51 protein-coding genes and 1 pseudogene (2 of these 52 only partly in view) are annotated in these 56,873 nt (G+C 74.5%); 32 read left to right on the top strand and 20 right to left on the bottom strand.

What is annotated here, in order from left to right; genetic code table 11:
* Window positions 1-61 carry the start of an ABC transporter permease gene (locus LPU61_RS09160; RefSeq protein WP_229404702.1) on the bottom strand. The gene continues 2,771 nt to the left of window position 1, outside the view, so 61 of the gene's 2,832 nt are visible here — the first part of the coding sequence; the start codon lies at window positions 59-61; the stop codon falls past the left edge of the window.
* A 131-nt stretch (window positions 62-192) separates the two neighbouring features.
* Here LPU61_RS09160 and LPU61_RS09155 point away from each other — a divergent pair, with 131 nt between their 5' ends.
* Window positions 193-807, top strand: a complete 615-nt coding sequence (locus tag LPU61_RS09155; protein WP_229404701.1) for a PadR family transcriptional regulator — start codon at window positions 193-195, stop codon at window positions 805-807.
* A 63-nt stretch (window positions 808-870) separates the two neighbouring features.
* On the opposite strand, the gene LPU61_RS09150 is transcribed toward LPU61_RS09155, so the two are convergent.
* A complete protein-coding gene (locus LPU61_RS09150; protein WP_229404700.1) occupies window positions 871-2,061 on the bottom strand; it encodes a pyridoxal phosphate-dependent aminotransferase in 1,191 nt (396 codons plus the stop codon).
* 257 nt (window positions 2,062-2,318) lie between these two features.
* On the opposite strand from LPU61_RS09150, the gene glmS reads away from it, so the two are divergent.
* Window positions 2,319-4,232 carry a glutamine--fructose-6-phosphate transaminase (isomerizing) gene (gene glmS / locus LPU61_RS09145; protein WP_043965616.1) on the top strand — a complete coding sequence of 638 codons (1,914 nt, stop codon included), beginning with the start codon at window positions 2,319-2,321 and terminating at the stop codon, window positions 4,230-4,232.
* Window positions 4,233-4,275: 43 nt separating this feature from the next.
* Here the strand turns inward: glmS and LPU61_RS09140 are convergent, their stop codons facing one another.
* Entirely contained in the window at window positions 4,276-5,997 is a 1,722-nt protein-coding gene (locus LPU61_RS09140; protein ID WP_308102556.1) for an alpha/beta hydrolase, read from the bottom strand.
* Window positions 5,994-6,290: a hypothetical protein gene (locus LPU61_RS09135; protein ID WP_229404699.1), complete on the bottom strand. Its 297-nt coding sequence runs from the start codon at window positions 6,288-6,290 to the stop codon at window positions 5,994-5,996. Before LPU61_RS09135 ends, LPU61_RS09140 begins: the two co-directional genes overlap by 4 nt.
* A 332-nt stretch (window positions 6,291-6,622) precedes the next feature.
* Here LPU61_RS09135 and LPU61_RS09130 point away from each other — a divergent pair, with 332 nt between their 5' ends.
* The 10 genes from LPU61_RS09130 to LPU61_RS09085 all read left to right on the top strand — a co-directional run bounded on the left by LPU61_RS09130 (window position 6,623) and on the right by LPU61_RS09085 (window position 15,503).
* Complete coding sequence (locus LPU61_RS09130; RefSeq protein ID WP_229404698.1) at window positions 6,623-8,113, top strand: NAD(P)H-hydrate dehydratase; 1,491 nt, start codon at window positions 6,623-6,625, stop codon at window positions 8,111-8,113.
* Window positions 8,114-8,214: 101 nt separating this feature from the next.
* Window positions 8,215-9,333 (top strand): alanine racemase, encoded by a 1,119-nt coding sequence (alr, locus tag LPU61_RS09125; protein ID WP_229404697.1) that lies wholly within the window; start codon window positions 8,215-8,217, stop codon window positions 9,331-9,333.
* Window positions 9,330-10,427: an alpha/beta fold hydrolase gene (locus LPU61_RS09120; protein WP_229404696.1), complete on the top strand. Its 1,098-nt coding sequence runs from the start codon at window positions 9,330-9,332 to the stop codon at window positions 10,425-10,427. The genes alr and LPU61_RS09120 overlap by 4 nt, the downstream gene beginning before the upstream one ends.
* The gene (gene tsaE / locus LPU61_RS09115) at window positions 10,424-10,930 is read left to right on the top strand and encodes a tRNA (adenosine(37)-N6)-threonylcarbamoyltransferase complex ATPase subunit type 1 TsaE (protein ID WP_229404695.1); all 507 of its coding nucleotides are present in this window, start codon (window positions 10,424-10,426) and stop codon (window positions 10,928-10,930) included. The genes LPU61_RS09120 and tsaE overlap by 4 nt, the downstream gene beginning before the upstream one ends.
* A 135-nt stretch (window positions 10,931-11,065) precedes the next feature.
* Complete coding sequence (locus LPU61_RS09110; RefSeq protein ID WP_043965627.1) at window positions 11,066-11,767, top strand: uracil-DNA glycosylase; 702 nt, start codon at window positions 11,066-11,068, stop codon at window positions 11,765-11,767.
* Window positions 11,768-11,947: 180 nt separating this feature from the next.
* The gene (locus tag LPU61_RS09105) at window positions 11,948-12,808 is read left to right on the top strand and encodes a maleylpyruvate isomerase family mycothiol-dependent enzyme (protein WP_043965629.1); all 861 of its coding nucleotides are present in this window, start codon (window positions 11,948-11,950) and stop codon (window positions 12,806-12,808) included.
* Window positions 12,809-12,924: 116 nt separating this feature from the next.
* Window positions 12,925-13,602 carry a tRNA (adenosine(37)-N6)-threonylcarbamoyltransferase complex dimerization subunit type 1 TsaB gene (tsaB, locus tag LPU61_RS09100; protein ID WP_229404694.1) on the top strand — a complete coding sequence of 226 codons (678 nt, stop codon included), beginning with the start codon at window positions 12,925-12,927 and terminating at the stop codon, window positions 13,600-13,602.
* 58 nt (window positions 13,603-13,660) lie between these two features.
* Complete coding sequence (rimI, locus tag LPU61_RS09095) at window positions 13,661-14,140, top strand: ribosomal protein S18-alanine N-acetyltransferase (protein ID WP_374199633.1); 480 nt, start codon at window positions 13,661-13,663, stop codon at window positions 14,138-14,140.
* Between the two features lie 6 nt (window positions 14,141-14,146).
* The gene (gene tsaD / locus LPU61_RS09090; protein WP_043965633.1) at window positions 14,147-15,193 is read left to right on the top strand and encodes a tRNA (adenosine(37)-N6)-threonylcarbamoyltransferase complex transferase subunit TsaD; all 1,047 of its coding nucleotides are present in this window, start codon (window positions 14,147-14,149) and stop codon (window positions 15,191-15,193) included.
* Window positions 15,194-15,248: 55 nt separating this feature from the next.
* Entirely contained in the window at window positions 15,249-15,503 is a 255-nt protein-coding gene (locus tag LPU61_RS09085; protein WP_043965635.1) for a hypothetical protein, read from the top strand.
* 75 nt (window positions 15,504-15,578) lie between these two features.
* On the opposite strand, the gene LPU61_RS09080 is transcribed toward LPU61_RS09085, so the two are convergent.
* The 8 genes from LPU61_RS09080 to LPU61_RS09045 all read right to left on the bottom strand — a co-directional run bounded on the left by LPU61_RS09080 (window position 15,579) and on the right by LPU61_RS09045 (window position 23,444).
* Entirely contained in the window at window positions 15,579-16,322 is a 744-nt protein-coding gene (locus LPU61_RS09080) for a DUF4142 domain-containing protein (RefSeq protein ID WP_043965637.1), read from the bottom strand.
* Window positions 16,323-16,552: 230 nt separating this feature from the next.
* Window positions 16,553-16,840: a DUF1707 domain-containing protein gene (locus LPU61_RS09075; protein WP_043966526.1), complete on the bottom strand. Its 288-nt coding sequence runs from the start codon at window positions 16,838-16,840 to the stop codon at window positions 16,553-16,555.
* Between the two features lie 56 nt (window positions 16,841-16,896).
* Entirely contained in the window at window positions 16,897-18,078 is a 1,182-nt protein-coding gene (locus LPU61_RS09070) for an ROK family protein (RefSeq protein ID WP_043965639.1), read from the bottom strand.
* A gap of 25 nt (window positions 18,079-18,103) precedes the next feature.
* Window positions 18,104-19,363 (bottom strand): sugar ABC transporter permease, encoded by a 1,260-nt coding sequence (locus LPU61_RS09065; protein ID WP_229404693.1) that lies wholly within the window; start codon window positions 19,361-19,363, stop codon window positions 18,104-18,106.
* Window positions 19,360-20,181, bottom strand: a complete 822-nt coding sequence (locus tag LPU61_RS09060; RefSeq protein WP_229404692.1) for an ATP-binding cassette domain-containing protein — start codon at window positions 20,179-20,181, stop codon at window positions 19,360-19,362. Before LPU61_RS09060 ends, LPU61_RS09065 begins: the two co-directional genes overlap by 4 nt.
* Before the next feature lie 119 nt (window positions 20,182-20,300).
* Window positions 20,301-21,401, bottom strand: coding sequence for a sugar ABC transporter substrate-binding protein (locus LPU61_RS09055; protein WP_229404912.1), 1,101 nt, complete (start codon window positions 21,399-21,401; stop codon window positions 20,301-20,303).
* A gap of 306 nt (window positions 21,402-21,707) precedes the next feature.
* The gene (gene ybaK / locus LPU61_RS09050; RefSeq protein ID WP_229404691.1) at window positions 21,708-22,187 is read right to left on the bottom strand and encodes a Cys-tRNA(Pro) deacylase; all 480 of its coding nucleotides are present in this window, start codon (window positions 22,185-22,187) and stop codon (window positions 21,708-21,710) included.
* Window positions 22,188-22,196: 9 nt separating this feature from the next.
* A complete protein-coding gene (locus LPU61_RS09045; RefSeq protein ID WP_229404690.1) occupies window positions 22,197-23,444 on the bottom strand; it encodes a methyltransferase domain-containing protein in 1,248 nt (415 codons plus the stop codon).
* 342 nt (window positions 23,445-23,786) lie between these two features.
* On the opposite strand from LPU61_RS09045, the gene groES reads away from it, so the two are divergent.
* The 3 genes from groES (at window position 23,787) to LPU61_RS09030 (ending at window position 27,581) form a co-directional block, all read left to right on the top strand.
* A complete protein-coding gene (groES, locus tag LPU61_RS09040) occupies window positions 23,787-24,101 on the top strand; it encodes a co-chaperone GroES (RefSeq protein ID WP_018222648.1) in 315 nt (104 codons plus the stop codon).
* A gap of 69 nt (window positions 24,102-24,170) precedes the next feature.
* On the top strand, window positions 24,171-25,817 hold the full coding sequence (gene groL / locus LPU61_RS09035) for a chaperonin GroEL (protein ID WP_043965650.1): 1,647 nt from the start codon (window positions 24,171-24,173) through the stop codon (window positions 25,815-25,817).
* Between the two features lie 156 nt (window positions 25,818-25,973).
* Window positions 25,974-27,581, top strand: coding sequence for a molybdopterin-dependent oxidoreductase (locus LPU61_RS09030; RefSeq protein ID WP_229404689.1), 1,608 nt, complete (start codon window positions 25,974-25,976; stop codon window positions 27,579-27,581).
* 163 nt (window positions 27,582-27,744) lie between these two features.
* Here LPU61_RS09030 and LPU61_RS09025 read toward each other — a convergent pair whose 3' ends face one another.
* Window positions 27,745-28,128 (bottom strand): WhiB family transcriptional regulator, encoded by a 384-nt coding sequence (locus LPU61_RS09025; RefSeq protein WP_043966530.1) that lies wholly within the window; start codon window positions 28,126-28,128, stop codon window positions 27,745-27,747.
* 254 nt (window positions 28,129-28,382) lie between these two features.
* Here LPU61_RS09025 and LPU61_RS09020 point away from each other — a divergent pair, with 254 nt between their 5' ends.
* The gene (locus tag LPU61_RS09020; protein ID WP_043965655.1) at window positions 28,383-29,204 is read left to right on the top strand and encodes a helix-turn-helix transcriptional regulator; all 822 of its coding nucleotides are present in this window, start codon (window positions 28,383-28,385) and stop codon (window positions 29,202-29,204) included.
* Between the two features lie 518 nt (window positions 29,205-29,722).
* On the opposite strand, the gene LPU61_RS09015 is transcribed toward LPU61_RS09020, so the two are convergent.
* Window positions 29,723-30,127 carry a DUF5319 domain-containing protein gene (locus LPU61_RS09015; RefSeq protein WP_043965658.1) on the bottom strand — a complete coding sequence of 135 codons (405 nt, stop codon included), beginning with the start codon at window positions 30,125-30,127 and terminating at the stop codon, window positions 29,723-29,725.
* Between the two features lie 233 nt (window positions 30,128-30,360).
* Here LPU61_RS09015 and guaB point away from each other — a divergent pair, with 233 nt between their 5' ends.
* From guaB to LPU61_RS08995, 4 genes are all read left to right on the top strand, one after another.
* On the top strand, window positions 30,361-31,923 hold the full coding sequence (gene guaB / locus LPU61_RS09010; protein ID WP_043965660.1) for an IMP dehydrogenase: 1,563 nt from the start codon (window positions 30,361-30,363) through the stop codon (window positions 31,921-31,923).
* Between the two features lie 34 nt (window positions 31,924-31,957).
* On the top strand, window positions 31,958-33,076 hold the full coding sequence (locus LPU61_RS09005; protein WP_043965661.1) for a GuaB3 family IMP dehydrogenase-related protein: 1,119 nt from the start codon (window positions 31,958-31,960) through the stop codon (window positions 33,074-33,076).
* A gap of 190 nt (window positions 33,077-33,266) precedes the next feature.
* Window positions 33,267-34,682, top strand: a complete 1,416-nt coding sequence (locus LPU61_RS09000; protein ID WP_229404688.1) for a M1 family metallopeptidase — start codon at window positions 33,267-33,269, stop codon at window positions 34,680-34,682.
* A 190-nt stretch (window positions 34,683-34,872) separates the two neighbouring features.
* Entirely contained in the window at window positions 34,873-36,324 is a 1,452-nt protein-coding gene (locus LPU61_RS08995; protein ID WP_374199645.1) for a M1 family metallopeptidase, read from the top strand.
* 46 nt (window positions 36,325-36,370) lie between these two features.
* On the opposite strand, the gene LPU61_RS08990 is transcribed toward LPU61_RS08995, so the two are convergent.
* Entirely contained in the window at window positions 36,371-37,102 is a 732-nt protein-coding gene (locus LPU61_RS08990; RefSeq protein WP_043966535.1) for an SDR family oxidoreductase, read from the bottom strand.
* Window positions 37,103-37,195: 93 nt separating this feature from the next.
* Between LPU61_RS08990 and LPU61_RS08985 the strand changes: the two genes are divergently transcribed.
* A complete protein-coding gene (locus LPU61_RS08985) occupies window positions 37,196-38,044 on the top strand; it encodes a LysR family transcriptional regulator (protein ID WP_229404687.1) in 849 nt (282 codons plus the stop codon).
* 6 nt (window positions 38,045-38,050) lie between these two features.
* On the opposite strand, the gene LPU61_RS08980 is transcribed toward LPU61_RS08985, so the two are convergent.
* Complete coding sequence (locus LPU61_RS08980; RefSeq protein ID WP_043965666.1) at window positions 38,051-39,172, bottom strand: LCP family protein; 1,122 nt, start codon at window positions 39,170-39,172, stop codon at window positions 38,051-38,053.
* 139 nt (window positions 39,173-39,311) lie between these two features.
* Between LPU61_RS08980 and LPU61_RS08975 the strand changes: the two genes are divergently transcribed.
* The gene (locus LPU61_RS08975; protein ID WP_229404686.1) at window positions 39,312-41,006 is read left to right on the top strand and encodes an FAD-dependent oxidoreductase; all 1,695 of its coding nucleotides are present in this window, start codon (window positions 39,312-39,314) and stop codon (window positions 41,004-41,006) included.
* 55 nt (window positions 41,007-41,061) lie between these two features.
* On the top strand, window positions 41,062-42,618 hold the full coding sequence (gene guaA / locus LPU61_RS08970) for a glutamine-hydrolyzing GMP synthase (RefSeq protein WP_043965670.1): 1,557 nt from the start codon (window positions 41,062-41,064) through the stop codon (window positions 42,616-42,618).
* Window positions 42,619-42,636: 18 nt separating this feature from the next.
* Here guaA and LPU61_RS08965 read toward each other — a convergent pair whose 3' ends face one another.
* Window positions 42,637-42,903 carry a PspC domain-containing protein gene (locus LPU61_RS08965; RefSeq protein WP_043965673.1) on the bottom strand — a complete coding sequence of 89 codons (267 nt, stop codon included), beginning with the start codon at window positions 42,901-42,903 and terminating at the stop codon, window positions 42,637-42,639.
* A gap of 144 nt (window positions 42,904-43,047) precedes the next feature.
* On the opposite strand from LPU61_RS08965, the gene LPU61_RS08960 reads away from it, so the two are divergent.
* The 3 genes from LPU61_RS08960 (at window position 43,048) to LPU61_RS08950 (ending at window position 46,278) form a co-directional block, all read left to right on the top strand.
* The gene (locus LPU61_RS08960; protein ID WP_043965675.1) at window positions 43,048-43,995 is read left to right on the top strand and encodes an NUDIX hydrolase; all 948 of its coding nucleotides are present in this window, start codon (window positions 43,048-43,050) and stop codon (window positions 43,993-43,995) included.
* A gap of 104 nt (window positions 43,996-44,099) precedes the next feature.
* A complete protein-coding gene (locus LPU61_RS08955; RefSeq protein WP_229404685.1) occupies window positions 44,100-45,011 on the top strand; it encodes an NUDIX hydrolase in 912 nt (303 codons plus the stop codon).
* A 346-nt stretch (window positions 45,012-45,357) separates the two neighbouring features.
* Window positions 45,358-46,278, top strand: a complete 921-nt coding sequence (locus tag LPU61_RS08950; RefSeq protein ID WP_043965676.1) for a phosphatidylcholine/phosphatidylserine synthase — start codon at window positions 45,358-45,360, stop codon at window positions 46,276-46,278.
* A gap of 60 nt (window positions 46,279-46,338) precedes the next feature.
* On the opposite strand, the gene LPU61_RS08945 is transcribed toward LPU61_RS08950, so the two are convergent.
* The 3 genes and pseudogenes from LPU61_RS08945 to LPU61_RS08935 form a co-directional block, all read right to left on the bottom strand.
* On the bottom strand, window positions 46,339-47,592 hold the full coding sequence (locus tag LPU61_RS08945; RefSeq protein WP_043965678.1) for a phosphatidylserine decarboxylase: 1,254 nt from the start codon (window positions 47,590-47,592) through the stop codon (window positions 46,339-46,341).
* Between the two features lie 468 nt (window positions 47,593-48,060).
* Window positions 48,061-48,244, bottom strand: a pseudogene (locus LPU61_RS31835) (hypothetical protein); the annotation flags it as partial.
* Entirely contained in the window at window positions 48,241-50,070 is a 1,830-nt protein-coding gene (locus LPU61_RS08935) for a PspC domain-containing protein (protein WP_043965679.1), read from the bottom strand. The pseudogene LPU61_RS31835 and the gene LPU61_RS08935, both read right to left, overlap by 4 nt.
* Before the next feature lie 262 nt (window positions 50,071-50,332).
* Here LPU61_RS08935 and LPU61_RS08930 point away from each other — a divergent pair, with 262 nt between their 5' ends.
* From LPU61_RS08930 to LPU61_RS08905, 6 genes are all read left to right on the top strand, one after another.
* Entirely contained in the window at window positions 50,333-51,529 is a 1,197-nt protein-coding gene (locus LPU61_RS08930; protein WP_043966541.1) for an ATP-binding protein, read from the top strand.
* Window positions 51,530-51,531: 2 nt separating this feature from the next.
* The gene (locus LPU61_RS08925) at window positions 51,532-52,218 is read left to right on the top strand and encodes a response regulator transcription factor (protein WP_043965680.1); all 687 of its coding nucleotides are present in this window, start codon (window positions 51,532-51,534) and stop codon (window positions 52,216-52,218) included.
* Window positions 52,219-52,860: 642 nt separating this feature from the next.
* Window positions 52,861-54,501 carry an ABC transporter substrate-binding protein gene (locus LPU61_RS08920; protein WP_043965682.1) on the top strand — a complete coding sequence of 547 codons (1,641 nt, stop codon included), beginning with the start codon at window positions 52,861-52,863 and terminating at the stop codon, window positions 54,499-54,501.
* A gap of 148 nt (window positions 54,502-54,649) precedes the next feature.
* A complete protein-coding gene (locus LPU61_RS08915; RefSeq protein WP_043965684.1) occupies window positions 54,650-55,576 on the top strand; it encodes an ABC transporter permease in 927 nt (308 codons plus the stop codon).
* A 75-nt stretch (window positions 55,577-55,651) separates the two neighbouring features.
* Window positions 55,652-56,635, top strand: a complete 984-nt coding sequence (locus LPU61_RS08910; RefSeq protein WP_229404684.1) for an ABC transporter permease — start codon at window positions 55,652-55,654, stop codon at window positions 56,633-56,635.
* A gap of 26 nt (window positions 56,636-56,661) precedes the next feature.
* Window positions 56,662-56,873, top strand: partial view of an ABC transporter ATP-binding protein gene (locus LPU61_RS08905; protein ID WP_043965688.1) — the 5' end (the start) only. Its footprint extends 817 nt past the window's final position; only the first 212 of its 1,029 coding nucleotides appear in the window; it begins with the start codon at window positions 56,662-56,664; its stop codon lies off the right edge, out of view.

Raw genomic sequence — 56,873 nt, 5'->3', positions numbered from 1 at the left:
CCAGCAGCGCCACCGACCGGCCCGCACGGCCGCGTAGCTGCCTCCAGACGAAGTTGAGCATGTCGCGCCTCCCCGTGTGCTGACCACACTGTGCGCGATACATTGTGACAATGCAAGGCGCGCGCCTGAAACTGTCGCGTCTGGAATCGTGGGGACGGGCGGGCGGCAACCCGCCGTCGAACGGAGGAGACGGTGGCGATCCAGCACGCGGTCCTGGCCCTGCTCGCCCGGGGCCCCAGCTACGGCTACGAGCTCAAGGGGGCGTTCGAGCAGGCGGTGGGCCCGCAGTGGGGGACGCTGAACATCGGGCACCTCTACCAGATCCTCGACCGGCTCTCCCGTGACGGGCTGGTGGTCGCGGAGCGGCAGGCGCAACCGGTCAAGCCCGACCGGGTGGTATACGAGATCACCCCCGCAGGCCGCGCCGAGCTGGACCGCTGGCTGGGCGAGCCCAGCCCGCGCAGCGGCGGCTTCCGGGACGACTTCTTCCTCAAGGTCACCGCGGCGGCCCGCTCCGGTGCGCGGGACACGGTCCGTGCGGTGCTCGGCAACCAGCGCGGGCACCTCATGCGCGAGCTGCGCAACCTCGACGGGCTGCGTCGCCGCGCCGACGACGCGGTGGTGGCCCTGCTGCTCTCCGCCGCGAGCCGGCACGTCGAGGCCGACCTCGCGTTCGTCGACGACGCCGAGACCGTCCTGCTCGCCGACGACGGGGCGCTGCTGCACGCGTTGTCGTCCGCGCCCCGGCCCGCCGACTCCTCCCGGCCCGCCGTGCCCCCGGCGGGCCCCGCCCGGGCCGCCGGCTGACGGCGCGCGGGGCGGCTCAGGCGGGGCGACGCCCGCGGCTGGTCAGCCCGCCGACGGCCCGGGTCAGGTGAGGCGGCGCAGCCTGGTGACGGCCTCGGCGAGCACCTCCGGTCGCTTGCAGAACGCGAACCGGACCAGCCGCCGGCCCGCCTCGGCGTCGTCGTAGAACACCTGGGTCGGCACGGCCACCACCCCGCACCGCGCCGGCAGCGACCGGCAGAACTCGACCCCGTCCCGCCCGCCGAGCGGGCCGATGTCGGCCGTGACGAAGTACGTCCCCTCGGGCGTGAGGACGCCGAAGCCCGCGTCGGTCAGCCCGGCGACCAGCTGGTCCCGGCGGGCCTGCATCCCGGCCGCGAACTCCGCGAAGTAGGCGTCCGGCAGGGCCAGCGCCACCGCCACCGCCGGCTGCAGCGGCGCGCCGTTGACGTAGGTGAGGAACTGCTTGACCCGCAGCGCCGCCGAGACCAGCGGCGCCGGCCCGCTGACCCAGCCCACCTTCCACCCCGTGCAGGAGAACGTCTTGCCGGCCGACGAGATCCGCAGGGTGCGCTCGCGCATGCCGGGCAGGGTGGCCAGCGGCACGTGCGGCGTGGCGGCGTCGGCGAAGACCAGGTGCTCGTACACCTCGTCGGTCACCGCGTACGCGCCGTGCTCGCGGCACAGCTCGGCGACCAGGGCCAGCTCCTCGCGGGTGAAGACCTTGCCCGTCGGGTTGTGCGGGGAGTTCAGCAGGACCAGCCGCGTACGCGGCCCGAACGCGGCGCGCAGCGCCGCCGGGTCGAAGGCGTACCGGCCGTCGGCCTCGGGCCGCAGCGTGACCGGCCGCCGCACCGCGCCGGCGAGGGCGATCGAGGCCGCGTACGAGTCGTAGTACGGCTCGAAGCAGACCACCTCGTCGCCCGGCTCGCAGAGGGCGAGGATGCTCGCGGCGATCGCCTCGGTGGCCCCGGCGGTGATCACGACCTCGCCGTCCGGGTCGTACTCCAGGCCCCAGAACCGGCGCTGGTGGGCGGCGACGGCGGCCCGCAGCGCGGGAATGCCCGGACCGGGCGGGTACTGGTTCTGGCCGCCGCGCAGCGCCTCGGCGGCGGCGGCGAGCATCTCGGGCGGCCCGTCGGTGTCGGGGAAGCCCTGCCCCAGGTTGACCGCGCCGGTGCGGACGGCCAGGGCGGACATCTCGGCGAAAATGGTCGTCCCGAACGGCCGCATCCGGGCCACCAGCGGATCGACATCGGCGGGCGTCGTCGTCACCCGCGTCAGCCTACGGGCTCGCCCCGACCGCGCCCACCCTCGGCCGCCGGCCGGTCGTGGTCGGTTGGCCCCGCCTCGGGGCGCGGGCAGGTGGCCTCCGGTGGGCGCGTCGGCGCGGTGCCCCGGGCGAAGCCGGGACGGCGGGGCGGGAGATTCGTCCCCGGAGCGGCCCACCCCACCAATTCGCTCAAGCTCGATGCTTGTTTACCCGGCTTCTGCGCACGCGTGGTGAGCGAAACTGGGTTAGGCTGCGGACCATGTGTGGAATCGTGGGTTACGCCGGCGCGCGCCCGGCGCTCGGCATCGTGCTCGACGGCTTGCGCCGCCTGGAGTACCGGGGCTACGACTCGGCCGGGGTGGCCGTCGTGTGCGCCGACGAGCTGCTGGTCGAGAAGAAGGCGGGCAAGCTGGCCAACCTCGAGAAGGTGCTCGCCGAGCGGGCCGCCACCGACCCGGAGGCCTGCGCCGCCAGCCCGATCGGCATCGGCGACGGCACCACCGGCATCGGGCACACCCGCTGGGCCACCCACGGCGGCCCCACCGACCGCAACGCCCACCCGCACCTCGCCCCGGACGGGCGGGTCGCCGTGATCCACAACGGCATCATCGAGAACTTCGCGAAGCTCCGCGCGGAGCTGGAGGACGACGGCGTCCAGTTCAGCAGCGACACCGACACCGAGTGCGCCGCCCACCTGCTCTCCGCCGCGCTGGCCGACCTGCGCGCCGCCGGCGAGCCCGACGGCCCGCAGCTGCTCGCCGCCGCGATGCGGGTGGTCTGCCAGCGCCTCGAAGGCGCGTTCACGCTGCTCGCCGTGGACGCGGCGGTGCCCGGCGCGGTGGTCGGGGCCCGCCGCAACTCGCCGCTGGTGGTCGGCCGGGGCGACGGGGAGAACTACCTCGCCAGCGACGTCGCGGCGTTCATCGAGCACACCCGCGACGCGGTCGAGCTGGGCCAGGACCAGATCGTCCTGATCACCGCCGACTCGATCGAGATCACCGACTTCGCCGGCCTGCCGGCCACCGGCAAGGACTTCCACATCGACTGGGACTCCTCGGCCGCCGAGAAGGGCGGCTACGACTGGTTCATGCTCAAGGAGATCGAGGAGCAGCCGCAGGCCGTCGCCGACACCCTGCTCGGCCGGCTCACCGACAGCGGCGAGATCATGCTCGACGAGGTCCGCCTCAGCGACCAGGACCTGCGCGACGTCGACAAGATCTTCATCGTCGCGTGCGGCACCGCCTACCACTCGGGTCTGGTCGCGAAGTATGCCATCGAGCACTGGACCCGGATCCCCTGCGAGGTGGAGCTGGCCAGCGAGTTCCGCTATCGCGACCCCGTCCTCGACCGCTCCACGCTGATCATCGTGATCTCCCAGTCGGGCGAGACCATGGACACGCTCATGGCGCTGCGGCACGCCAAGGAGCAGAAGGCCCGGGTGCTCGCCATCTGCAACACCAACGGCTCGACCATCCCGCGCGAGTCCGACGCCGTCCTCTACACCCACGGCGGGCCCGAGATCGCCGTCGCCTCCACCAAGGCGTTCCTCACCCAGCTCGTCGCCTGCTATCTCATCGGCCTGCACCTCGCCCAGGTGCGTGGGATCAAGTTCGCCGACGAGGTGGCCGCCGTCGTGGACCAGCTCCACCAGATGCCCGGCAAGCTGCGCGAGCTGCTGGACCGGATCGAGCCCGTGCGGGAGCTGGCCCGGGAGATCAGGTCCGAGCCGACCGTGCTGTTCATCGGCCGGCACGTCGGCTACCCGGTCGCCCTGGAGGGCGCGCTCAAGCTCAAGGAGCTGGCGTACATGCACGCCGAGGGCTTCGCCGCCGGCGAGCTCAAGCACGGCCCGATCGCGCTCATCGACCAGGGCACCCCGGTGATCTGCATCGTGCCGTCGCCCGTCGGCCGGGGCATGCTGCACGACAAGGTCGTCTCCAACATCCAGGAGGTACGCGCCCGGGGGGCCCGCACCATCGTGATCGCCGAGGAGGGCGACGAGGCGGTCGTCCGCTACGCCGACCACCTGATCCGGGTGCCGCGTACGCCGACGCTGCTCGCGCCCCTGGTGACCACCGTGCCGTTGCAGGTCCTCGCGGCGGAGATCGCGGCGGCCCGGGGCCACGACGTCGACCAGCCCCGCAACCTCGCCAAGTCCGTCACCGTCGAGTAGCCGCCCCCGGGCCGGCGGCTCGGCCGCCTGCGGGAGTGGCCGGTCACCGGCCCAGGACGACGCGGGCCATGCCGTCCAGGGCCGGGTTGGCCGGGTCCCAGTAGCCGGTGTGGCCGTACCGGCCGCTGGGGAAGGTGCGCCCGCCGAAGCCCGGGTCGGCCGGGTCGTGGCCGAACCACAGCGCGTGGTCGTCCCGGCCGGTCAGCACGGCCGCCAGCGGACTGAGCCCGCGCAGGACGCGGCGGGGCAGCTCGTCGGGGGCGGGGGCCAGCCGGATCGCGTCGTCGGGTGCCGTGCTCGCCCAGACCTCGCCGCTGGGCAGCCGCAGCCCGTCGGCCCGGTCCACGCCGACGCCCGGCGAGCCGACGAAGACCAGCGCGTCGGCGGCGAGCCCGTGGTCGCGGGCGGCGGTGCCCACGACCAACGAGCCGTAGCTGTGCCCCAGCACCGTCTGCCGGGCCGGCGGACCCTCGTGCGTCGCCCGCAGCCCCTCCTGGAACCGGTGCAGCGCCGGGCCGGCGTCCCGGGCCTGGTGGGGCAGCACGGCCTCGTGCAGGAAGTCCGGCGCGTCGTAGTCCAGCCAGAGCACCGCCGCGGTGGACGCCGTCGGGTCCAGCGCCGCGCAGCGGGCCTGCACCCGGGCGGCCCGGCCCAGCTCACCCGTGGCGTCGGCGAGGCCGGCGGTCATCCCCGGCACGTAGGTCAGCACCCGGTCGGCCCGGTCCGGGTCGCCCAGCGCCACGACCGTCCGCCCCTCGCCGCCCGTGTCCAGCCCCAGCAGGTACGCCCGGGGCTGCCCGCCGCCGTTCAGCCGGGCCGCCAACGCGTCCAGCCCCGTCAGGGCCCCCTCCACCCGGGCCAGCCCGGCCAGCTCCACCGGCCCGCGCGGCAGCCGGTCGAGCAGCCGGCGGCGCTCGGCCAGCAGCACCGCCCGCCGCCGGTCGACCAGCAGCCGGTTCGCCTGGTCCCGGGCCGCCACGGGCACCCCGTCGAGGCGGCCGACCAGCTCGGGCTCCCGGGCCACCAGCCAGCGGCGCTGCGCGGGCGTGAGCCCGGCCCACCAGGACCGGACGGTCGCCGGGCCGGCACCCGGCGGCGGACGCCAGGGTGGGGGCGGGGCCACCCAGCCCGCGCCGGCCGCCCGGGTCAGCTCGTCGAGCCGGCCGGCGGCCTCCCGGTCGGCCGCGTCGGCCAGTTCCAGGGCCGCTGCCACGGCGGCGGCGACCCGCGCCACGGGGGCGGGCCCGCCCGGCTGCGCCCGCGCCGGGTCGGCGCTCGCCCGGCCCCGCCGGTCCAGCCGCACCCCGCCGACGTCGGCCAGCACGACCGCCTCGGTCAGCCGGGCCTTGGCCCGCTGCAACCGCCCGGCCAGCTCGGCGAGCACCTGGTCGGTCTCGATCACCGCCGGCGCGAGGGCCGCCAGCTCGGACCGGAGCGCGCCGATCCGCCCGCCCGCCGCCCCGGCCGCGGCGCCCGCCCAGCCGCCCCGCAGCGCCCGGGCCGCCCCGTCCAGCTCGGCCGCCCGCCGGTCGACCAGCCCGGTCAGCCCCCGCCAGGCCGCGCCGGCCGCCGCCCAGCGGCCCGGGTCGGCCGCCCACAGCCGGGCGTAGGCGTCGCCCCCGGCGTCGGGGGACGCCCGCCCGCCGGCCGCGTCGGTGCCGCCGGCACGGCCCGCCCCACCGGCACCGGGCCTGGCCGGGCCGCCCTCCCCGCCGGCCGCCGCCGGGCTCCCGCCGCCCGCGCGCCCGCGCGCCGCCGTGCTCACCGGGGCAGCGTCGTGAGCCGTTGGGCGGCCCGCTCGTCGGCCGCCTGGTAGCCCTCGGCGGCGACGGTGAGCGCCCCCTGGGCGGCGGCGACCCGTGCGCCGAGCGCGCCACACCAGGCGTGCGCGGCCGACTCCAGGCCGGCCAGGGCGCCCGCCGACCGCCAGCCGGGCGCCGGCACCGCAAGCCCGGGCACGCCGGACAGCCCGTGCCCGAGCTGGAACGCGAGGTCGCCCAACGCCCCGGCGACCTCCCGCAGCAGCTCCGGGCGGACGGTGAACGGCTCCTCGGTCATCGGCGGACTCCTCCGGCTCGGTGCCCCGTCACGAGATGACGGGCGGCGCGGCCGGCCCGGATGGGCCGGCGACCCCGCCGTCGACGGGTGGACAGCGACGCCGTCGACGCTAGGCAGCCGCCCCGCCGACCGGAACGCCCTGTGGACAACGGGCGGCGGTCGTACCCCCGGGTTGTCCACAGGCATTGCCCACAGTCGACCCGACGGGTAACCTGCGGCCGCCTCCGCCGGTAGGGTGAGGCCATGATCCTCGACGGGCCGGGGTGGACCCGGCACGCGGACGATGCCGGCGACGGCGGCCCCGGCGCGGCCGCCGGACGGGGCGTGGCGGCATGAAACCGGTGTGGCGGGTCGCGGACGTCCGGGCGGCGGAGGCCGGGCTGATGGCCACCCTCCCCGCCGGCACGCTGATGCACCGGGCGGCGGCCGGGCTGGCCCGCCGCTGCGCGCTGCTGCTCGCCGACCGGGGCGGGGTGTACGGGGCCCGGGTGCTGCTGCTGGTCGGCACGGGCGACAACGGCGGCGACGCCCTGTACGCGGGCCAGCGGCTGGCCCGCCGGGGCGCCGGCGTCTCGGTCCTGCTGCTCACCCCGGGCCGGGCGCACGCGGCGGGGCTGGCCGCGCTGCGTGCCGCCGGGGGCCGCCTGGTGGACCGGCCGCCCGCCGTGGTCGACCTGGTGGTGGACGGGATCGTCGGGATCGGCGGCACCGGCGGGCTGCGCGAGGCGGCCGACCGGCTGGCCGGCGAGCTGCCCGGCCTGCGCGGCCGCGACGGCGGGCGGGCCGCGGTGGTCGCCGTGGACGTGCCCAGCGGCGTGGCCGTGGACACCGGCCACGTGCCGCCGGCCGCCTCCGGGCGGCCGACCGCGATCCGGGCCGACGTGACGGTGGCGTTCGGCGCGCTGAAGCCCGCCCTGGTGGTGGGCCCGGCGGCGGCGCTGGCCGGCCAGGTCGAGCTGGTCGACATCGGCTTGGGGCCGTGGCTGCGCGGCACGCCCGCGCTGCGGGTCACCGAGCGTTCCGACGTCGTCGACTGGTGGCCGGAGCTGGGCCCGGCCGCCGAGAAGTACACCCGGGGCGTGGTGGGCCTGGCGACGGGCTCGGCGGCGTACCCGGGCGCGGCCGTGCTCTCCGTCGGCGGCGCGCTCGCCGGCCCGACGGGCCTGGTCCGCTACGCCGGCAGCGCCCGCGCCGACGTGCTGCTCCAGCACCCCTCCGTGATCGCGAGCGGCCGGGTCGCCGACGCCGGCCGCGTCCAGGCGTGGGTCTGCGGCTCGGGGCTGGGCACCGGCGAGGAGGCCGCCGCCGAGCTGCGGGCGGTGCTCGCCGCCCCGGTGCCGGTGGTGCTCGACGCCGACGCGCTGACCCTGCTCGTGGACGGGTCGATGGCGGACCGGCTGCGCCAGCGGGACGCGCCGATCGTGGTCACCCCGCACGACCGGGAGTTCGCGCGGCTCTGCGGGGAGGAGCCGGGCGCGGACCGGGCCGCCGCCGCGCTGCGGCTGGCCGCCTGGATGAACGCGGTGGTCCTGCTGAAGGGGGACCGCACGATCGTCGCCACCCCCGACGGCCGGGCGTACGTCAACCCGACCGGCACCCCGGCGCTGGCCACCGGGGGCACCGGCGACGTGCTCGCCGGGCTGCTCGGCTCGCTGCTCGCCGCCGGGCTGGCCCCGGAGCGGGCGGCCGCTGCGGCGGCGTACCTGCACGGGCTGGCCGGGCGGGAGGCGGCCCGGTCAGGCCCGGTGACCGCGCCCGACGTGGCCGCCGCGCTCCGCCCGGTCGTGGCCGGCCTGCTCCACGGGCGGCCGGACGCGGATTGATCGACACCATGCCGGCGACATGGCGGGGTCGTTCGCCCACGGATACCGCCATCCGCCCGACATGGCAAAGCCTCCGGCACCCCGGTCAGTAGGCTGGGCACATGTGGCAGTCCGAGGTGCGGGTCGATCTTGACGCGATCCGGGAGAACGTGACGCGGCTGCGGGCCGGCACCAGCGCCGAGCTGATGGCGGTGGTCAAGGCCGACGGCTACGGCCACGGCATGGTGCCGTCGGCCCGCGCCGCGCTCGACGCCGGCGCGGACTGGCTCGGCGTCTGCACCCTCGACGAGGCGCTGACGCTGCGCCGGGCCGGCCTCGACGCGCCCGTGCTGGCCTGGCTGCTCGCCCCCGGGTTGCCGCTGCACGAGGGCGTCGCGGCCGGGGTGGACCTGGCCGCCGCGAGCCTCACCCAGCTCGACGAGATGGTCGAGGCGGGCCGGCTCGCCGACCGCCCGGCCCGGCTGCACCTCAAGATCGACACGGGGCTGGCCCGGGGCGGGGCCACCGTCGCCGACTGGCCGGCGCTGCTGGAGGCCGCCGCGAAGGCCCAGGCCGACGGCCTGGTCGAGGTGGTCGGCGTGTGGAGCCACTTCGTCTACGCGGACCTGCCCGGCCACCCGACGACCGACCGTCAGCTCGCGGTCTTCCACGAGGGGCTGGCCATGGTCGAGCGGGCGGGGCTGCGCCCGCGCTACCGGCACCTGGCCAACTCCGCCGCGACCCTGACCCGCCCCGACACCCACTTCGACCTGGTCCGGCCGGGGATCGCGACCTACGGGCTGTCCCCGGTGGCCGGCGAGCGGTTCGGGCTGCGCCCGGCGATGACCGCCCGGGCCCGGGTCATGCTCACCAAGCGGGTGCCCGCCGGCAGCGGCGTGTCCTACGGGCACACCTACCTCACCGACGCCGACGCCAACCTGGCCGTGGTGCCGCTCGGCTACGCCGACGGGGTGCCCCGGCACGCCTCCAACACCGGCCCGGTGCAGCTCGCCGGCCAGCGGCGGACGGTCTCGGGCCGGGTCTGCATGGACCAGTTCGTGGTCGACTGCGGCGACGACCCGGTGGCGGCCGGCGACGTGGCGACCCTGTTCGGCCCCGGGGCCGACGGCGAGCCCACCGCCGACGACTGGGCCGAGGCGGTCGGCACGATCAACTACGAGATCGTCACCCGCTTCGGCGGGGTCCGGGTGCCCCGCGTCTACGACGGCGAGCGGCCGTGAGCGAGCGCAGGGGCTTCCGCATCCCCCGGCCCCGCACCGCCGCCGGCCGGGTGGCCGGGGTCGTCGGAGCGGCCGTCGGGGTGGCCGCCGCCGGGCTCGCGGCGGGCGTGGTGAGCGAGCGCGCCCTGGTCCGTCGGCTCAAGGCGGATCCCGCCGACCCGTACGCCGGCGAGGTCTTCGGCCAGCAGCGCTACGACGAGGCGTTCCGGCTGGAGCTGCCCGACGGCACCGACATCCACGTCGAGGTGGTGGAGCCGACCCGGCCCGTCCCCGGGCACCCGACGGTGGTGCTGGTGCACGGCTTCTGCCTGGACATGGGCACCTTCCACTTCCAGCGCAAGATGCTCGCCGAGCGGGGCGAGCACCGCATCGTCGCGTACGACCAGCCGGGGCACGGCCGGTCGGGGCGGCTGGAGACGGGCGAATACGATCTCGCCGCGCTCGGCCGCACGCTGCGCCGGGTCATCGACCGGACCGCCCCGGAGGGCCCGCTGGTGCTGGTCGGCCACTCGATGGGCGGCATGACCATCATGGCGTTCGCCGAGCTCTACCCGGAGCTGTTCGGCGACCGGGTGGTCGGCACGGTGCTGATGGCCACCTCGGGCGGGCTGCTGGCCGAGACGAAGCTCGTCGCCCCGGCCCTGCTCGGCCGGGTCGGCGCGCCGGTGCTCTACATGGTGAGCAACGCCACCCGCTACGGCGGGCCGGCGATCGACGCCGCGCGCAAGTCGACGTCCAACGTGGCCTGGCTGCTCACCCGCAAGTACGGCTTCGGCACCCCCAGGCCCAGCCCGGCCCTCGTGTCGTACGTCGAGCTGATGAACTCCCGCACGTCGGCCGACACGGTCACCCGCTACCTGCGCACGCTGGCCACCCACTCCCGATATCCGGCGCTGGCCGCGTTGGCCGGCACCCCGGTGCTGGTGGTGGTCGGCGACAAGGACATGATCACCCCCGTGACCCACTCGGAGGAGATCGTCCGGCGGCTGCCGCACGCCGAATACCTCAAGATCCACGACAGCGGGCACGTGGTGATGCTGGAGCATGCCGACGAGGTCAACGGAGCCCTGGCCCGCTTCCTGGAGGGGCTGTGAGCCGAGCCGACGCGGCCGGTGCCGGTGTGCGCGTGACGCTGCCGACGGTGGCGGACACCCACGCGTTCGGCCGCCGGCTCGCCGGGGTGCTGCACGCCGGTGACCTGCTGCTGCTCACCGGTCCACTCGGTGCCGGCAAGACCGCGTTGACCCAGGGCATCGGCGCGGGCCTCGGCGTGCTCGGCGACATCACCTCGCCGACCTTCGTGATCGCCCGGGTGCACCGGCCCGATCCGGTGCGGGGCCGGGGCGTCGCGCTGGTGCACGCCGACGCGTACCGGCTCGGGGACGCGGCCGACCCGCGCGCCGAGATCGACGACCTCGACCTGGACGCGTCGGTCGACGACTCGGTCACCGTCGTCGAGTGGGGCGAAGGGCTGGTCGAGCAGCTGGTCGACGCACACCTGCGGGTCCGGATCGACCGGCGCGACGACGACACCCGGCTGGTCGAGCTGGAGCCGGTCGGCGGTGACTGGGCTGCGAGGCTGGCCGCCCTCGCCTGACCGGACGCCGTCGGCCCGAGGCTTTCCGTGGTCTTTCGTCGGCCCGAGGCTTCCGTGCCCGCCGTCGGCCCGCCCCGCGCGGGGTGTCGGACCGGGCTGGTAGGAAGGGGGCCGACCGACTGCGAAAGGTTGCCGATGCCCCACGACGCCCCCACCCTCGACCTGCTCTCCCTGCTGCCCGAGGAGTGGCGCGCCCTGCTCACCCCGCACCTCGACCCGGCCCGCACGGCCGCGCTGGCCGAGTTCGTCGCCGGGGAGTACGCCACCCAGACCGTCTTCCCGCCGGTCGAGGATCTGTTCTCCGCGTACCGGCTGTGCGGGCCGGGCCAGACCCGGGTGCTGATCCTCGGGCAGGACCCCTACCACAAGGCGGGGCAGGCGCACGGGCTGAGCTTCAGCGTCCGCGAGGGAGTCTCCGTCCCGCCGTCGCTGCGCAACGTCTTCAAGGAGTTGACCGAGGACCTGGGGGTGGCGAAGCCGCGCAGCGGCAACCTCGACGGCTGGGCCGCGCAGGGGGTGCTGCTGCTCAACTCGGTGCTGACCGTCCGGCAGGCCACCCCCGGCTCGCACGCCAACAAGGGGTGGGAGGAGTTCACCGACGCGACGATCCGCGCCCTCGACGCCCTCGACCAGCGGGTCGTCTTCCTGCTCTGGGGCGGGTACGCCCGCAAGAAGGCGGCCCTGGTCACCAACCCGCAGCACGTGGTGCTGGAGGCCGGTCACCCGAGCCCGATGAACCCGCGCGGGTTCCTCGGCAGCCGCCCGTTCAGCGCGACCAACAAGGCCCTCGCCGACGCGGGCCTGCCGACCATCGACTGGGAGCGTTCGGCGGGCTGAGCGGGCTCCACCGCCCGGCCGGGCGGATCGCCGGGTGGACCGCCCGGCGGGGAGGGCTGCCCGGCGCGTGGGTAGCGTCGCCCGGTCACACCGCACTTTCGGAGTGACCGGGCGATCACCGTCTGATTTAGACTGTCGGCATCCCGGTATCCCGGCGGCTCCACGGATCGGAGGCGGCACGTGGCGGCTACGGCGACGGTCAACCCGCAGCAGTGGCGCGCGGCCCAGGAGGCGCTGGCGGCGGCCACCGACCGGTTCGCCCGGCTCGTCGAGTCGGTCGACCGGCCGCAGAGCATGGTGACCGCGCACTGGTCGGTCGCCGACACCGTCGTCCACCTGGTCTCGGTCGCCTGGTGGTATGCGACGAAGCTCGACCCGGAGCACCCGCCGCTGCCGATCCCGGGTCTCGACGCCCGGCTGCCGACGGTCACCGTGGACACCATCGAGGGCGTCAACGACCTGGTCCTGGCCCACCTGACGGAGCGCGATCCCGCGCCGCTGCTGGCGCAGTTCCGCGCCGACGTGGCGAAGATCCTCTCGATCGCCGCCGACCGCGACCCCGACGAGTTGCTGCCCTGGTTCGGCGACGCCCGCGCCCCGCTCGCCGGCCTCTTCGGCCACCTCGTCAACGAGCTGCTCGTGCACGGGTGGGACATCGCCCGCGCCACCGGCCGGCCGTGGGAGATGCCCGGCCGGGAGGCCGTGCTGTTCTTCGAGGTGTTCCTCGTCGGGGTGGTCCGTGCCGGCTACGGGCGGCTGCTCGACAACGACGAGCCGCCCCGGGAGCGCCCGATCACGGTGGAGTTCCGATCGGCGTACTGCGCCGACATCACCCTCGTCCTGCACCGGGGGCTGGTGTCGATCGCCGCGCCGGGCGCCCGCCCGGACGTGCGGGTGCGGTTCGACCCGGCGGCGCTCAACCTGATGCTGTTCGGCCGCGTGAGCCGCGTCCGCACCGCCCTCACCGGCGGCGTCTCGATCCGGGGCCGCCGCCCCTGGCTCCTGTTCCCCTTCCTCCGGGTCCTGCGCACCCCCAGCTGACCCCGCCCCGCCTGTCGATCAAGGGGTTCGCGCCATCGTCGAGATCGGCCCCGCCAGGACGGGGCGCGGCGTGGGGGTGCGGGAGGGGCGGTGGGCGGGCGGTTAGGGTTGCGTTCGTGCTCGTACTGGTGGTGGACTCCTCGACCCCTGCGGTGACCGCGGCGCTGGTGGAGGTCACGGCGGACGGCGTGACGCCGCGCGCCCAGCGGCGCACCGTCGACGCCCGCGCGCACGGCGAGCTGCTCGCCCCACAGGTGCACGCCGTCCTCGCCGAGGTCGACGCCCGCCCGACCGACCTGACCGCGATCGTCGCCGGCCTCGGCCCCGGCCCGTTCACCGGGCTGCGGGTGGGGCTGGTCACCGCCGCCACCATGGCCCAGGTGCTCGGCGTCGCGGCGTACGGCGTGTGTTCGCTGGACGGGATCGGCCACCCGGCGGCGGCCGGCGAGCCGGTCCTGGCGGCCGGCGACGCCCGCCGCCGGGAGGTCTACTGGGCGGTGTACGACGGCGCGGGTCAGCGGATCGCCGGCCCCGACGTCGACGCCCCGGCGGTCGCCGCGCAGCGCGCCCGCGACCTGGGGGCCACCGCCGCGGTCGGCGACGGCGCACACCGGTACGCCGACGTGCTCGGCCTGCCGCTGCGCGACGAGCCCCGCTACCCGGACCCGACCGCGCTGGCCCTGCTGGCGGCCGAGCGGATCCGGGCCGGCGCGCCCGGCGAGCCGCTCACCCCGCTGTACCTGCGCCGCCCCGACGCCGTGGCCGCCACCGCCCGCAAGTCGGTCCTGCCGTGAGCCGGCGGGAGGCCGGGCGGACAGGAACGCCGGCCGTGAGCCGGCGGGAGCGCCGGCCGTGAGCGGGCCCAAGCGGCCCGGCCCGGACGGGATCCGGCTGGGCCGGTTCCGCTGGTGGCACGTCGACGAGGTGCTGCCGATCGAGGCGGACCTGTTCGGGGCCGAGCGGTGGTCGCCGGCGATGTTCTGGAACGAGTTGGCCAACGGCCACTTCTACCTGGTCGCCACCCCGGCCGACGGGGAGCGGGTGCTCGGCTACGCCGGGCTCGCCGTCGCCGCCCCGGACGAGGCGTGGGTGCAGAACATCGCCGTCGCCCGGGACGCCCAGCGGCGCGGGGTGGGCCGGGCGCTGCTGGAGGCGCTGCTCGCCGAGGCGGCCCGCCGGGGCGTACGCAGCACGCTGCTGGAGGTAGCGGCGGACAACGCCCCCGCCCAGCGGCTCTACGCGACGTACGGCTTCGAGCCGATCGGCGTCCGCCGCGGCTACTACCAACCCAGCAACACCGACGCGCTGGTCATGCGGCGCGACCAGGACTGAGGAGCCATGGCCGACGCACCGCTCATCCTCGGCATCGAGACCTCCTGCGACGAGACCGGCATCGGCATCGTGCGCGGGCACACCCTGCTCGCGGACGCGCTGGCCTCCAGCGTCGCCGAGCACGCCCGGTTCGGCGGGGTGGTGCCCGAGGTGGCCAGCCGCGCCCACCTGGAGGCCATCGTGCCCACCATGGACCGGGCGCTGGCCGAGGCGGGGGTGACCATCGCCGACATCGACGCCATCGCGGTGACGTCCGGCCCGGGGCTGGCCGGCGCGCTGCTGGTCGGCGTGGCCGCCGCGAAGGGGTACGCGCTGGCCGCCGAGAAGCCGGTGTACGGGGTGAACCACCTCGCCGCGCACGTCGCCGTGGACACCCTGGAGCACGGGCCGCTGCCCGAGCCGGCGATCGCCCTGCTGGTCTCCGGCGGGCACTCGTCCCTGCTGCTCGTCGACGACCTGGCCCGGGGCGTGACCCCGCTCGGCGCGACGATCGACGACGCCGCCGGTGAGGCGTTCGACAAGGTGGCCCGGCTGCTCGGCCTGCCGTTCCCCGGCGGCCCGTACGTCGACCGGGAGGCCGCCGCCGGTGACCCGGCCGCGATCGGCTTCCCGCGCGGCCTCACCGCCGCGAAGGACCTCGCCGCCCACCGCTACGACTTCTCGTTCTCCGGCCTGAAGACGGCCGTGGCCCGCTGGGTGGAGGCCCGCCAGCGGGCCGGCGAGCCGGTGCCGGTGGCCGACGTGGCCGCGTCGTTCCAGGAGGCGGTGTGCGACGTGCTCACCGCGAAGGCGCTGGCCGCGTGCCAGGCCCACGGGGTGGACACGCTGGTGATCGGCGGGGGAGTGGCGGCGAACTCGCGGCTGCGGGTGCTGGCCGAGCAGCGGGCGGCGAAGCTCGGCATCCGGGTGCGGGTGCCCCGGCCGAAGCTGTGCACCGACAACGGGGCGATGGTGGCCGCGCTGGGCTCGCACCTGGTCGCGGCGGGGGTCGCGCCCAGCCGGCTGGACCTGCCGGCCGACTCGGCCCTGCCGCTGACCACGGTCAGCGTGTGACGGCCCGGCCCGGGAGCGCCGCCGGCGGCCCGACACGAGCGAGGGGAGTGACGACGTGATCGTACGGATGTGGGAGGCGCGGGCGGAGCCCTACGGCTTCGCCGACCTGATCACCTGGGTCTGCGACACCGCGCTGCCGGAGGTCGAGCACGACCCGCTGCACGTGTCCAGCGAGGTGTTCAGCTCCACCGACCACCGGGTGGTGGTGATCTCGAAGTGGCGCAGCAGCCCTCGGCCGCTGCCCGACCCGCCCGCGACGCTGCTGGCCCGCCCCCCGCACGCGTGGGACTTCACGGAGGTCGACCGCTGACGGCGTAAGCGTGCAAGGAAGGGCCCCCTGTCAACGCATTCTGTTGCACAGGGGACCCCTCCTGACAAGCTCCGGTCAGTTGCGGCGCAGGATGCGGTACGTGGCGATGCCACCGGTGCCGAGCGCGGCGATGAAGACCAGCCACACCACCGTCGTGCTGACGCCGAGCCGGCCGCCGCTGCCGACGTTCGCGGCTGCCGCCGCGACCAGCGAGTCGCTCTGCGCCGGCGGCAGGGCGGCGGGCGGGAGCTGCTCCCACCGGACCAGGCCGGTGCTCTCCAGCATCGCCATGTGGTCGGAGACGAAGTCGTTGGCTTCGTCGGCGAGCTTGCGGACGGTCGCGTCCCGGGTGCTGGCGCGCACCGCGCCGATGACCGGGAAGATCTTGCCGTGCGCCACCCGGAGCCGGGTCACGAAGATCTGGTCGAACCGGCCGCCGGTGGACTCCTGCATCTCCTTGAGCCACCCCTTCTGCTCGGCGGTGGCGTCCGACGGGAGGGTCGCGCCGAGCTTGTTGGCGGCGTCCACGACGAGCTGGTCCAGCACCCCGTGCTGCCGGGAGATCTCCGCGCCGATCTCGCGTACCCGGGCCGACTGGCCCTTCTCGGCGGCCATCTCGCCGGCCGGCATCTCCCACAGGCCGGCCAGCCGTACGCCGGCGAGCAGCGTCATGTCGGCGGCGTTGAGCTGGGCGTTGGCGGGTGCGGCGACGGCCACGCCGGGTAGCACCCCGAGCGCGGCGACGAAGGTGACCACCAGCGCCGCCATCCGGTGGGTCCGGTGCCCTGGCCGGCGACGTGCGGATCTGAGCGGTGCCATGGGTGCGGTGCCTCCTCGGTCCGGGCCGAACGCGTCCGTCCGGGCGGCCGGGTCCCCCGGGCCGCCCCTCCGGTCACTGGTACGGATCGCCGCCGCGATCAGTTCATCCGAATCCCGGAAGAGCGTCTCGCGAAATCAGGCGGGGGGAATCGGGCGGAGTGAATCCGGCGGCGGGCGCGCGGCGGCGGGGGCGGGCGCGGGCGCGGCGGGTCAGGTGCGGCGGGAGCGGGTCAGCGGGTGGCGGCCATCAGCAGGCCGAGCAGGATCAGGGTGGCGACGGCGACCGCGAAGACGACCAGCAGGTCCCGCCGGCCGTGCGCGGGCGAGGCGGACAGGACCGGGTCGGCCGGCAGGTCCCGGGTCACCGCGGCCAGGTCGCCGAGGGTGCGGGCGGCCCAGGCGTCGGCGGCCCGCTCGGAGAACTCGTCCAGGGTGAGCCGGCCCGCCGAGGCGTGCCGTTGCAGGTCGGCGACCGCCCGCTGCCGGTCGTCGTCGGAGGCGCGCAGCTCGACGTCCACGCCGGACAGCGTACGCAGCCGCGCCCGCCCGGGGCGCCCCACGCGGAACGGGGCGGTCAGGCCGCGTCGAGGGGGTCGGCGAGGAGCCGTTCGAACGCCAGCTCGGCCGCGCCGATCAGCGCCGCGTCGTCGCCGAGTTTCGGGGTACGCAGCCGCACGTGCTCCAGGCAGGCCGGGAGCCCCATCGAGTTGAGCCGGCTGCGGACCTGGGCCGCCGCGGCCAGGTAGAGGTCCCGCATCGTGCCGCCGAAGATGACCATCTCGGGGTTGAAGATGTTGACCAGGTTGGCCACGCCGAAGCCGAGCCAGTCCCCGGCCTGCCGTACCGCCGTCTGGGCCCGCGCGTCGCCCCGGTCGGCGGCCTCGAAGACGGCCAGCACCGCGTCGGGCCCCCGGGCGTCGGACCGGCCGGCGGCCCGCAGCAGACCGTGCTCGCCGATCTCGGTCTCCCAGCAGCCCCGGGAGCCGCACTCGCAGGGCTCCCCGCCGCGCACCACCACCATGTGGCCGACCTCGCCGCTGTACCCGCCGTGCCCGGTCAGCCGCCGGCCGCCGGCGATGATGCCCGCGCCGACGCCGACGTCCCCGTACAGGTAGATGACGTTGTCGCAGCCGGCGGCGACGCCCCGGGCGTGCTCGGCGAACGCCGCCACGTCGGCCACGTTGCCGACGGTGATCGGCACGTCGATGCCCAGCTCGGCGGCGAGCGCCGCGCCGATCGGCTCGTCCACCCAGCCGGTGGTCGGGCTGAGCCGGACCAGGCCGTCGTCGCGGCGGACCATGCCGCAGACCGCGACCCCGGCGCCGACGCAGACCGCGCCCGCGGGCACCGACTGGTGCATCTCCTTGACCGCGCCGGCCAGCAGCGGCGCGGCCTCCCCGGCCACCAGGTTGCGGGGCCGGTCCAGTTCCCGGCGATCGAGCACCGCGCCGCCCAGGCCGACCCGTGCGGCCCGCAGCCGGTCCACCTCCACGCTGTACGCGTACGCGTAGACCCGTTCCGACTCGGGCCGGACGACCAGCGACGGTCGTCCGGCCCGGCCGGTCTCCTTCGGCGCGCCCTCGCTGACCAGTCCGGCGCCGGCCAGGTCGGCGGTGAGCGCGCCGATGGTGCTGCGGTTGAGCCCGAGCGTGGTGGTCAGCTCGGCGCGGGTCGTCGCGCCGTGGACGTGCACGTAGCGCAGCAGGGCACCGAGGTTCTGCCGACGGATCTCGTCCTGACTCGGTCCCACGCGCATCGTTACCGGTACTTCCGTGCGGGCGTCAACGGTTGCCGGTGGCGGCCGACCGGCGGCGGGACAGGGCGTCCACGCTCGCGGCGAGCAGCAGCACGACGCCGGTGACCACGTACTTGACCCCCGAGCTGTAGCCCATCAGACCCATGCCGTTGTCGATCACGGCGACCACCGCGCCGCCGAGCACGGCGTCGAGCACCCGGCCCTTGCCGCCGAAGAGGCTGGTGCCGCCGATCACCGCCGCGCCCACGGCGTAGAGCAGCACATTACTGCCACCCGTGTTGGGGTCGACAGAGTTGGCCCTGCTCGCCGCCACGATGCCGCCGATCGCGGCCATCGAGGAGCAGATGACGAAGACCGAGATGCGGATCCGGTCGACGTTGATGCCGGCGCGGCGGGCCGCCTCCTTGTTGCCGCCGACCGCGTAGACGTGCCGGCCGTAGCTGGTGCGCTGGAGCACGAACGTCCAGACGATCAGCAGCACCGCGATGATCGGCACCACGATCGGCACGCCCTTGAGCGAGGTGATCAGGACGTTGCGGCTGCGCTCCAGGTTGAGCACGTACACGGCGACGCCGAGGATGACCGCCAGCACGCCCACCCGGGCGGCCACGACGGCCAGCGGGTCGGTGACGAGGCCCCGGGCGGACCGGTTGCGGTGCCGCATGAGCTGCACCGCCGCGTAGCCGGCGACGGCGACGGCGGCCAGCGCCCAGCCGATCGCGGGCGGCAGGTTGCGGTTGGAGATCGCCACCAGCGTCTCGTCGCGTACGGAGATGTTGGCGCCCTCCTTCATCAGCATCAGCACGATGCCCTGGAAGGCGAGGAAGCCGGCGAGGGTGACCACGAACGACGGGATGCCGACCTTCGCCACCAGGAAGCCCAGCGCCGTGCCGATGAGCACGCCGGTGGCGAGCGCGGCGAGCACCGCGACCCACCAGGGGTAGCCGAGCACGGTGACGACGTTGGCGAGGACGGCCGCGCAGACGCCGCTGGCGAAGCCGGCGGAGAGGTCGATCTCGCCGAGCAGCAGGACGAAGACCAGCCCCATCGCGATCAGCGTGATCGCCGCGCCCTGGGTGAACAGGTTGGCGAAGTTGCCGGCGGACAGGAACGAGGGGCGCATGATCGCGAAGACCGTGCAGAGCACGATCAGGCCCAGCACGGCCGGCAGGGCGCCGATGTCGCCGCCGCGTACCCGGCTGACGTAGCTGCGCACGTGGCCGCCGACGGTGACGGGCGGGGTGACCGCCGCCGGCCCTTCCTTCTTCACGACGGTGGTGGTCATCGGAGGGCTCCCCGGGTCGTGCCGACGGCCGCGCCGCCGGTGCCGTTGCCACCCGCCGGCTCGGCGGCGAGCCCGAGGGCGCCGGAACGCCCGGCGGTGATCAGCTCGACGACCTGCGAGTGGGTGATGTCGGTGGTCTTCACCTGGGCCACCATCTGGCCGAGGTAGAGGGCGGCGATCCGGTCGGAGACCGCGAAGACGTCGTTCATGTTGTGCGAGATGAGCACGACGGCGAGGCCGTTGTCGGCCAGCCGGCGGACCAGCTCCAGCACCTGGGCGGTCTGCGCGACGCCCAGCGCGGCGGTCGGCTCGTCGAGGATGACCAGCCGGCTGTTCCAGAGCACCGCCTTGGCGATGGCGACGGTCTGCCGCTGGCCGCCGGAGAGGCTGGAGACGTGCTGGCGTAGCGACTTCACCGTCCGGACGCTCAGCCCGGCCAGGGTCTCGGCGGCCATCTGCTCCATGGTCGGCTCGTCGAGGACGAGGCCGGTGTGCTTCTCCCGGCCGAGGAACATGTTCTGCACGATGTCGAGGTTGTCGCAGAGCGCGAGGTCCTGGTAGACGACCTCGATGCCCAGGGCGGCGGCGTCGCGGGGGCTGTTGATGCTGACCGGGCGGCCCTCGAAGAGGAACTGGCCGGAGTCGGTCGGGTAGATGCCGCTGATGCACTTCACCAGGGTCGACTTGCCGGCGCCGTTGTCGCCGACCAGCGCGGTGACCTCGCCGGGGTGGGCGGTGAGGGCGACGTCGCGCAGCACCTGGACGGGACCGAAGCTCTTGTCGATCCCTCGTAGTTCCAGCAGGGGGGTTGCGGACACAAGGGTCTCCTAACGCGCGGAGGGGAGATCGCGGAGCCCGTCCGGCGCGGGCCGCCGCCCGGCACGGGGTCACCGTGCCGGGCGGCGTCGCCTGGCGGGTACGACGGTCGGCGTACGGGTCAGCTGATGCCGGCTTCGGTGCAGAGCTTGGCGTAGGCGGCGGTGCAGAGCTCTTCCTTGGTGACGAAGCCGTCGGCGACGACGTCCTTGACGTTGTCCTTGTAGATGGCCTTCGGCTCCAGCAGGACGGCCGGGACGTCCCGGTTGCCCTCGACGTCCTTGACGGTCTGCCCGGTGTCCTTCTTCTCGCCCTTGGCGACCGCGATGGCCAGCTCGGCGGCGGCGTCCGCCTCCTTCTTGACGGCCTTGTAGACGGTCATGCACTGGTCACCGGCGAGGATGTTCTGCAGGCCCTGCACGGTGGCGTCCTGCCCGGTCACGGGGACCTTGCCGTTGAGCTTGTTCTTCTTCAGCACGGAGATGGCGGCGTTGCCGAGGCCGTCGTTCGCGGCCAGCACGCCGTCGATCTTGCCACTGGCCTTGGTGTACTGCTGCTCGAAGATCGTGGCGGCCTGCGTGTTGTCCCAGTCCGGCACCGAGTCGTCGGCGACCTTGGTGTACTCCTTCGAGTCGAACTTCGGCTTGAGCACCGAGTCGTACCCGTTCTTGAACAGGGTCGCGTTGTTGTCGGTCGGCGAGCCGTTGAGGTAGGCGATCGCCGGGTTCTTGACGCCCTTGTCGGTCAGGCACTTGGCGAGGCCCTCGCCCTGGAGCTTGCCGACGGCCTCGTTGTCGAAGCTGACGTAGTACTGCGCGGAGCCGCCCAGCGTGAGCCGGTCGTAGTCGATCGTGGCGACGCCCTGCGACTTGGCCTTGTCGAGCACGGCCTTGCCGGTGCCCGAGTCCAGGTTGACGATCATCAGGGTGGTCACCCCGTTGGTGATCATCTGGTCCGCGATGGTCTGGAACGCGGTCTTGTCGCCCTGCGCGTTCTGGATGATCGACTCGACGCCGGCGGCGTCGAAGGCGGCCTGGAGGAACTTGCGGTCGGCGCCCTCCCAGCGGGCGGAGGACTTGCTGTCCGGCAGGATCACGCCGATCTTCGGCTTCTTCTCGGAGGATCCGGCCTGGTCGCCGCCGTCGGAGTTCTCGCCGCAGGCGGCCATGCTGCCGGCGGCCAGCAGGCCCACGGCGGCGAAGGTGAGGAAGCCCTTGCGCATCTGCACGGGTCCTTTCGGGGGTGGGGGAGTGGGAGTGGAGCGGTGTTTTGTTGTGTCCGGCAACGTATTGCGCGCCACACTCCCGGCACAAGACCGCCGAGGTCAGAAGTTTGTTGGCGGCGGTAACAATTCAGCAACGTGATCGACACTGTGCCCTAACCGCCCCGAAGGCGGGCAGACCGAAGGGCCGCGCCTCGACGCGGCGATCATGAGAATTGCCGATGCCGCAGGCCGCCAAACCTGCCGCAGGCCGACGCCCCGGCTCGGGGTGGCGGGCTCGGGATGCCGCTCGGCTCGCGGCGGCGGTCAGCCGGCGGCGATGGGGGCGGTGGTGGCGTCGGTGAGCGCGACCAGGTCGGCCGGGGCGAGCTGGAGCTGGAGCCCGCGCCGGCCCGCCGAGACGTACACGGTGTCGTGGGCCAGCGCGGAGGCGTCCAGCACCGTGGGCAGGAGCTTGCGCTGGCCGAGCGGGCTGATCCCGCCGCGCACATACCCGGTGGCCCGCTCCGCCACCGCCCGGTCGGCCATCGTCGCCCGCTTGCCGCCGAGCGCGGCGGCGAGCGCCTTGAGGTCCAGCTCGCCGGTCACCGGCACCACCGCCACCGCGAGCGCGCCGTCGACCTCGGTGACGAGGGACTTGAACACCCGCTCCGGGGGCACGCCCAGGGCTGCCGCGACGAGCGCGCCGTAGTTCGGCGCCTCCGGCGACACGTCGTACGGGTGGGTGCTGTGCCGGATCTTCCGCTTCGTCAGCAGCGCCGTCGCCGGAGTCCCCTGTCCCGCCATGCCGACAAGCTAGCCGGCCGTCGCCTCGTGATCCAGCGGATACGTCACCGGGCGGCAGACCAGCACGGTCGGCGCGCCGGCCACCCGGGTCAGCACCAGGCTCGCCGCCTCCGGGCCGGCCAGCCGCAGGTCGCGCCGCAGCCGCTCCGGCTCCAGCGCCGAGCCGCGCTTGAGGATCTCGACGCGGCCCACCCTGCGCTCGCGCAGCAGGGCGCGCAGCCGCTTCAGCGAGAACGGCAGCACGTCGGTGACCTCCAGGCAGCGGGCGAACGGCGTCGCGCCGGGAGCGTCGGCGTACAGGTAGGCGATGGTCGGGTCGGCGAGCGTGGCGTCCAGTTCGCCGGCCAGCTCCGCCACGAGGTGCGCGCGGACGACGGCCGGGTCCGGGTCGTGGACGTACCGCCGGACGGGCCCGACCGCCGCCTCGGCCGCGCCGGAGCCGGTGAGCTGGTGGGAGGTGTGGTGGCCTGTGCCGGAAGCGTTGCCAGGGGGCCCTTCCTTCAGCACAGTCGCGCGGCGGGGGACCTCGGCGAGCCGGCCGCACCACAGGGCGGCCTCGACCAGGTCGCCGCCCACACTGACCCACTCCGCCTCCGCGCCGGCCGGGATCAGGCTGTGGTCGAGCCCGGGGGCCACCTTCACCACCGTGTGCGGCACCCGCTCGGCCAGCGCCGTGACGAAGTCCCACGGCGGCGAGTAGGCGTTGGGGTCGAAGATCCGCCGGCCCGTGCCGGCCCTGCGCCGCGCCGGGTCGCAGAACGCCGCGTCGACGGAGGACACGTCGAACGCCGTGGCGTCGCCGCACTCCACCGTGAAAACGTCGGCCAGCCCGGCGGCCTCGGCGTTCGCGGCGGCCATCGCGGCGGTGACCGGGTCGGCCTCCACCCCGTACACCCGGATGCCGGCGCGGGCGGCGGCGAGCGCGTCGGCACCGAGGCCGCAGCCCAGGTCGGCCAGGGTGCGCACCCCGGCGGCGCGCAGCCGGTCGGCCCGCCGGGCCGCGACCACCCCCCGGGTCGCCTGCTCCAGGCCGGCGCGGGTGAGGAACATGCCGGCCGCCGCCGGCCCGAACTTGCCGACGGCCCGGCGGCGCAGCTCGGCCTGGGTCAGCGCGGCGGCGGCCAGCCCGGCGGTCACCCCGGCCGAGCGGAGCGCGGCCGCTGCGGCCAGCGGGTCGCCGCCGGCCACCTCGGTCGCCGCGGCGAGCGCGGCCGACCCGTCGGGGGTACGCAGGGCGGCGAGCTGGTCGAGATCCACGCGCCCATTGTCGGGCCCGGGCGGCGGTGGACCGACGGCGGTGGTGGTGTCGGAGGTCGACGAGGTCCGGGGGTCGGCGGTGGCGGCGTGTCGCGGTGACGAGTGGCGGAACTGTGGCGACACGACGGGCGACGCGTTGGCACTCTCCTTGACGGAGTGCTAGCCACGGCCTAACCTGCGATTAGCACTCTCCCATCGAGGGTGCCAGCTTCCGGGCCCCGTGCCCGGGGGTTGACGCCAGGCGGACCGGCACCCGCGACGACGGCCCCGCCCGGTGGCATGTGGCAGATTGACGCTGGTCGGCCCCGCCGTCCGGCAACGAAACCAGTACCCCAGGAGGGTATGCCCGTGACTACCGCGACCAAGGTTGCGATCAAGCCGCTCGAGGACCGCATCGTGGTCCAGGCGAACGAGGCTGAGACCACCACGGCGTCGGGCATCGTGATCCCCGACACCGCCAAGGAGAAGCCGCAGGAGGGCACCGTCCTCGCTGTCGGCCCGGGCCGGATCGACGACAAGGGCAACCGCGTGCCGATCGACGTGAAGGTCGGCGACACCGTCCTCTACTCGAAGTACGGCGGCACCGAGGTCAAGTACGCCGGCGAGGAGTACCTGGTGCTCTCCGCCCGCGACGTCCTCGCGGTCATCGAGAAGTAACAACCGATCCGCGTCACTGCCCCGGTCCGGCTCGCCGGGCCGGGGCAGTGACGCTTCGAAGGGATACAGATGGCGAAGATCCTGAGCTTCTCGGACGACGCCCGGCACCTGCTGGAGCACGGTGTCAACGCCCTCGCGGACGCGGTCAAGGTCACTCTCGGCCCGCGCGGGCGCAACGTCGTCCTGGACAAGAAATTCGGTGCGCCCACGATCACCAACGACGGCGTGACCATCGCCAAGGAGATCGAGCTCACCAACCCGTACGAGAACCTCGGCGCGCAGCTGGTCAAGGAGGTGGCGACCAAGACCAACGACGTCGCCGGCGACGGGACCACCACCGCGACCGTGCTGGCCCAGGCCATGGTCCGCGAGGGCCTGCGCAACGTGGCCGCCGGCGCCAGCCCGTCCGGCCTCAAGCGCGGCATCGACGCGGCGGCCACGAAGGTCTCCGAGGCCCTGCTCGACCGGGCCGTCGAGGTCGCCGGCAAGGAGTCGATCGCGCACGTCGCGACGATCTCCGCGCAGGACGCCACCATCGGCGAGCTGATCGCCGAGGCGATGGAGCGGGTGGGCCGCGACGGCGTCATCACCGTCGAGGAGGGCTCCGCGCTCACCACCGAGCTCAACGTGACCGAGGGCCTCCAGTTCGACAAGGGCTTCATCTCCCCCAACTTCGTCACCGACGTGGAGGGTCAGGAGTCGGTCCTGGAGGACCCGTACATCCTGATCACCACGCAGAAGATCTCGGGGATCGAGGAGCTGCTGCCGCTGCTGGAGAAGGTCCTCCAGAACAACAAGCCGCTGCTGATCGTCGCCGAGGACGTCGAGGGCCAGGCCCTGTCGACGCTCATGGTCAACGCGGTCCGCAAGACCCTCAAGGTCTGCGCGGTGAAGGCCCCCGGCTTCGGCGACCGCCGCAAGGCGATGCTCCAGGACATGGCGATCCTCACCGGCTCCGAGCTGGTCGCCCCGGAGCTGGGCTACAAGCTCGACCAGGTCGGCCTGGAGGTGCTCGGCACCGCCCGGCGCGTCGTGGTCGACAAGGAGACCACCACCATCGTCGACGGTGGTGGCCAGGCCAGCGAGGTCGCCGACCGGGTCGCCCAGATCCGCAAGGAGATCGAGGCCTCGGACTCCGACTGGGACCGGGAGAAGCTGGCCGAGCGGCTGGCGAAGCTCTCCGGCGGCATCGCGGTCATCAAGGTGGGCGCGGCGACCGAGGTCGAGATGAAGGAGCGCAAGCACCGCATCGAGGACGCCATCGCCGCGACCAAGGCCGCCGTCGAGGAGGGTACGGTCCCGGGTGGCGGTGCCGCCCTGGCGCAGATCCTGCCGGTGCTCGACGACGACCTCGGCTTCACCGGTGACGAGAAGACCGGCGTCTCGATCGTGCGCAAGTCGCTGGTCGAGCCGTTGCGCTGGATCGCCCAGAACGCCGGCCACGACGGCTACGTGGTGGTGGAGAAGGTCGTCGGCAGCCAGTGGGGCCAGGGCCTCGACGCGGCCGTCGGCGACTACGTCGACCTGGCCAAGTCCGGCATCATCGACCCGGTGAAGGTGACCCGCAACGCCGTCACCAACGCCGCCTCGATCGCCGGCCTGCTGCTCACCACCGAGAGCCTGGTGGTGGAGAAGCCGGAGAAGGCCGAGCCGGCCGCCGCCGGTGGCCACGGCCACTCGCACGGCCACGGCCACCAGCACGGCCCGGGTTTCTGACCCACGGCGGCTGACCCAGCCACACCACACGTTCAAGGCACGCCGGCTCCCCACGGCGTGCCTTGACGCGTATCCGCCCCGCGTTCGCCGGGGCTGGTTGCTTACGGAACGCTGACGTGCCTGTCGCTTCCCGGCCCCGTCGGAAACACTGGGCGGATGGGCACCATCTCGCGCGGGTACGCCGCGCTGGCCGGGATCACCGCCGCCGCCGTGGCGATCGGCACCGCCGAACCGGTGGCGGTGCTGACCGGCCCCCGGTCGGCACCACTGGTCGCGGTCGGCGGGCTGGTCGTCGACACCGTCCCCGAGCCGGTCAAGCAGTTCGGCATCGTCGTCTTCGGCACGTACGACAAGATCGCCCTGCTGGTCGGGACGGCGCTGCTGCTGGCCGGCTTCGCGGCGCTGCTCGGCGTCCTCGCCGCCCGCCGGCTGTGGCTCGGCCTGGCGGGCATCGGGGCGTTCGCGGCCCTCGGGGTGGCCGCCGCGCTGACCCGGGCCGGCGCCGACGCCACCGACGCGCTGCCGGCGCTGGCCGGGGCGGCCCTCGGCGCGCTGACGCTCTGGCTCCTGCTGGCCGGCCCCCTGCACCCCGACCCCTGGCCGTGGACCCCGCCCACCGCCGCCGCCGGCAAGGAAGGGCCCCTTGTCGACACCCCCCTCCTGTCAACAAGGGGCCCTTCCTTGCACCCCGAGCGCCCGGAGGGGCGGCGGCGGTTCCTCACCGGCGTCGGCGCGCTGGCCGGCGCGGCCGTCGTGACCGGGCTGGGCGGGCACTGGCTGGCCGGGCGGCGCGGGGTGTCGGAGGCCCGGCGGGCGGTCGCCCTGCCCGCGCCGGCCTCGCCCGCGCCGGCGGTGCCGGCCGGGGCGGACCTCTCCCTCACCCAGCTCGCCCCCTACGTCAGCCCGACGTCCGGGTTCTACCGCATCGACACCGCCCTGGTGGTGCCGCAGGTCGACCCGGACACCTGGCGGTTGCGCATCCACGGCCGGGTGCGCAACCCGATCGAGCTGAGCTTCGCCGACCTGCTGGCCCGCCCCATGGTCGAGCGGTACGTCACCCTGGCCTGCGTGTCGAACGAGGTCGGCGGGGACCTGATCGGCAACGCCCGCTGGCTGGGCGTGCCGATCCGGGAACTGCTCGACGAGGCGCAGCCGGAGGAGGGCGCGGACCAGGTCGTCGGCCGCTCGGTCGACGGCTGGACCTGCGGCACCCCGACGGCGGCGCTGCGCGACGGGCGGGACGCCCTGCTCGCGGTGGGCATGAACGGCGAGCCGCTGCCGGTGGAGCACGGCTTTCCCGTACGCATGGTGGTGCCCGGCCTGTACGGCTACGTCTCCGCGTGCAAGTGGGTGACCGAGCTGGAGCTGACCAGCTTCGCCGACTTCGACGCGTACTGGGTGCCCCGGGGCTGGTCGGCGCAGGGGCCGATCAAGACCCAGTCGCGGATCGACACGCCCCGCCCCCGCAACCGGCTCACCGCCGGCCCGGTCATGGTCGCCGGGGTGGCCTGGGCGCAGCACCGGGGCATCCGCCGGGTCGAGGTACGCGTCGACGACGGCCCGTGGCGGGAGGCGACGCTCGCCCCGACGGTGTCGGTGGACACCTGGGTGCAGTGGTCCTGGCAGTGGGCGGCCACCTCCGGCGAGCACACCCTCCAGGTGCGGGCCACCGACGCCGACGGCGAGACGCAGACCGAGCGCCGGCAGCGCGTCGACCCGGACGGCGCGACCGGCTGGCACACCGTCCGGGTCACCGTGGGCTGACCGCCGGGCGGACCCGCGCCGGCAGGCGGGTCACCCGGCCGTGGGCGTGGCGGCCGACACGCCGGTGGCCTGGTCGCCCGGCGGTGGGGATGGCGGGCGGCACGCCGGTGGCCTGGTCGCCCGACGGTGGGCGTGGCGAAGGGCGGCGGCGTGGCGGCGGTCGTCAGGCGACGCTGCGCTGCGCCGGCACGGTGGACTTGTGCGGACGGCCCAGGCGGGCCTCCAGGCGGGCCACGTCGACGCGCGAGTGCCGGCGGTCGGCCAGGTCCTCCCAGCCCACCGCGAGCAGCCGCAGCCGCTCCGCCTCGCTGAAGCCGCCCCACACCCCGTAGGGCTCACGGACGGCGAGGGCGTGCGCGGCGCACTCGGCGCGTACCGGGCAGGCCCGGCAGACCGTCTTGGCGCCGGACTCCCGGCGCAGCCGGGAGGAGCCGCGTTCGCCGTCGGGGTGGAAGAACTGGGCGCTGTCGCGGCCCCGGCAGGCACCGAGCCGCTGCCAGTCCCAGAGGTCGACGATGGGTCCGGGCAGCCTGCGTACGTTCGACATCAGCACCCCTCCTTCCGCGCGGCACCGCGGAGATCCTCAGTTGACGGGTGTCCGGGCGGCGGCCGCGCTGGCGCACCGTTTCCGGCTCGGGCTCCCCGTTACCCCGCCTCGCTTCCGCTCACACGTCTGTGATCGAAAAGGTCGGACAACCTGACTGATATGCCCTAACTGTCGGAAAAGTTCGAAGGATTGCCGGGAACGCCCACCCGACGCCGCCTCCCCATGGTCTGCTCGGGGTCGGAGAGGAGACCACAGTGCGTACTGTCCTCGTGTGCGTTCGGACACCGCTCGCCGCGCAGCAACTGAACTCCGCGGCGGCGCGGCTAGGACTGTCCGCCGCCGTTCGTACGGCCGTCTCCGATCCCGAGGTGATGCTGCGACTGGCGGAGATCCCGGCGGACGTCGTGCTCGCCGACACCGCCCTCACCCGGCCGGACAGCGCCGGCTTCGTCCGGCGGGTGCTGGCCCGCGCCCCGCAGGCCGCGGTGCTGCTGCTCGGCGCGGAGGAGTCCGAGGCCGCCGCCGCGACCATCGGCGCCGGCGCCCGGGGGCTGATCCAGGGCACCGACCACGACCTGACCAGCGCGGTGGCGAAGGCGCTGCTGCTGCTCTCGGCGCCCGGCCGCGCCACCCGCAGCCGGGTGACCGACCCGGCCCGCGACGCCGCCTCCGTCGGCGGGCCCGCCCGCCCCGCCCCGGCCGGACGCCCCCCGGCCAAGCCCGGCCCGGCCTGGCCGGCGGGCCCCGAGGAGCCGCCCGGTGGTACGCCGCCGGTGGTGCCGGTGCAGCGCGGCGACGACGAGGTGGAGGCGGGCGGCGAGGGCGAGACCCCGGCCGCGGCGGGGCAGCGTCCCGCCCCGGCCAGGGGCGGCCGGAGCGCGATCGGCCTGACGGAGCGGGAACTCCAGGTGCTGCTCGGCATGGCCGAGGGCAAGAGCAACGCCGAGATCGGCCGTGAGCTGTTCGTCTCGGAGGACACCGTCAAGACGCACGCCCGCCGGCTGTTCCGCAAGCTCGGCGCCCGGGACCGCGCGCACGCGGTGGCCGCCGGCTTCCGCGCCGGCCTGGTCACCTGACCACCCACCCAGCTACCCGCCCACCCGCGCGCCTTCCCGCCCGCCCCGCAGGTGCGGCCCGGGCGGAGGCCGCGAGACCGGCCCATCGGGCCGCGAGTGCAAGATCGCCGTGGCGCTGTCCGCAGTCGTCCCGTCCGCCCCCGCTGGTCACGCCACGTGATCTCCCTGCCCGGCAGCGCCAACCCCATCGCTCCCTTTGCTCTGCACCCGGATACGCAACGGTTCACGCTGGGTATCCGGCCGTGGCGGGTGCGTGCCGTGCGCGAATGGCGTATCGCCAGCTTAGTGCCGGTGATGCGTGGGTGGGTGCAGAGCAAAGGGAGGGGGCGATGTGTGGGGGAGTCCGGCGGCCCTTACCCAGAGTCAGGTCGCGGGCTGCGGTGGCCGCCCCGGCGATCGTGACGGAAAGTGGTCGACGGGGTTCGGGCGTGGGCTCGGGTGCCGCGCGGGAGCCGGGTGGCGCGCAGACGTGGCGACGCGGCGTGTGGCCGTGCGGTGGGGGTGTGGTGACGGGGACCCTAGGGGGTCGGGTCGTCGTCGGTGCCCTCGGTGAGGGTGTCGTGCACGCCGTCGGCGTATCCCCGGGCGTAGTCCCACGTGACGTAGTGGTCCGGATCCGGGTCGTAGGCCGGCTCGTGCACGCGGGGGCGGCCGGAGCTGAGCAGGTGGCGCAGGTTGCCCCGCAGCAGGTCCCAGTCGAAGTAGTGCGGCTCGCGGCAGTCCTCGCACTCGATGACCAGCCCGCGCACGCCGACGGGGGCCAGCAGGGCCTGGTAGATCTCCAGGTCGGCCAGGTCCTCCAGCACGTCCTGCCGCTCGACCTCGGTCAGCGGGTCGAGCGTGTCGTCGTCCGCCGGGTCGTGCAGCTCCGCCGCCGGATCGGCCGGGTCGCCGTTGAACGGGTCGATGGGCTCGTCGTGCACCCCCTCACCGTAGACCCCGCGCCCGCCGGACGCCCGCCCCCGTCCGGCCGGTCACCCCGCGTCGGCCTCGGCGGGGGTGAACGTCACGCAGCGTCGTCCACCGGCCCGGCACCGGCGGGGCCGGCCTGGGCCGATGGGTACGATGACACTGACGCGTCCTCACCCGGCGCGCGCCGGACGTCCGCGCGCGCCTCCTCGCCGAAGCCCGCCCGACCCAGCTCAGGAGAGCAATCGTGGACAATTCGCCCAGCATCGATCTTCCGGCCGGCGCCGACACCGGCGAGCTGGGCGGCCACCTGCCGGAGCTGCCCGCCGGCTCGGCCCGGGTGGTCCCGCTCGGCCTCACCTTCGACGACGTGCTCCTCCAGCCCGGCGAGTCGGACGTGGTGCCCAGCCGGGTCAACACCCGCACCCGGCTCACCCGCAACGTCGAGCTGACCGTCCCGCTGCTGTCCAGCGCGATGGACACGGTCACCGAGGCGCGGATGGCGATCGCCATGGCCCGCCAGGGCGGCATCGGCGTGCTGCACCGCAACCTCTCCCTGGAGGACCAGGCACTCCAGGTCGACCTGGTCAAGCGCTCCGAGTCCGGCATGATCACCAACCCGGTGACCGCCAGCCCCGACGACACCCTGCGCGACGTCGATGCGCTCTGCGGGCGCTACCGGATCTCCGGCGTCCCCGTGGTCGACGGCGAGGGGCAGCTCGTCGGCATCGTCACCAACCGGGACATGCGCTTCGTCTCCGAGCCGGCCACCCCGGTCCGCGAGATCATGACCCGCACGCCGCTGGTCACCGCCCCGGTCGGGGTCAGCAAGGACGAGGCGCTGGCCCTGCTGCGTCAGCACAAGGTCGAGAAGCTGCCGATCGTCGACGGCTCGGGCCGGCTGCGCGGGCTGATCACCGTGAAGGACTTCACCAAGAGCGAGCAGTACCCGAACGCCACCAAGGACGACGCCGGCCGGCTCCGGGTGGCCGCCGCCGTCGGCGTGGGCGAGGACGCGTACAAGCGGGCGCGGGCGCTGGTCGACGCGGGCGTCGACGTGATCATCGTGGACACCGCCCACGGCCACCAGCGGGCGGTGCTGGACATGGTCCGCCAGCTCAAGAAGGACGTGACGATCGACATCGTCGGCGGCAACGTGGCCACGTACGCCGGGGCGAAGGCCCTGGTCGAGGCCGGCGCGGACGGGGTGAAGGTCGGGGTGGGTCCGGGCGCGATCTGCACCACCCGGATCGTCGCCGGGGTCGGCGTGCCGCAGATCACCGCGATCATGGAGGCGGCGCGGGCCGCCCGCCCGGCCGGCGTGCCGGTCATCGGCGACGGCGGCATCCAGTACTCGGGCGACATCGCCAAGGCGCTCGTGGCCGGGGCCGACACCGTGATGCTCGGCAGCCTGCTGGCCGGCTGCGAGGAGAGCCCCGGCGAGCTGATCTTCATCAACGGCAAGCAGTACAAGGCGTACCGGGGGATGGGCTCCCTCGGCGCGATGCAGTCGCGGGGGCAGGCCAAGTCGTACTCGAAGGACCGCTACTTCCAGCAGGACGTGCTCGCCGAGGACAAGCTGGTCCCGGAGGGCGTGGAGGGCCAGGTTCCCTACCGGGGCCCGCTGGCCGCCGTCGCCCACCAGCTCATCGGCGGGCTGCGCGCCGCGATGGGGTACGTCGGCGCGGAGAGCATCCCCGAGCTGCACCGGCGCGGCCAGCTCATCCGGATCACCGCGGCCGGGCTCAAGGAGAGCCACCCGCACGACATCCAGATGACCGTCGAGGCGCCGAACTACCACTCCCGCTGACCCCACCACCACCCCGACACCACCTGGAGCCACCATGCGTGACGTGGTCGAGATCGGCCTGGGCAAGACCGCGCAGCGCGGTTACCACCTGGACGACATCGCCATCGTGCCGAGCCGCCGGACCCGGGACGTCGACGACGTCTCCACCACCTGGCAGCTCGACGCGTACCAGTTCGGCATCCCCTGCGTGGGGCACCCCTCGGACGCGACGATGAGCCCGGCGTCCGCCGTGCGGCTCGGCCAGCTCGGCGGGCTGGGCGTGCTCAACGTCGAGGGCCTGTGGACCCGGTACGAGAACCCGACCAAGGTCCTCAAGGAGCTGGCCTCCCTCGACGAGGACGCCCGCGCCACCAAGCGGCTCCAGGAGGTGTACGCCGAGCCGATCCGCCCGGACCTCATCGCCGAGCGGGTCCGCGAGCTGCGGGCCGGCGGCGGCACGGTGGCCGTGCGGGTCTCCCCGCAGCACACCCTGGCGCTGGCCCCGGTGATCCTCGACGCGGGCGTGGACATCCTGGTCATCCAGGGCACGATCGTCTCGGCGGAGCACGTCTCCACCACCGATGAGCCGCTGAACCTCAAGGAGTTCATCGCCGACCTCGACCTGCCGGTCATCGTCGGCGGCTGCACCGACTACAAGACGGCGCTGCACCTGATGCGCACCGGCGCGGCCGGGGTGATCGTCGGCATCGGCGGCGACGGCTGGTCGACCACCGAGTCGGTGCTGGGCATCCGGGTGCCGATGGCCACCGCGATCGCCGACGCCGCCGCGGCCCGCCGCGACTACCTCGACGAGACCGGCGGCCGGTACGTGCACCTGATCGCCGACGGCGACATCCAGACCTCCGGCGACATCGCCAAGGCGCTGGGCTGCGGCGCGGACGCGGTGATGCTCGGCGAGCCGCTGTCGCTGTGCGCGGAGGCCCCGGCCGGCGGCGCGTGGTGGCACTCGGCGGCCAGCCACCCGTCGCTGCCGCGCGGCGCGTTCGAGGTGGCCGGCGAGCCGCTCGGGGAGATGGAGCGGCTGCTGTTCGGCCCGGCCGACGAGCCGGACGGCCAGCTCAACCTGTTCGGCGGGCTGCGCCGGGCGATGGCCAAGTGCGGCTACCGCGACCTCAAGGAGTTCCAGAAGGTCGGTCTGGTCCTCGACCGCTGACCCTGGCTCCGGGGCGACCCGGGAAGCACGTGGAACGGCCCCGCCGCGGGAAATCGGCGGGGCCGTTCGCGTCGGGCGGGGTCAGTTGGTGCCGGACTCCGCCCGGTTGAGGTGTGGACCTATTGTCGGCTTTGGAGGCCTTTGTCGTCCGGCATCGGCTAGGCTCGCCCCCGACAGGCGAGGGAGAGCGATGGTCCGCACAGGAAGACGACCGGTCGGCCGCGCCGTCCTGGCCGCCTGCCTCGTCGTGGGCGCCCTCGTCGCCTGCACCGGGACGCCGCCCGACGCCGACCGCGCCCGCCGCGGGGCGGCCGACGCGGGCGACCCGTACGTCCCCGGGCGCGGCAACGGCGGCTACGACGTGGCCGCGTACCGGCTGCGGGTCCGCTACGACCCCGCCGACGACCGGCTCACCGGGCACGCCACGATCACGGCCACCGCGACGGCCGGGCTGTCCCGGTTCAACCTGGACCTGTCCGGCCTGACCGTCGGCGCGGTCCGGGTCGACGGCGCGAAGGCCGGGCACGCCCGCGAGGGCGAGGAACTGGTGGTCACCCCGGCGCGCGGCCTGGCCCGGGGCGCCCGGTTCGCCGTCGACGTGGAGTACGCGGGGGTGCCGCAGCCGGTCGAGAGCAGCACGCTGGGCCTCGGCGGCTTCCTCGCCACCGCCGACGGCGCGGTCGCGCTCGGCCAGCCCGACTCGGCGAGCACCTGGTACCCGGTCAACGACCACCCGTCCGACAAGGCCACCTACGACGTCGAGGTGACCGTCCCCGACGGGCTGGCCGCGCTCGGCAACGGCGTGCCGGTGGGGCGCACCAGCGCCGGCGGCTGGACCACCTGGCGTTGGGCCGAGCGGTCCCCGATGGCCAGCTACCTGAGCACGCTGGTGATCGGCGACTACCGGGTCGCCACCGGCACCCACCGGGGGAAGCCGCTGGTCACGGCTGTCGCGGCGAGCCTGCCCGCCGACGGGCCGGCCGCCGCCTCGCTGGCCCGCACCGGCGAGGTCGCCGACTTCCTCGCCGACCGCTTCGGGCCGTACCCGTTCGAGTCGTACGGCGGGATCGCGCTCGCCGAGGGCCGCATCTCGTACGCCCTGGAGACCCAGTCCCGCCCGGTCTACGGGCCGGGCTTCTTCCGCTCCGGCCGCCCCGACACCGGGGTCGTCGCCCACGAGCTGGCCCACCAGTGGTTCGGCGACAGTGTCTCGCTGGCCCGGTGGAGCGACATCTGGCTCAACGAGGGCTTCGCCACGTACGCCGAATGGCTCTGGCTGGAGCACGACGGCGGCCGGACCGTCGAGCAGACCGTCGCGGCCCGCTACGCCGCGACGGACTGGTCGCAGCCGTCGGTCGACCCGGGCCGGGCGAACATGTTCGGCGACGCCGTCTACCAGCGGGGGGCGCTCGCGGTGCACGCGCTGCGGCGGACCCTCGGCGACGACGTCTTCTTCCGGGTCCTGCGCGCCTGGACCACCGAGCGGCGCGGCGGCAACGCCACCACGGCGGACTTCGTCGCCCTCGCCGAGCGGGTCTCCGGCCGGCGGCTGGGCGCGCTGCTCGACGCCTGGCTCGTCGGCGGCACCGCGCCCGCGCTGCCCTGAGCGGCACCGGCACCGGCACCGGCGCCGGGGCCGCCGGCCCGGTGGCCCGCCGCGCCCGCGCCGCCCTGCGCCGGGCCCGCGCTCGGTAGGCTGCCGCGGGTGGAGCGGCCCGGACGAGCCGGGCCGGCCGGGCGGGCCGAGGGCCGCCGCCTGGCCGGGGGCCTCCACCGGGAGGGACGACGCCATGATGCTGCGCCTGCGGGGCCTGCGCCTGCGCACCGGGCTGCTGTTGGCCGGCGCGCTCGGGCTGGCCGCCTGCTCCTCGACGCCCGAGCCGGCCGCCCGGGAGGCCACCCCGTCGCCGACGGCGTCGCGGCAGTTCACGCCCGGCGCGGCCGGGGTGGGTGACGAGTACTTCCCCCGGTACGGCAACGGCGGGTACGACGTGACCCGGTACGTGGTGAAGGTCCGCTACGACCCGGCGACGGACCGCCTCACCGGCACCACCACCGTGCAGGCCACGGCCACCGCGAGCCTGTCCGCGTTCCACCTGGACCTGGCCGGGCTCACCGTGCGCGGGGTGACGGTCGACGGCGTCGCGGCCCGGCACACCCGCGACGGCGACGAGCTGGTCGTCACCCCCGCCGCCGGCCTGACCTCCGGCAACGGCTTCACCGCCGAGATCCGGTACGAGGGCACGCCGAAGCCGCTGACCAACGAGGCGCTCGGCGAGGGCGGCTTCCGGCACACCTCCGACGGCGCGGTGGCCCTCGGCCAGCCCGAGTCGGCGAGCACCTGGTTCCCGGTCAACGACCACCCCGCCGACAAGGCCGCCTACGACTTCGAGATCACCGTCCCGGAGGGGCTGACCGCCGTCAGCAACGGGGTGCCGGTGGGCAAGACCACCCGCGCCGGCTGGACCACCTGGAAGTGGGCCGAGCGGTCCCCGATGGCCAGCTACCTGAGCATGGTGGCCATCGGGAACTTCCGGGTGACCCGCGCCGAACACAAGGGACGGCCGGTGTTCAGCGCGGTCACCACCGGGTTGCCCGAGGGCGCGGCGGACGCCTCGATCGCCCGCACCGTCGAGGTTGCCGACTACCTGGAGGGCGTGTTCGGGCCGTACCCGTTCGGGTCGTACGGCGGGGTGGTCGTCGACGATCCGGGCATCAGGTTCGCCCTGGAGACGCAGAGCCGCCCGGTCTACTCGGCCAACTTCTTCCGCCGTGGCGAGAACAGCGGGGTGATCGCCCACGAGCTGGCCCACCAGTGGTTCGGCGACAGTGTCTCACTGGCCCGGTGGAGCGACATCTGGCTCAACGAGGGCTTCGCCACGTACGCCGAATGGCTCTGGCTGGAGCACGACGGCGGCCGGACGGTGCAGCAGTCGTTCGACGGGGAGTACGTCGGCGCGTCGGCGTCGCTGTGGCGGACGCCGCCCGGCCGGCCGGGGGCGGCGAACCTGTTCGGCGACTCCGTCTACCAGCGGGGCGCGATGACCGTGCACGCGTTGCGCACCACCGTCGGCGACGAGGCGTTCTTCCGGATCGTCCGGGGCTGGGCGGCCGACCGGCGCGACGGCAACGTCACCACCGCCGACTTCGTCGCCCACGCCGAGCAGGTCTCCGGCAGGCAGCTCGACGCGCTCTTCGACGCCTGGCTCTACGGCACCGAGCAGCCGGAACGCCCCACGGCCCGCTGACCCCGGGGGTACGCGGCCCGCCGAACCCCGTCATTCCGTCACCCCGTCACCAGGGCACCACCCCGGCGTCCTCGAAGAAGCCGCCGGTCGGGCCGTCGTCGGGCAGGGTCGCGAGCCGGATCGCGATCGCCGCACCCTGCTCGGGGGTACGGACCCCCTGGAAGTTGTTGAGGTCGGTGGCGACGTAGCCGGGGCAGGCGGCGTTGATCAGGATGTTCGTGCCGCGCAGCTCCCTGACGTACTGCACGGTGACGGCGTTGAGGAACGTCTTCGACGGCGAGTACGCGACGGCGACCGGGCCCGTGGTGAGCTCACCCTCGGCGGCGGACTGCCGGGCGAGGGAGCCGACGCCGCTGGACATGTTCACGATCCGGGGCGACGCCGACCGGCGCAGCAGCGGCAGCATGGCGTTGGTGACCCGGATGACGCCGAGCACGTTCGTCTCCACGACGGCCCGCACCACCGCGAGGTCGACGGTGGTGGGCAGCTGCGCCCGGTCACCGGTCACCCCGGCGTTGTTGACCAGCGCGTCGAGGCGGCCGGCACGCTGTTCGACCAGCGCGGCGGCGGCGGTGACGCTCGCGTCGTCGGTCACGTCCAGCGGCACCCCGAACGCGTCGACGCCGGCCGCGCGCAGCTTCGCCACGGCGGTCTCCCGGCGCTGCCCGTCCCGGGCGCCGACGCCGACGCTGAAGCCGAGGGCGCCCAGGCCGGCGGCGATCTCGTACCCGATTCCCTTGTTGGCGCCGGTGACCAGCGCGATCTTCGCTTCGCTCATGTGGTCGATCCTGGCCGGGTCCGGCCGGGTCACCAACACCGGCTGAGTGGGCAGCGATACCCGGCGGGTATCGGCCCCGGGTACCGTGGGGGCATGGAGACGCGGGAGTTGCGGTACTTCGTCGCCGTCGCCGAGGAGCTCCACTTCGGGCGGGCGGCGCAGCGGCTCGGCATCGCGCAGCCGCCGCTGTCGCGGGCGATCGCGCAACTCGAACGGCGGCTCGGGGTGACGTTGCTGGAACGCAGCAGTCGCAGCGTCACCCTGACCGAGGCCGGCTCGGTGCTGCTGGTCGAGGGCCGGGCGGCCCTCGACGCCGTCGCCGCCGCCGACCGGCGCACCCGCCGCGCCGCCCGCGCCGCGACCGGAGACCCCGGCCTGGTCCTGGTGACCAAGGCCGGAGCGTCCAGTGAACTGCTGGCGAAGCTGCTCGACGCCTACGCCGCTGAACCCGGCGCGGTCGCCGTCGACGTGCACCTGTGCGGGATCGGCGAGCAGGAGCGGCTGCTGCGCGACGGACGGGCGGACGTGGCGCTGCTGCACCGGCCGTTCGACTCGACCGTCGGGTTCGAAACCGAGGAGTTGTACACGGAGGGGCAGGTGGTGCTGCTGCCGGCCGGGCATCACCTCGCCGGCCGGGCCGAGCTGCGGGAGGCCGACGTCGCCGATCTTCCCGGCCTGCCGCTGCCGCGTTGGCCGCGCCGCGACGGCAGCTACCCGGACGGTCCCGGCCCGCAGGTCCGCGACCACGCGCAGCTGTACGAGCTGATCGCGCTCGGCCGGGCGTCGGCGGTCCTGCCCGAGTCGTGCCGGGCCCACCTGCGCCGCGACATCGCCGCCGTGCCGGTGTCGGACGCGCCGAGCGTGACGACGGTGATCGCCTGGCCGCCGCACAGCCGGTCCCGGGCGCTGGCCGTGCTGATCCGGACGGCGCTCGGCCTCTAGCCGGGCCTAGTTCTTCACCACCAGCTCCGGGTGGTCGGCGAGGTACTGCTCGGCCCGGCCCTCCTCCAGCGCGGTGAGGAACTGCCGGCCGACCGGCTTGAGCTGTTCGCCGCGGTAGCCGCTGCCCTTGCCCACCCCCTCGCCGGGCAGGCCGACGAGGACGAGCCGGTCGGCGGGCAGCCCGCCGAGGGCGTACGCGAGGTCGACGATCCGTGGCCCGCCCGCGTAGAGGAGGGTGTCGCCGAGCGCCCCGACGACCTGCTCGACCCGGTCGGGCTGCCGGGGCAGGCTCTCGGACTGCATCTTCGCCACGATGGCCCGGATGAGCTGCTGCTGGTGGCGCTGCCGGTCGTAGTCGCCGTTCTTCAGGCCGTAGCGCTGCCGGGCGTAGTCCAGCGCCTGCCAGCCGTTGAGGTGCCGCTCGCCCTTGGCGTAGACCATCTGCGGGCCGACGTAGCCGCCGCCGCCCGGCGCGGCCTCGCGGTGCCGGCCGTCCGGCCGCCGGTGCAGCGACACGGTCCGCTGGTCGACGTAGAGGTCGACCCCGCCGACGGCGTCCACCAGCTTCTCGAAGCCGGTGAAGGTGACCACGGCGCCGGCGTCGAAGCGCAGCCCGGTGTAGCCGCTGACGGTGCTGCGCAGCAGCTCGTACCCCTGGGCGGTGCTCGGCTTCTTGGGCTTGCCCGGCACCCGGCTGCCGTAGCTCATCGCGTGGGTGAGCTTGGTCTTCCCGCCGGAGTAGCCGGCCTTCGGGTAGGCCGGGATGTCGACCAGCAGGTCCCGGGGCAGCGAGAAGAGGTACGCCCGGTCCAGCCCCTGCGGCACGTGCGCCACCAGCACGGCGTCGCCGTGCGGCTCCCAGCCGGGCACGCTGACGCGGGTGTCCACGCCGACGAGCAGCAGGTTCAGCGGCCCGGTGACGTCGGCCCCCGGCGGCGGGGTCGGGCTCGGCGTGGGCGACGGCGTGGGGGTGGGCGCGGCGGTGATCCGCCCCGCGCCGCGTTCGGTCTGCCGGTCGGCGACCAGCCGGGCCGCCACCGTGCCGCCGACCGCCAGCACGACGGCCGCCGCGACGACGGCCAGCCCCACCCGCCACCGCCGCCGTCCGGTACCCGCCTGTCCGGCCATGTCCGCACCCCCGCCCCTACAACGCTCCGAGGGCCACGCCGGGTTGCGGCCGCTGAGCCGCGGATCACCGGCGGCGGGGTGCATGGTCCCGCGAAAACCGGCTATGGCGCGAGAGCTACCCGTCGGTAATGATGCGTTCATGCGGTACGACGTGCTCGTCATCGGGTCCGGCTTCGGCGGCAGCGTCACCGCGCTCCGGCTGGCCGAGAAGGGCTACTCGGTCGGCGTCCTGGAGGCCGGGCGGCGCTTCGCCGACGACGAGTTCCCCGAGACCTCGTGGCGGCTGCGGCGGTTCCTGTGGGCCCCGCGGCTCGGCTGCTACGGCCTGCAACGGATCACCCTGCTCCGCTCCGCCGACCGGAGGACCGGCGGCGGGGTGCTGGTGCTCTCCGGCGCGGGGGTCGGCGGCGGCTCCCTGGTCTACGCGAACACCCTCTACGAGCCCCTCGACGCGTTCTACGCCGACCCGCAGTGGCGGGACGTCACCGACTGGCGGGCCGAGCTGGCCCCGCACTACGACCAGGCGAAGCGGATGCTCGGCGTCACCACGTACCCGCTGCACACCCGCGCGGACGCCGCGATGCGGGCGGTCGCCGACCGGATGGGGGTCGGGCACACCTTCCACCCCACCCCCGTCGGCGTGCACATCGGCCGGCCGGGGGAGCGGGCCGCCGACCCGTACTTCGGCGGCGTCGGCCCGGAACGCACCGGCTGCACGCACTGCGGGGCGTGCATGACGGGCTGCCGGCAGGGGGCGAAGAACACCCTGGTCAAGAACTACCTGTGGCTGGCCGAGCGGCTCGGCGTGCAGGTGCACCCGCTGACCACCGTCACCGCCGTGCGTCCCGCCGACGGGGGCGGCTACCGGGTCGAGACCGTGCGCACCGGGGCCTGGCCGCGCAGACGCCGCCGGGTGTGGCACGCCGACCAGGTGGTCCTCGCCGCCGGGGCGCTCGGCACCCAGCGGCTGCTGCACGAGATGAAGGCCACCGGGGCGCTGCCCCACCTGTCCGGCCGCCTCGGCGAGCTGACCCGGACGAACTCCGAGGCGATCCTCGGCGCGTCCGTGCCACCCGGGCCGGCCCGCGCGCAGGGGCTGGACTTCACCGAGGGGGTGGCGATCACCAGCTCGTTCCACCCCGACCCGCAGACCCACATCGAGCCGGTCCGCTACGGGCGGGGCTCCAACGCGATGGGGCTGCTCCAGTCGCTGCTGGTCGACGGCGGGCCGCACCGGGTCCGCCGCTGGCTGGTCGGGCTGCTCACCCAGCCCCGCCTCGCGGCGCGGATGCTCACCGTCCGCGACTGGTCGCGGCGCACCGTCATCGCGCTGGTCATGCAGTCGGCCGACAACTCGCTGACCACCCGCTGGCGGCGCGGCCCGCTCGGGCGGCGGCTGGTCGCCGGCCCCGGTCACGGCGAGCCCAACCCGACGTGGATCCCCGCCGGCAACGCCGCCGCGCGGCTGCTCGCCGAGGAGATCGGCGGCACGCCGGGCGGGTCGCTCACCGAGCCGTTCGACATCCCGATCACCGCGCACATCCTCGGCGGGGCGGTGATCGGGGCCACCCCGGCCGACGGGGTGATCGACCCGTACCACCGGGTGCACGGGCACCCGGGGTTGCACGTGGTGGACGGGGCGGCCGTGTCGGCGAACCTGGGGGTGAACCCGTCGCTGACCATCACCGCCCAGGCGGAACGGGCGATGTCGTTCTGGCCCAACCGGGGCGAGGCCGATCCCCGGCCGCCGCTGGGGGAGGCGTACCGGCGGGTGGCGGCGGTGCCGCCGGTACGCCCGGCGGTGCCGGCGCACGCCCCGGGCGCGCTGCGCTGAGCGCACGCCGGGGTCCGCGCCGGGGCGGGGGTGACTGTCGGTAGGCTTCCTGCCCATGAGCACGCCTCGCCCCGTCCTCGTGGTGGACTTCGGAGCCCAGTACGCCCAGCTCATCGCGCGCCGGGTGCGCGAGGCGCGGGTCTACTCGGAGATCGTGCCGCACTCGATGCCGGTGGCGGAGATGCTGGCGAAGGACCCGGCCGCGATCATCCTGTCCGGTGGCCCGGCCAGCGTCTACGCGCCCGACGCCCCCCAGGTCGACGCGGGGATGTTCGACGCGGGCGTGCCGGTCTTCGGCATCTGCTACGGCTTCCAGGCGATGGCCCAGGCCCTCGGCGGCACGGTCGCGCGCACCGGCAACCGCGAGTACGGCGGCACCCCGCTGCGCCCCCGCCTCACCGAGCCCGGGGTGCTGCTGCGCGACCTGCCGGCCGACCTGCCGGTCTGGATGAGCCACGGCGACTGCGTGACCGAGGCCCCGGCGGGCTTCGCGGTGACGGCCGAGTCGGCCGGCGCCCCGGTCGCCGCGTTCGAGGACCTGGCCGGGCGGCGCGCGGGCGTGCAGTTCCACCCGGAGGTGGGGCACACCGCGCACGGCCAGGAGATGCTCACCCGGTTCCTCTACGACATCGCCGGCATCGAGCCGACGTGGACGCCCGAGAACATCATCGACGAGCAGGTGGCCCGCATCCGCGCCCAGGTGGGCGACAAGGAGGTCATCTGCGGCCTGTCCGGCGGGGTCGACTCGGCCGTCGCCGCCGCGCTGGTGCACAAGGCCGTCGGCGACCAGCTCACCTGCGTCTTCGTCGACCACGGCCTGCTGCGGGCGGGCGAGGCCGAGCAGGTGGAGAAGGACTACGTCGCCGCCACCGGGATCAAGCTGAAGGTGGTCGACGCGGCCGACCGGTTCCTCGGCGCGCTGGCCGGGGTGACCGACCCGGAGCAGAAGCGCAAGATCATCGGCCGGGAGTTCATCCGGGTCTTCGAGGCCGCCGCCCGGGAGATCGCCGCGCACGGTGACGTCGAGTTCCTGGTGCAGGGCACCCTCTACCCGGACGTGGTGGAGTCCGGCGGCGGCACCGGCACCGCCAACATCAAGAGCCACCACAACGTCGGCGGCCTGCCGGAGGACCTGAAGTTCGCCCTGGTCGAGCCGCTGCGCACGCTGTTCAAGGACGAGGTGCGCACGCTGGGCCTCCAGCTGGGCCTGCCCGAGGCGATGGTCTGGCGGCACCCGTTCCCGGGCCCGGGTCTGGCCATCCGGATCATCGGGGCGGTCGACCGGGAGCGGCTGGACCTGCTGCGTCAGGCCGACCTGATCGCCCGCGAGGAGCTGACCGCCGCGGGCCTGGACCGGGGCGTGTGGCAGTTCCCGGTGGTGCTCCTGGCCGACGTGCGCAGCGTCGGGGTGCAGGGCGACGGGCGCAGCTACGGCCATCCCGTGGTGCTGCGCCCGGTCTCCAGCGAGGACGCGATGACCGCCGACTGGTCCCGGCTGCCCTACGAGGTGGTGGCCAGGATCTCCACCCGGATCACCAACGAGGTGGCCGAGGTGAACCGGGTGGTCCTGGACGTCACGAGCAAGCCGCCGGGCACCATCGAGTGGGAGTGACCCCACCCGCCCGCCGGCTCAGCCGCCGGTCGGTGACGCGGGGTCCGTCGGGTGCGGCCACGCCGGGGCGTCGGCCGGCTCCTCCGGCATGAGGAACCACATGATCGGGTACGCGAGCGCGGCCACCCCGGCGGTGGCGAGCGTCGCGACGGCGAAGAGCACCCGGACGAGGGTGGGGTCGACGGCGAAGTAGCGGCCGAGGCCACTGGCCACCCCGGCGACCATCCGGTCGGTGGTGGGCCGGCGGAGTTGCTTGTACGGGGCCTGGTGCGGTGTCGAGGTCATGCCTCAACGTTCCGCGCCGGGCGGCGGGGCGACCTCGGTGACGGCCCGGATCATTACCCTGACCGATCCCTGATGATCCAGTATTCAGTCAGGAATCTGACACTTTTCGATGCCGGTAACGAGGGGCGGGGAGAATTTGGCCCCGTGACCACCATGCTGGAGCCGCTCCGCAGGATCGCGGCATACGCAGTCTGTGCTGACTCAGTCGGCCGAGTGTTGCTGGTCCGCGCATCGGAGCGCTCCGGCACCCCCGGCACGTGGTCCCTCCCCGGCGGGGCGGTCGACCACGGCGAGGACCCCAACCACACCGTCGTCCGGGAGACCGCCGCCGAGACCGGGCTCTCGGTCGCCGTCTCCGGCCTCGACGACGTGCTGGCCGACATGCGGGCCCTGCCCGAGCGCGGCATCACCATCCACACCGACCGGCTCATCTACCGGGTGTCGGTGCGGGGCGGCACGCTCACCGACCGGGTCGACCGCCCCACCGACCTGGCCCGCTGGGTCACCCCCACCGAGGCGCGCGAGCTGCCGCTGCGCGCGTTCACCGCGCGGGCCCTCGGGCTGCCCGCCTCCTCGGCCGACGTGGTGCCCGACGAGCCCCCGGAGTTCCCCTCCTTCTACGCGGTGCCCGGCCCCGACGGGCTGCACCGCGCCCAGCGCTTCGCCGCGTACGCGGTGGCCACCGACCCCGACGGCCGGGTGCTGCTCACCCGGGTCTCTGACGGCTACCCGGGGGCCGGCTGCTGGCACCTGCCCGGGGGCGGCACCGACTACGGCGAGCAGCCGGGCGCGGCGCTGATCCGGGAGTTGGTCGAGGAGACCGGCCAGCGGGGCCGCCTCGTCGAGCTGCTCGGGGTGGCCAGCCACCGCGACGCCGCCTCCCTCGGCCCGGAGGGCTACCCGATCGACTGGCACGGCGTGCGCGCCTTCTACCGGGTGATGGTCGACCAGCCCGCCCCGCCCACGGTGACCGACGTCGGCGGCTCCACCTGCGAGGCCCGCTGGTTCGCCCGGGAGGAGCTGGGCGCGCTGCCGGCCGACCGGCTCACCGAGGTCACGGCCGAGGCCGTCCAGGCCGCCCGCCTCGCCTGACCTGCGGTCCCGCCCCGGCGGCCCACGTCGTCGCCCGCGCGGCCGTCGCCCGCGATAGCTTCTTGATCGACCGGGCGTCCCGCCCGGGGATCGGGAGGCGCGGCGTGCGGGAACAGCGACGGCGGGTGGGGGTCTACGGGGTGTGCCGGGGCCGCGACGGGCGGGTGCTGCTCGTGCGCGGCTCCGCGTCGGCCGACCACCCCGGCGTGTGGCAGCTGCCCGGGGGCGGGCTGGAGCACGGGGAACACCCCGAGGCCGGCGTGGTCCGGGAGTTCGCCGAGGAGACCGGCCTCGCCGTCCGGGTGACGGGCCTGCTCGCCGCTGTCTCGGACGTCACCGGGCTGCCGGGCGTGGCGCTGCACACCGACCGGATCGTCTTCGCCGTCGAGGCGACCGGCGGCACGCTGCGCGACGAGCCCGACGGCACCACCGACCTGGTGCGCTGGTCGACCCTCGACGAGGCCGCCGGGCTGCCGCTGCTGCCGTTCACCGCCGAGGCGCTCGGCCTGCCGGTCACCCCGCTGCGGCGGCCCGATCCCGGGGCCTCCCCCGGCACGCCGTACCCGCCGGCGCCGACCGACCGGCGGCAGCGTTTCGCGGCGTACGGGCTGGTCACCGACCCGGGCGGGCGGGTACTGCTCACCCTGATCGCCGACGGCTACCCGGGGGCCGGGCTGTGGCACCTGCCCGGCGGCGGCACCGACCACGGCGAGCAGCCGGCCGCCGGCCTGCTCCGCGAGCTGGTCGAGGAGGCCGGGCAGCTCGGCCGGGTCGTCGAGCTGCTCACCGTCCACCACCGCTACGATCCCGGCGCGCTGGGGCCGGAGGGCCGGCCGATGGACTGGCACGGGGTGCGGGTGGTCTACCGGGTGGCGGTCGACGACCCCACCGAGGCCCGGGTCACCGAGCTGGCCGGGGGATCGACGGCCGCCGCCGCCTGGTTCCCGCCGGACGCGCTCGGCGACCTGCCGCTGACCGAGGTGGCGGCCCTGGTAACCGGACATGGGGTCGCATAGCGTCCGCCCGCCGAGCCGGTATCGACGACCTCCGGTAGGCTGAAGGCGGGGTTGATGGAGGATCGGGCGATCAGGCCCGAGATGGGAATAGAAGAGGCGATTCGCGCGGTTTAACGGAGATATAAGGTCCGCCGGCAGCTATCGCCAAGCCCCCTACCCCTGTGCAATGGTGTACTCCGCTTTGACGGCTGCCGGGCCCGAAGCGGTCCGGCACGAGACAGCCGGACACCCGCCCTCGTGGCGGCCAGCCCGATCCGGTGATGGAGGAAACGTGCCGAGAGCCCCATGGCGCCGGCGTCGTACGACTGACAGTCCGCGCCCCGCAGGGCGTCGCTGGGCGGGCCCGTTGCGCCGCAGCAGCACGTTCGCCCGCCAGGTGCTGCTCGTCCGGGTGGGACGCCGCGACGGCGTCGCCGCCGCGGGCACCGACCTGACCTCGCCCGAGCACCGCTACCTCGACCGGCAGCGCCGCCGCTACGGCCTCGACCGCTACCAGCGCACCGAGGTCGAGGCGGTCGTGCCGGTGAGCCCGGCCGTGGGCCCCGCCGCCCCGGTCGACGACGCGGCGTCGATGTCGATCCCGCTGCTGCCCGGCGCGCGGACGACGGCCCGCCGGGTCAAGTTCGCCCTGGTCAACGCCTGCACCCTGGCCAGCCTCGTGCTGGGCATCAACGCCATCTTCGTGGCCATGCAGGGCCAGGTGCGCCTCGCCGCGCTCCTGCTGATCGCCTGCGTGGCGTTCGACGGTCTCGACGGCGCGCTGGCCCGCCGGTTCGGGGTGGCCAGCCCGTTCGGCGCCCAGATGGACTCGCTGGCCGACATGTGCTCGTTCGGCCTGGCCGCCCCCGTGGTGGTCTACGCCTCGCTCGCCGGCGAGGCGCCGCGCGCCGCCGCCGCGGTCGCCGCCGCGCTCGTCGCCGCCTGCGCGGCGATCCGGCTCGCCCGGTTCAACGTCTCGCCGAAGGACGGCCGCTTCTTCTGCGGCGTGCCGACCACGATGGCCGCGGCCGTGCTGGCCCTGACCGTCGCCCTGGGCCTGCCGCTGCCCGGCCTCGTGCAGATCGCCGGGGTGGCGCTGCTGGCCTTCGCGATGGTCTCCAGCTTCCCGTACGCGAAGCTGGCCCGGCTGGTGAAGCTGCCGCCGTGGCTCTGGCTGGCCCCGGTGGTCGGCGCGCTGGTCGACATCCGGCTCACCTTCGCCCTGATCGTGGTGGGCTACCTGGTCAGCGGCCCTGTGCTCTGGCTGCACCAGCGCCGCACCGCCTGATCCGACGCTCGACGACGAAGGGGGCGCCGCAGTCGCGGCGCCCCCTTCGTCGTGCCCGGCTCAGCGCCAGCGGGCGATGACCGTGGACCCGCCGACCACCCGGTCGCCCGGCCCGACCAGCGGGTCGGCGGCGTCGGCCGGCAGGTAGACGTCGGTGCGCGAGCCGAACCGGATCAGGCCGAACCGCTCGCCCCGGGCCAGCAGCGACCCGATCGGGGCCCGCTGCACGATGCGCCGGGCGATCAGCCCGGTGCGCTGCGCCACGACGACCGTCCCGTGGTCGGTGTCGAGCACCGTGTAGGCCGCCACGTTGTGCTCGGCGTCCGGCTTCATGGCGTTGACGAACCCGCCGTCGGCGACGAAGTAGTCGACCACCTTGCCGGCCACCGGGGAGCGGTTGACGTGCACGTCCAGCACCGACAGGAACACCGCGACCCGCAGCCACTCGCCGTCGCCGAACCGCTCGTCGTGCAGCCGCTGCACCGACAGCACCTGACCGTCGGCGGCGGCCACGACGGCCGAGGGGTCCTCCGGGACGTCCCGCTGCGGGTCCCGGAAGAACGCGGCCACCGGGACGGCGGCGAGGGCCGGCACCAGCCACAGCTTGGACTTGGGCCGGGCGACCCGGGTCAGCGCGGCCAGGCCGAGGGTGATGCCGGCCGCCGCGACCCCGTTGGAGTCGATGTGCATGCCCCGCGTCAGCGGGACGCTCGACGGCCGGTGGGCCGGGGCGAGGCGGGCGGCGACCGCCGCGTCGGCCGGGGTGAACCGGAGCCGGTGCACCCGCACCGGCGGGGAGTTGCGCAGCACCAGGTCGCTCCCGGCGCCGTGCAGGGCGGCCTGCCGCTCCAGCTCGGCCGCCGCGCCGGCCGTCCGGGCCGGGGTCGCCGGCACCGCCACGGCGAGCACCGCACCGTCGGCCAGGTATTTCGCCAGGCCGTCGACGGTCGTGCGGGTCTCGTCGGCGGTGCCGGTGAGCGGCTCGGCGGCGATCACCACCTCGACGGCGTCGGCCTCGGCGAGGGAGTCCACCACGCGTACCCGGTCGGCGACCCAACGGCCCTGGGCCGTCACGTGCTCGCGCAGCGCGGCCGGCGTCGCCGACCCGGCCGGCACGACGGTGAGGGCGTCGCCGGGCAGCAGGGCGTCGATCGCCGCGGCGAGGACCGCGGAGTCCGGGGTCGCGCCGACCAGCAGGGCGGCCTTCGGGTCGTTGCGCCGGGCGAGCTCGGTGACGAGGGTACGGGCGGCACGCTCGCCGATGCGGACCGGACCGGGCCGGCCGGAGGTGCGCACGGCGGGGGACTGGGTCATGTCGGACGGGCTCCTGACGGGGTAGAGACGGCAATCGCGGCGGGATCGCCACGGCGAACCGGTCGGGGTCGACCGCGGACGGGCCCGACGACCGGGCGGCGGGCCGGGGCGGGGCCCCGCGACGCGGCCCGGTCGTCGACGGCCCGGCGGCTCGTCGCGGGCGAGGCCCGCGGCGTGGGCCGGCCGGCGGAGGCGAGATCTCCACGGCCAGCATATGCGCCCTCCGCCGGGGCCCGCACCGCAGCGGTCAACCGCCCGCCCGCTCGTCCCCGCGGGGCGCCCCGCCGCCGCTGACCGGCCGGTCCTCGACCGCCTCGGGCAGGTCGTCGGAGACGGCGGCGGTCGGCCACTCGTCGGTCCGCGCGGCACCCGGCTCCTCGGCCTCCGTCGCGGCCCCGGCTCCGGCGCCGGGCCCGGCGGCCGGTGCCGTCTCGGGGGTGGCCCCCTGCGGGCCGGCCGCCCGGTTGCCCCGGCCGGAGCGCAGCGCGCCGACCAGCCCCAGCACGCCGATCAGGAGCAGCCCGCCGGCCAGGAACCAGCCGACCGGGGGGAGGGCCAGGCCGAGCAGCTGGGCGAGCAGCCACCAGGCGGCCAGCGCGACGAAGAACAGGCCGAAGCCGAGCGATACGACGTCGGTGCGGTGCGCCTTCACCGGGTCACCTCCAGGTCTCCGGCGTTGACGTGGACGTAGAGGCGCAGCTTCCCGCCGCCGGGACCGTCCGCGCCGAGGTCGGTGATCTCCCGGAGCCGACCGTCCAGGGCACCGGAGCGGTTGCCGAAGATGGTCGCGTCCCCGGCGTTGACGTCGGCGATCGTGGTGACGTCGACGTTCGGCGGCACCACCACGGTCGCCTTGCCGAAGTTGATCGCGACGGTGATCTGGGTCTCCTGCTTGTCGAAGTCGATGGCGCGCAGGTCCAGCACGGCGTCGCCGAAGTTGTTCTCGTACCGGTCGGCCAGGTCGCGGCGGTCCGTGGGGGACCAGGTGACGTCCCCGTCCACGCCCCGGACCCGGTCGTAGGACTCGGCGACCGTGGCGACGCCGAGCGCCGCAGCGGTGACCAGCCCGAGCGCGATCAGCCACCGCGCCCGGCCGAACCAGGCGCCGACGAGCAGGCCGAGCCCGATGGTCGCCAGGGCCGCCGCGAAGTACGCCGCCGCCCCCACCTCGACCACGTCCAGCAGGTCGAGCACGGCCACCACGCCGAGCGCCAGGAAGATCAGCGAGAAGGTCACGGCACCCAGCGGGGACCGCTCCCGGGGCCGTTTCGGCGGCCGGGCCGGCGGGGGCGGCGCCGCCGGGGCCGGTTGCGGCCCCTGGGCGTACGGGCCGTGCGGGGCGAACGGCGGCCGGTAGCCGGGCGGCGCGGGCGGGGTGACCGGCGGGTGGCCGGTCGGGGAGGGGGAGCCGACCGGCGGGGTCGGCGCGGGCGGCCAGGCCGGCAGCCCGGCGGTCGCCCCGCCCGGGGGACGGGCGGGTGCGGCCCATCCGGTGGCGGGCTGCCCGGGGACGGGCGTCCCGAACGACTGCCTCGGCAGGGCCCCGGCGGGCTGCCCCGCGAGCGGTGCTCCGGACGGCTGACCGGGGACGCCGGGGCCGGCGGGCGGCGTCCCGGGCACGGCCCCGTGGCCGGCGGGCGGGGTGAACAGCCCCGGTGCGGGCGGGACGACGGTGCCCCGCGCCGGCCACGCGGCCGGCGGCACCGGCCCCGGCGGGGCGGCGGCGGGCGTGCCGGGGCCCGCCGCGCCCCGGCCCGCCGCGGCGTGGTCGCGGTTGAGCAGCAGCGCGCCGCCGACCAGGATGGCCGCGCCGAGCAGCACCGCCCGGAACGCGTCGGTGACGATGTAACCGAAGCTCACCGCGACCAGGATGCTCAGCACGATCACGGTGACCGGGGACATGCTGGACCGGCCCCGGCCGAGCATCGACTCGACCGGGGAGGCGGTGTCGCCCTCGCCGGGGATGATCAGCCAGGCCGTGACGTACACCAGGATGCCGATGCCGCCGAAGAAGCCCAGCACCGCCAGCAGCACCCGCCAGAGCACCGGGTCGGTGTTGGTGGCCCGGCCGATCGCCGCGCAGACGCCGGCCAGGTAGCGACCCTCGCGTGGCCGGACCAGCCCGTACCGGGAGGTGAAGCCGGCGCCCTCGGGCGGCGGGGGCGGCGGGGCCGCGTACCCACCGGGTGGTGGGCCGCCCGCCCCCGGACCGTCACCCCCGGGCGGCGGCGGTGGGGCGCCCCGGCCCGGCGGCTGCGGCGGCGGCCAGCCGCCGGGGGCCTGGCCGGTCTGCCCGGGCGGGCCCGGCGTGGCGGTCGCCTCCGGGTCGCCCGGCGCGGCCGTCGCCGGGCCGAAATCGGTCGGCGCGGTCCAGGCGGCGGGGGTGGTGGGGGCCGCCGGGGCCGGCGGCGGGGGCGGTGGTGGCCCGCCCGGCGGTGCCGTCCCGGGGCGGGGCGGCGGGGCAGCTTCCTCGGTCATGCCTCGATCCTGCTGCGCGGGCCGGCGAGAGACCTCCGGAACCGACCCTGACCCCACCCTGAGATCGGGCGGGCCCGGATGTCCGGGCGTTCCCCGTGGTCTGTGGCCCTCGCGGCGTGTGACGATCGGATCGGCGTCGCCGGCCCCGGCGCGCCCGCGCCCGCGCCGCACGGCGGCCCGGCGTGCGCCCCGCCCGAGCAGGGAGCCTCCGATCAGCGCCGTGACCCAGCCGCCCCGCCTCTACCGGGCGCCCGAGCACCGGATGGCCGCCGGCGTCGCCGCCGGCATCGCCGAGCACCTCGGCATCTCGGTGGTCCGGGTGCGGATCGCGTTCATGGTGCTGCTGGGCCTCAGCGGGCTCGGACTGCTGCTCTACGCCGCCTTCTGGGCCGTGGTCCCGCTGCGGCCCGGTGACGCCGCCGTCCCGGCCCGCCGGGATCCCGGCCAGCTCCTGCCGTTCGTGGCGATCGGGCTGGTGGTGCTGGTGCTCCAGACGGTGCTCTTCGACTCCGTCGGCGCGGCGGGCACCGCCGGCTGGCTGGTCGCGATCATCGCCGTCGGGGCCGGGGTGATCTGGCACCAGTCCGCGCCGGAGCGCCGCCGGCAGTGGGGCGAGCGGATGCCGGTGCCCTGGCTCGGCGCGGTGATCGAGGAGAACGACCGGCGCGCGTTCGTGCTGCGGTTCATCGGCGGCGGGGTGCTGGTCGCGGTCGGCATCATCGGCGTGGCGGCGGTCTACTCGCCCGCGCAGAACTTCGACGCGGTGGTCAACGGTGTCATCTTCGCGCTGGTGGGGCTGGCCGGGGTGGGGGTGGTGGCGGCCCCGGTGCTCTGGCGGACGTACAACCAGCTCCGCTCGGAGCGCGAGGGGCGCATCCGCGAGCAGGAGCGGGCGGAGCTGGCCGCCATGGTGCACGACCAGGTGCTGCACACCCTCGCGCTGATCCAGCGCAACGCCGCCGACACCACGACCGTGCAGCGGCTCGCGCGCGGGCAGGAACGGTCGCTGCGCAACTGGCTCTACAAGCCGACCGCCTCGCCGACGGAGCGGTTCGCCGCGGCCCTGGAGCAGGCGGCGGCCGAGGTCGAGGACACCTTCGCCATCACCGTGGAGACGGTGGTGGTGGGCGACCGGGGCACCGACGAGCGGGTCGGCGCGCTGGTCGCGGCGGCCCGCGAGGCGCTGGTGAACGCGGCCCGGCACGCCGGGGTGCGGACGGTCTCGCTGTACGCCGAGGTCGAACCGGAGCAGGTGAGCGTCTTCGTCCGGGACCGGGGCAAGGGCTTCGATCCCGATACGGTGGAGGACCACCGGCACGGGGTCCGGGGGTCGATCGTCGGGCGGATGAGGCGGCACGGCGGCCGGGCGGAGATCCGCTCCGAGCCGGGTGAGGGGACGGAGGTCCGGTTGATCCTGCCGATCTCCCGCGACCAGTCCACGGCGGAAAGGGACAGATGACCATGGCCGAGCAGCCGACCGGACCGGTCGAGGGCGGGGCGGGCGCGCCTGCGCGCCTGCGCGTCTTCCTCGTCGACGACCACGCCATGTTCCGCGCGGGGGTCCGCGCCGAGCTGGGCGTGCACGTCGACGTGGTGGGCGAGGCCGGCACGGTGGCCGAGGCGGTCGCCCGGATCGCCGCCAGCGTCCCCGACGTGGTGCTGCTGGACGTGCACATGCCCGACGGCGGCGGCCGGGCGGTGCTGGAGGCGATGCGGCGCAGCCACCCGCAGGTGCGCTTCCTGGCGCTGAGCGTGTCCGACGCCGCCGAGGACGTGATCGGCCTGATCCGGGCCGGCGCCCGGGGCTACGTCACCAAGACGATCTCCCCGGACGAGCTGGCCGCGGCGATCCGCCGGGTGGCCGACGGGGACGCCGTGTTCAGCCCCCGGCTGGCCGGGTTCGTGCTGGACGCGTTCGCCGCCCGGCCGGACGCCCCGGTGGCCGATCCGGAGCTGGACCAGCTCACCAACCGGGAGCGCGAGGTGCTCCGCCTGCTCGCCCGGGGGTACGCGTACAAGGAGATCGCCAAGGAGCTCTACATCTCGATCAAGACGGTCGAGACGCACGTGTCGAACGTCCTGCGCAAGCTCCAGATGTCCAACAGGTATGAATTGTCGCGCTGGGCTGCGGACCGTCGCCTGGTGTGATCGACTCCTGACTCCGGCCGGGCCCCGACGATGATCCTGGGTGCCGGTCGGTGTGACGCAGCGTAACTGTGAGTCTGGTCATTCCGCTCGCATCCCCCGCTCGGTCGGTGCTGCTCCCCGGGCGGCCGAAGGCCGCCTCGCCCGGACGGGCAGACCGTGTCGGTGTCCGTCCCGCTCCAGCGTGCCCGCAGTGCGGGGGCGGGGAAGCTCACAGGCTGGTCGCGGGCGTTGGGCGGAACGCGAAAGTCGGTTGTATCTTGGCTGTTCAGCGGGGCGCGGCCGGCTTGTTTCAAGATCATTTCTCAAGTATCGGCCGCACTGCGGGCAACTAACGGCTTGATAACGGCACCTTCACGTAACGGGCCGGCAGGTGTCACAGTTGCAGCACCTCACCCCCGGTGTGAGGCGCCCATGCACGGTCGCGCGACCACGGATGCGTCGAGAAGTCACGGTTCGTGGTCGTCGATTCCTGCGCGGGGGCCGAATCCGGTACGGTGCGGCAGCCCGGCGGATCGGTACATCAGGGGTGTCCCGATTTCCTGCGGTAACCGGCGGTCGGTGGTTGCGACCGCCGGCGGTGTCACCCCCCATGCGTGCGTGAAACCCACGACGGAACAGGTTAGAAAGAGGAGGCCCCTCGGAATGAGAGTCTCGAAGCGGGCGAGTGGCGCGATCGCGCTGGGCGCGGCTTTCGCGCTCGTCGCGTCCGGCTGCTCCAGCAGCGACGGAGAGGGTGGCGACGCCACCAGCGCGGACGGCGCGATCACGGTCGACGGCACCGAGCCGGAGAACCCGCTGGTTCCGTCGAACACCACCGAGACCGGTGGCGGCAAGATCATCGACTGGATGTGGACCGGTCTGGTCGAGTACCCCAACAACGGTGGTGCCCCGCAGAACGCCCTGGCCGAGTCGATCGAGACGACCGACTCCAAGGTCTACAAGATCAAGATCAAGCAGGACACGAAGTTCCACGACGGCACCGTCGTCAAGGCCAAGAACTTCGTGGACGCCTGGAACTGGGGCGCCTACTCGCCGAACGGCGCGCAGAACTCCAGCTTCTTCGCCGACATCGAGGGCTTCGCCGACGTCAACACGGCGGACCCGGACGGCCCCGAGGGCCCGCAGAAGGCCCCGGAGCCGAAGGCCAAGGAGATGTCCGGCCTCAAGGTCGTCGACGACTGGAACTTCGAGGTCACGCTCTCCGCGCCGACCGCCGTGTTCCCGACCAAGCTCGGCTACAGCACCTTCATGCCGCTGCCGGACGCCTTCTTCTCCGGCAGCGCCGAGGAGTTCGGCAAGAAGCCGATCGGCAACGGGCCGGTCAAGTTCGTGTCCTGGGAGAACAACGTCCAGATCAAGCTGACGCGGTTCGACGACTACCAGCTGCGCGACAAGATGAAGATCAAGGACGTCACCGTCAAGATGTACCAGGACGACACGGCCGCCTACAGCGACCTGGTCTCCGGGAACCTCGACTTCATGCAGCAGGTGCCGGTCTCCGCCCTCGCGGGCGACAAGTGGAAGTCGGACCTGACCGACCGCGCGATCTCGTCGACCACCCCGTCGACCGGCATCATCGCCTTCCCGATCTACGACAAGCGCTTCCAGAACCCGAAGCTGCGTCGCGCCATCTCCCTGTCGATCAACCGGCAGGAGATCACCGACAAGATCTTCTTCGGTAACCGGAAGCCGGCCGACAGCTGGGCCAACCCGCTGACCCCGGGCGCGGCGCCGGGCAACTGCACCGCGTGCCAGTTCAACGTGGACGAGGCCAAGAAGCTGCTCGCCGAGGCCGGCGGCTTCTCGGGCGAGCTGGTCATGTACTACAACGCCGACGCCAGCCACAAGGAGTGGATGGAGGCCGTCGCGCAGCAGGTCAAGACCAACCTCGGCATCAACGCCCGCGCCGAGGGCGTGCCGACCTTCGCGGTGTTCCGTCAGAACATCAACGCCCACAAGATGAAGGGCGCCTACCGCGCCGGCTGGCAGCAGGACTACCCGGACGTGGAGAACTGGGTCAACCCGCTCTACGTGACCGGTGGCTCCTCCAACGACGGTCTGTACAGCAACAAGCAGGTCGACGCCCTGGCCAAGGAGGCCAGCTCCGCGCCGAGCCTCGACGCCTCGCACGCCAAGTTCGCCGAGGCCGTCAAGCTCATCGACCAGGACGTTCCGTCGATGCCGATCTACTTCGGTGGCCAGCAGTCCGGCCACTCGGAGAAGGTCAAGAAGATGGAGCTGAGCAACGTCGGCGAACTCGACATCACCTCGGTCGAGCTCTGATCCGTTCGGTCTGACCCCGGGTCGGGCTCACCTACCGGTGGGTCCGACCCGGGGCCGTTCCGCGAGGAGTGCACAACACTCCCCGCCACGTTGACGTCACCCCGTGTCGGCGGTCGTCCGACGCGCCCCCTGTCAGGAGGACCCCCCCATGGGCCGTTATCTGTTGAGACGGCTACTGCAACTCGTCCCGGTCTTCATCGGTACGACGTTCCTGATCTACTGGCTCGTCTGGTCCGTGCCGGGCGACCCGTTCGCCGGCAAGTGCGGCGACCGCCGGTGCCCGGACTCGTACATCAACTTCATGACCGAGAAGTACCAGCTCGACCAGTCGATCTGGGTGCAGTACGCCACCTACATGAAGAACCTGTTCCAGGGGGACTTCGGCGTCACGTACAACAACCGCGCCGTCGGCGACATCATCGCCACCGCGTACCCGAACACCCTGAAGCTCGCCGTGGTGGCCCTGGCGATCGAGGCGATCATCGGCCTGAGCGCCGGTGTCCTGACCGGTCTGCGGCGCAACGGCTTCCTCGACAACCTGGTCCTCGTCTCGACGCTCTTCCTGATCGCGCTGCCGGTCTTCGTCGTCGGCTTCGTCCTCCAGTGGCTGCTCGGCGTGAAGTGGGGCATCGTCCACCCGACGGTCTCCAGCGAGATGCGGCTGTCCGAGCTGCTCCTGCCGGGCTTCGTGCTAGGCAGCGCCTCCATGGCGTACGTCGCCCGGGTGGCCCGCACCAGCATCGCGGAGAACCGCCGCGCCGACTACGTCCGCACCGCCATCGCCAAGGGCCTGCCGATGCGGCGCGTCGTCGGCGTGCACCTGCTGCGCAACTCGCTGATCCCGGTCGTCACCCTGCTCGGCACCGACCTCGGTGCGCTCATGGGCGGCGCCATCGTCACCGAGGGCATCTTCGGCATCAACGGCATCGGCCGCGCCGTGCTCCGGGCGATCGTCACGAAGGAGAGCGCTACCGTTGTCTCCATCGTGGTGGTCCTGGTGCTCGTCTACCTCCTGATGAACCTGCTGGTGGACCTGCTCTACGCCGCTCTCGACCCGAGGATCCGCTATGAGTGAGCAGCGTCGCGAACGAGTCAAGAACGCAGCGTGCCGGGGCCACCGTCCCGGCACCGAGCGCAGCGAGGTGGCGGCATGAGTGACCCCAGCACCGCATCGATCGTCTCGACCCCGCCGGCGACCATGCCCACCGAGGCTGGCTCCGGCGCGCCCGTCGACGCCGGCCTGCCCGAGAACGCCCGCAAGGAGAAGCCGCGCGGCCTGCTCGGCGACGCCTGGCGCGACCTGCGCCGCAAGCCGCTGTTCTGGATCTCCGCGGCCCTCATCGTGATCTTCGTGCTGATGGCGGCCTTCCCGTCGCTGTTCAGCTCCGGCGACCCGGTCAACGGCGCCCTGGCCAACAGCCAGGTCAAGCCGTCCGCCGACGCCTGGTTCGGCTACGACGTGCAGGGCCGCGACGTGTACGCCCGGACGATCTACGGCGCGCGCGCCTCGATCGTGGTGGCCCTGATCTCCACCATCGGCACGCTGCTGATCGGCGGCGCGATCGGCATGATCGCCGGCTACGCCGGCGGCTGGGTCGACGCCCTGCTGTCCCGCTTCGCCGACATCTTCTTCGGCCTGCCGTTCGTGCTGGGCGCGATCGTCATCCTGACCACCTTCAACGGCGCCGAGTCGAGCAACGGTGAGTGGCAGATCATGGGACTGGTCATCATGTCCCTGGTCGTGCTGAGCTGGCCGGTCGTGATGCGGCTGATGCGCTCCTCGGTGCTGGCCACCAAGGAGGCCGACTACATCGTCGCGGCCCGGGCGCTGGGCGCCGGCCACGGCCGGATCATCCTCAAGCACCTGCTGCCGAACTGCCTCGCCCCGCTGCTGGTCTACGGCACGATCATGGTCGGGTCGTTCATCGGTGCGGAGGCCACGCTGTCGTTCCTGGGCATCGGCCTGAAGACCCCGGTGGTCTCCTGGGGCATCATGATCAGTGAGGCGCAGAACTACATCCGGGTCTCGCCCTTCCTGCTCTTCTTCCCCTCCGCGTTCCTCGTCACCGCCGTGCTCAGCTTCGTGATGCTCGGTGAGGCGGTCCGCGAGGCCCTCGATCCGAAACTGCGCTAGGGGAGATTGAGTTGTCCGACATTCTCGTGTCCGAGCAGTCCAAGCCGGGTGCCGCCGGATCCGGCCGCCCCTCGGGTCGCCTCCTGGAGGTCGAGGACCTGCGGGTCGAGTTCCGCACCCGCGACGGCGTCGCCAAGGTCATCAACGGCGTCACCTACCACGTCGACGCGGGGGAGACCCTCGCCGTGCTCGGCGAGTCCGGCTCCGGCAAGAGCGTCACGGCGCAGACCATCATGGG

This window comes from Micromonospora sp. NBRC 110038, assembly GCF_020884815.1.
Lineage (GTDB): Bacteria > Actinomycetota > Actinomycetes > Mycobacteriales > Micromonosporaceae > Micromonospora > Micromonospora haikouensis.
The sequence above is the reverse complement of the archived record's forward strand: the minus strand, read 5'-3'. Positions and strand labels throughout refer to the sequence as shown.

Excerpts from the sequence above, each read along its gene's own strand:
- LPU61_RS08990 (WP_043966535.1), bottom strand. The coding sequence starts at position 37,102 with ATGAGCGAAGCGAAGATCGCGCTGGTCACCGGCGCCAACAAGGGAATC.
- LPU61_RS08965 (WP_043965673.1), bottom strand. The coding sequence starts at position 42,903 with ATGACCTCGACACCGCACCAGGCCCCGTACAAGCAACTCCGCCGGCCC.
- LPU61_RS08985 (WP_229404687.1), top strand. The coding sequence starts at position 37,196 with ATGGAGACGCGGGAGTTGCGGTACTTCGTCGCCGTCGCCGAGGAGCTC.
- groES (WP_018222648.1), top strand. The coding sequence starts at position 23,787 with ATGCCCGTGACTACCGCGACCAAGGTTGCGATCAAGCCGCTCGAGGAC.
- LPU61_RS08925 (WP_043965680.1), top strand. The coding sequence starts at position 51,532 with ATGGCCGAGCAGCCGACCGGACCGGTCGAGGGCGGGGCGGGCGCGCCT.
- glmS (WP_043965616.1), top strand. The coding sequence starts at position 2,319 with ATGTGTGGAATCGTGGGTTACGCCGGCGCGCGCCCGGCGCTCGGCATC.
- tsaD (WP_043965633.1), top strand. The coding sequence starts at position 14,147 with ATGGCCGACGCACCGCTCATCCTCGGCATCGAGACCTCCTGCGACGAG.
- LPU61_RS09130 (WP_229404698.1), top strand. The coding sequence starts at position 6,623 with ATGAAACCGGTGTGGCGGGTCGCGGACGTCCGGGCGGCGGAGGCCGGG.
- LPU61_RS09080 (WP_043965637.1), bottom strand. The coding sequence starts at position 16,322 with ATGGCACCGCTCAGATCCGCACGTCGCCGGCCAGGGCACCGGACCCAC.
- LPU61_RS08945 (WP_043965678.1), bottom strand. The coding sequence starts at position 47,592 with ATGACCCAGTCCCCCGCCGTGCGCACCTCCGGCCGGCCCGGTCCGGTC.
- LPU61_RS09000 (WP_229404688.1), top strand. The coding sequence starts at position 33,267 with ATGGTCCGCACAGGAAGACGACCGGTCGGCCGCGCCGTCCTGGCCGCC.
- guaA (WP_043965670.1), top strand. The coding sequence starts at position 41,062 with ATGAGCACGCCTCGCCCCGTCCTCGTGGTGGACTTCGGAGCCCAGTAC.
- LPU61_RS09005 (WP_043965661.1), top strand. The coding sequence starts at position 31,958 with ATGCGTGACGTGGTCGAGATCGGCCTGGGCAAGACCGCGCAGCGCGGT.
- LPU61_RS09055 (WP_229404912.1), bottom strand. The coding sequence starts at position 21,401 with ATGCGCAAGGGCTTCCTCACCTTCGCCGCCGTGGGCCTGCTGGCCGCC.
- LPU61_RS09065 (WP_229404693.1), bottom strand. The coding sequence starts at position 19,363 with ATGACCACCACCGTCGTGAAGAAGGAAGGGCCGGCGGCGGTCACCCCG.
- LPU61_RS08935 (WP_043965679.1), bottom strand. The coding sequence starts at position 50,070 with ATGACCGAGGAAGCTGCCCCGCCGCCCCGCCCCGGGACGGCACCGCCG.
- LPU61_RS08920 (WP_043965682.1), top strand. The coding sequence starts at position 52,861 with ATGAGAGTCTCGAAGCGGGCGAGTGGCGCGATCGCGCTGGGCGCGGCT.
- LPU61_RS08930 (WP_043966541.1), top strand. The coding sequence starts at position 50,333 with ATGGCCGCCGGCGTCGCCGCCGGCATCGCCGAGCACCTCGGCATCTCG.
- LPU61_RS09135 (WP_229404699.1), bottom strand. The coding sequence starts at position 6,290 with ATGACCGAGGAGCCGTTCACCGTCCGCCCGGAGCTGCTGCGGGAGGTC.
- groL (WP_043965650.1), top strand. The coding sequence starts at position 24,171 with ATGGCGAAGATCCTGAGCTTCTCGGACGACGCCCGGCACCTGCTGGAG.
- LPU61_RS09110 (WP_043965627.1), top strand. The coding sequence starts at position 11,066 with ATGCCCCACGACGCCCCCACCCTCGACCTGCTCTCCCTGCTGCCCGAG.
- LPU61_RS08910 (WP_229404684.1), top strand. The coding sequence starts at position 55,652 with ATGAGTGACCCCAGCACCGCATCGATCGTCTCGACCCCGCCGGCGACC.
- LPU61_RS09030 (WP_229404689.1), top strand. The coding sequence starts at position 25,974 with ATGGGCACCATCTCGCGCGGGTACGCCGCGCTGGCCGGGATCACCGCC.
- LPU61_RS08975 (WP_229404686.1), top strand. The coding sequence starts at position 39,312 with ATGCGGTACGACGTGCTCGTCATCGGGTCCGGCTTCGGCGGCAGCGTC.
- LPU61_RS08980 (WP_043965666.1), bottom strand. The coding sequence starts at position 39,172 with ATGGCCGGACAGGCGGGTACCGGACGGCGGCGGTGGCGGGTGGGGCTG.
- alr (WP_229404697.1), top strand. The coding sequence starts at position 8,215 with ATGTGGCAGTCCGAGGTGCGGGTCGATCTTGACGCGATCCGGGAGAAC.
- LPU61_RS08915 (WP_043965684.1), top strand. The coding sequence starts at position 54,650 with ATGGGCCGTTATCTGTTGAGACGGCTACTGCAACTCGTCCCGGTCTTC.
- LPU61_RS09025 (WP_043966530.1), bottom strand. The coding sequence starts at position 28,128 with ATGTCGAACGTACGCAGGCTGCCCGGACCCATCGTCGACCTCTGGGAC.
- LPU61_RS09070 (WP_043965639.1), bottom strand. The coding sequence starts at position 18,078 with ATGCGCGTGGGACCGAGTCAGGACGAGATCCGTCGGCAGAACCTCGGT.
- ybaK (WP_229404691.1), bottom strand. The coding sequence starts at position 22,187 with ATGGCGGGACAGGGGACTCCGGCGACGGCGCTGCTGACGAAGCGGAAG.